We start from the raw sequence: 57,671 nt of genomic DNA, 5'->3' as shown, positions 1-57,671 counted from the left end.
ACAGGGACGCAACGTTACGCTCAGCTTGAATTACAACTCACTCAAAAAAATGGTGCGTCTATTTGGGTTGAATGTCGCTTTCAGCTCATTAAAAACACCACTTCTGATGTTACGATTACGGCAACGATAGATAACATTCACGAACGTAAACAGGCTGAATTGCAATTACGTCATTTAGCCCTGCATGACACATTAACCGGGCTGCACAACCGCTATTACTTCGACCAGCAGTTGCAAAGTCTCTGTAAAACTATGAGTGAAGACTCACTTTCTGAACATGCACTGCTATATATTGACCTCGATCATTTTAAAATTATTAATGATTCTAAAGGGCACCAACAAGGAGACATCATTCTTAAAGAAGTTGCTCAACTATTTGGCCACAACATAGGTGATGAACACCTGATCTTCCGAATTGGCGGTGATGAGTTCGCCGTGATCTTAAAAGAAGTCAGTTTACTTGATGCGCATATTATTGCCGAAAGTATCTGTATGGCCATCGATAAGCATGAGTTTCACTCTGAAGAAAATAGCTATTCCATTAGCTGCTCAATCGGCTTAACTCAGATAACAGCCTCTAACCATGATGCCAATGAGTCATTAAAACAGGCAGATATTGCTCTCTATATTGCTAAGAGCTTAGGTCGTAATTTAGTGCATTGTTATAACAAAGACGACGCCGAAAATAATACCCTGCAAGGCGGATTAGAATGGGGTCATGCTGTACGCCAAGCACTACAAAACGAACAAGTCGAACTGCACTATCAACCGATTTGGTCTTTTAAACATGCGCATATAGCGTACTTTGAAACCTTGCTGCGTTTAAAAATAAACGATGAACTAATTTACCCAAATCAGTTTATTCCTGCTTTAGAGTTACTTAACGATACCTTCCTAATGGATCAATGTGTGGTAAAACATGCCATTAAGGCGCTCTCTGAGCATGTTGAATTGAGTCAGGTTGCAATTAACCTATCTGCCCACTCATTTTTAGATGAAAGGTTATTACCCCATATTCAAGATTGCTTAGTGCAATATCAAGTCAATCCAAGTCGAGTGATATTTGAAATCACAGAATCGGCGAGTATCAATAACTTGTCAGCGACTCAGGCGATGATCAAGAAACTGAATCAACTGGGCTGCCATTTCTCGATTGATGACTTTGGCACAGGCTTCAGTACCTTTAGCTATTTAAAGCAGCTCCCTGCTCAACATGTAAAAATTGATGGATCGTTTGTTCGCGACATGCTCAATGATCCCATTGATCTTGCTTTGGTGAAGGCCGTGAATGATATTAGTCATTCATTAGACAAGCACTCTGTTGCTGAATATGTTGAAAGCAAAGACATATTTGATGCTTTAAAAGAGATTGGTATTGATTACGGGCAAGGGTATTTTATTGCTAAGCCAATGCCGATAAACCTACTCAAAAAAGAAATTACAACTATTTTCCCAGAGAAAACAGTTGCGTAACAATTTAATACAGAACTGAACTTTTACTTAACGATTTCTCATCTATAATAAAACCTATGTGAAAAACGATGTCAGCTAAATATTAAGATTTCAACTTTTTAGCACGACATCACAAGGATTGATAAATATCACAATAGGAAAGTTAAGGAGGTCGTTATGCTGCTATTAGTATCTTTTTTGCTGATCTTACACTGCATCATTGCATATCAATGTTACTTAAGTACACAAAAGAAAGGGTATCCTACTTTTGTGTTTACTCTACTTAGTTTGATCCCTTATTTTAATCTGGTTGTTTGGGTGTATTTACTGTTTTTGCCAAACCTCAACGAGCAAACACACATGCACCAATCAAGTAATTAACCTGAGCTATGGTTAATTAAAAGACCTTTGATAAACAAAGAAAAAGAGGGCTGACAGCCCTCTTTTCATGTAGCGATCTAGCGCCACTAGAATTGATATTGTGTTGCGCTCTTCGCCAATTTATCTGCGTTAATATCCCCTTTAACACATGACTCTATATCCGACTTTTTAAATACTAAAATATGCTTTTCTTGCTGGTATGAAGGCGTAAACTTGAAACTTACATGCTCACTGTCTTTAACACTGCGTAAGCCATTACCATAATCACATAAGCTATTTGCCAAACTCACCGTCACAGTGGTTTTAAGCAACGCTTGTTGCGCTTGCTGTTGAGCCTGACGCTGTGCTCTATCCTGCTTCAGTTTTTCTTTAAGCTGTACCTTGCTCTCAGTCAATTTAACTTTTTCGGCTTCTAATTTTGCGATTTCTTTAGCGATTTCTTTATGATGCTCAAGCAGCTCTTGGTTTTTCTCTTCTTGACGTCTTAACATGTAATCTAGTTCATGTTTTTCTCGCTCTAATTCATGTAACTCGCGCCGTGTTTCACGCTCTTGCTCTGCCACTTCTCGTATTTGCTCCGCGCCTTGGCGCACCGCTTCTAAAGCTACTTGATACGCCTCTTTCGAGACATCTGCAATGTTGTCACCGAGCACTGACATTTGCATTTCTAACGCTGAAAAATCTGGTGATTGGATCTCTGTAAGGCCATGTATATCTTGCATATCCCCAATATGCTTACGCCAATCAAACAGACTTTTATTTCGTAAACTCACATCAAAAATAAGCCCTTGATCAGCCAAGTAGTAGCCTTCGACATTCTGAACTTGCCCCTTGGTATCATGCTTTAATGCCGTGCTCACAACTCGCTGAAAAATAGTCACTTCTCGTTGTAATTTAGCGATATCTTGATCTGTTTTCGCTGCTGTTGAAAATGTTGCACTTAGCACTGCAACTGATAATAAAGAGAGTAAAGTTTTCATTATTGACCTCCATTATGCGCAATCGTTTGCAATGGCGCATGTTCCACTTGCTCTGCAAGTTCATTGAGTTGTAAACGTAGAATCGCTTGATCTTGGGCTCTTTGTGTTTGCAAAAATGCCAGTAAATCATCGAGTGCCACTTGGCGTTCTGCACGATTGGTGAGTAACACTTGATTGGTTAGGTCAGCTTGTAAATTCTGACTTGTTTGCATCTGAGCTAAAATTTTGTGCATGGTATCTTGCTGTTTTGCTATTTGAGTTTGTTGTGCCACAAGACCTTGCTCTAGTGTTTGGTTTTGTTGCCACAGTTGCACAGATAGAAGGCTCAAAAAGCCAACACAAGCCGCCATGCCCCACTGCATCCAATGCCCTTGAAAACGACTGACTTGTTTAAGCTGTGGCATCACTATGTGCGTATCAGACGGAACCTCTTGCTCTACATAATTGTTGGCCATGCTCTGCCAAGACTGGGCGTTTTCAAACAGCGGCTTAGTTTCTGGATCTGCTAGAACTTGAGCTTGCTGAGCTTCTGTAAGCTGCTCACCATCAAGCCACTTTTCGAGTAGTTCATGGGGGGTCATTTCATGATTCGACACGGATCACCTCCAATGGCGCTTTCATTTTTCCAAGCGCACTATATAAACGGGATTTAACGGTATTTGGCGAAATAGCCAGCTGCTCAGCGATTTCTTCAAAGGTGAAATGCTGGAAAAACTTCAGTTCAACAATTTGTCGCTGCTCGAACGGTAAAGCCTGTAGCGCAGCATGAATATGCTGATTATCACTTTGTAATTGAATTGGGCAACTGGGTGTATGGGCAGCTTCAGAGACTTCTTCAAGCGGACTAGACTGCCTTTGCTTACGAAAGAAGTCCATACAGCGCGCTTGGGTCACCGAAAATAGCCAAGTCTTAAATTGACTCTGGCCATGAAAGTTATGCAAAGAGCGATAGACACTCATAAAGGCTTCTTGCATTAAATCAAGTGCATCATGGCTATTGCCAGTCAGGCGAAGACAATGGTTATAAACCTGCTGCTCATGCTGCTTGATAAGCTTTAACCACGCAGCTTGGTCGCCTTGTTGGGCTTTTTTTATGAGTTTGTCTTGGCTTTGAAAAAACACCTTTAAACCCTAATTATTAATCTCTGTTTAGTTAGTCGAAAGGTGTTTTAAAAAAGTTTGCCAAAAATGAAATTTATTTTTCGCAATCACATTGTTCAGTGATGAATGGTAATAATCCCTCACTGAATAAGCGAAAGTCTCGAATACGACCCGTGGTTTTACGCCAGATCAAACCAATCTCACGATACGCATCAGTACCCGACTTCCTCACTGCTAAATCTTTACCAGACAATATGCCAGCATTGAGTGCCATTTGCGGTAAGAATGTCACACCATGCTGATATTCCACCATGCTCAATAATGTGTGCAAATTACTCGCTTCAAACGGATTGATGCACTCATGTTTGTTAAGGTGACAAGCACTCAGGGCATGGCCAGTCAGACAGTGTTCTCTTTCAAGTAAAAACACACTCTGATCTGGCAGCAAGTTGTAATCATCGATATCTTTTAACGGGTAGCTTTTGTGATAAACCAAAGAAAAAGCATCTTTAGTGAGTACTTTAGTGTGAAACTTCTCCGTTTGATAAGGCAGTGCTAGCATCGCCATATCTATCTGCCCTTGCTCAAGGCGCGCCAATAACTTATCACTGGTATCTTCAATCAATATCAGCTCTAAATTCGGGAAAGATTCACGACAGTGTTGATAAAGTGGTGCAGCAATAAAGCTAGCAATAGTAGGAATTAATCCCAAGACTAGCTTGCCTGACAGCGGGTTTTTAAAGCTCTCAGTGAACTCTTTAATGCTCATGGTATCGGCAACAATTTTCTTGGCACGCGCAACCACTTCTTCACCTAACTCGGTAAACATTAAGCTTCGGTTCTCACGCTCAATGAGTTGACTGCCTAAGGTTTCTTCAAGGGTTTGAATTGCGGTACTCAAAGTCGATTGACCGATAAAACACGCTTGGGCGGCACGGCCAAAATGTTGATGCTGATGCACTGCAATAAGATATTGAAGCTGTTTAATACTAGGTAGGTTTGTCACGGTTTTCTCTAAGCAAACTCAAATTTCATTCAGTATAACGATGAAGTACTCAGAGTAAAACGGATAAGATCAATTGCTTATACCAATCCTCTTAATTAAGTGACCTTTTTGAGGCAAGGAAAGCTTGTCGATAACGAGGCGAAAATTTTGCTATTTAGTTGTTCTAAATGAGAAATTTTTAACGTGGTTAGCGGCAGCTTTAGTCCCTCAAAATGATTAAGTATTATTGAGGGTTGGTATTAGATATTTAAAGTGTGGTGGATATAAAAAGACCCCAGCACCGTGATGCTGAGGTCTTTTCAAGCTAAAAGTCTGTAAGTCTAATTACACGCCGAAAGCGGTTCTTAGAATGTAGAATATAACAATAGCAAGTGCAGCACCGACTGGCAATGTAATTACCCAAGAAACCACAATATTTCTAATTACACCCATGTTCAGTGCAGCGATACCACGCGCCATACCTACACCTAATACAGCACCTACTAGCGTTTGTGTTGTAGAGATAGGTAGACCAGTACCTGATGCAATAACTACCGTTGATGCAGCTGCAAGTTCAGCAGCGAAACCACGGCTTGGTGTTAAGTGCGTGATGCCTTCTCCAATTGTTTTAATTACTTTCTTACCAAGGACCGCAAGACCCACTACGATACCGATACCACCTAGTGGTAAAATCCACCAAGCAAGTGCCGCTTTCTTAGCGATTTCACCGTTGTGCTCAACAATGTTCACAACTGCTGCAAGTGGACCAATTGCGTTTGCTACGTCGTTTGAACCGTGTGCGAATGCCATACAACATGCTGTCAGTACCATTAGGATAGCGAATACTTTTTCAACGTTGTTGAACTGCATTTGCTTGTCTGCTTTAGGGTCCATTTTCAAACGGTTAATTGCCATTTTACCAATGATACCCACAACCACAGCAATACCGATTGCAAGCGCATAACCTTCAACCGCACCTAGGTTAATACCAATGTGCTTAAGGCCTTTCTTGATGGTTACAAGCGACATAACAAAGCCAGCTAGACCCATATAAATAGGCACGTAACGCTTAGCATTTTGTAATGGTGAGTCTGTGTCGAAGATAAGCTTTTGCGCACTCATAAAGATTAAGTATGCAATGAAGCCTGAAATGGCTGGGGTGACAATCCAGCTACCTACGATACCGGCAACTTTACCCCATTGAATTGCTTCACTACCCACAGCAACCAAGGCGAAACCAATAATCGCACCGATGATAGAGTGAGTCGTTGAAACCGGCCAACCCAGTAAAGACGCAAGTAGTAGCCATGAACCTGCTGCAAATAGTGCAGAGATCATACCTAATACCATCAACTCAGGAATGTCAGCGAAAGGCGCTGCGTCGATGATACCCTTACGGATTGTTGATGTTACTTCACCACCTGCGAGGTATGCACCGGCGAATTCGAAGATCATCGCAATGATGATCGCTTGTTTGATGGTAAGTGCTTTCGAGCCTACTGAAGTACCCATGGCGTTTGCAACGTCATTTGCACCAATACCATATGCCATGAAGAAACCAACTGCCGCAGCAATTAGGATCAGCATGGAACCATAGTTAGCAATGATATCCATTGTTAAACCTTAAATTTTAAATACGAATAAAACGATTAACGAGCTAACATTAGCTCAAGTCGAGAACCAACACGCTCTGCAATATCTGCAAGCTCACCTACCCACTCAATGATCTTGTATAAGAACATTACATCAACAGGGTTAAGTTCACCTTCGATAGCACGAAGCTCTTGGCGGATCTTGATTTGCATTTCATCCGTGTCTTGCTCAATTGAGTCTAACTTTTCAAGCATGCTTTCAACCAGAGTCACTTCACGACCACGGAATCCAGTTTCCAGTAGTTCGTCAAACTCATTGATGGCTTTAGAGGCTTGTTTAGTTGCATCGACACAACGTTCAAGATAAGCAATGAAGTCATTTTGGATAGTTTGAGGGATCACCATCTCACGACCAACAACGCGGCCTGCGATGTCTTTCGCTTTATTCGCAATTTTATCTTGCTGAGTGATCAACTCTAATAAATCGGTGCGCTCTACAGGCATAAATAAGCCGCGAGGTAAGTGTAATCTTACTTCACGCTTTAAAACGTCTGCTTCACGTTCAAGGTTACGGATGTCAACACGAAGAGCTTCGGCTTCTTTCCATTCTGATTTGAATACATGATTAAAAAACGGTACTAAAGAACTGCTAGCTTTATGTACGATTTTAATGTGTTCTTCTATTGGCTTAATAGGAGACTTAGCAAATACTCCTAAAAACGCATTAGTAGGCATAACTGACCCTTAAATCATATTAATATGCTTTGCGGGGTGAATTTTACAGCATTAGCCGACGTTGTGAACGGATTTTTGTCCGAAATGCTAATTAAGCTGCGCTGAATCATAAAAATTCAGCGCAGAGAGGCATATATTTTTTACAGCGTTTTCGCGATATCTTCTTGAGATGTATGGCGAATATCTTTACCGTTCACAAAATAAATAACGTATTCAGCAATATTCTGACAACGATCACCAATGCGCTCTAATGAACGTACAGACCAGATTAAATCCATAATTTTAGGAATAGAACGCGGGTCTTCCATCATGTAAGTCATAATTTGACGCGTTAACGCTTCATACTCACGGTCAACTTTTGCGTCTTCTTTATGCACTTCAAAGGCACTTTGCGCATCCATACGGGCGAAAGCATCTAGTACATCATGCAACATCTTTGACACTTGGCGACCCATATTCTCTAAGTTCACCAATAAATCTTGCTGATCTTTGGTAAATGAATCTAGTGCAACACGTGCGATACGCTCTGCTTCATCACCAATACGTTCAAGGTCAGCGATGGTTTTAGCGATCGCAACTACTAGACGTAAGTCACTTGCTGCTGGCTGACGCTTAGCAATGATGCGTGTACATTCTTCGTCAATGTTCACTTCCATGGCATTAACTTTGTAGTCGTTCTCGCTGACCTTACGTGCTTTTTCAGCATCGTTGTCGTTGATTGCATCAAGTGCAAGGTTAAGCTGCTGCTCAACTAAGCCACCCATGCTTAATACGTGGTTACGAACATTTTCTAGCTCTTCGTTAAAGCGGCCAGAGATATGCTTGTTTAAATTGTTTTCCATGATTTATTCCTCTCGCTCGCTATTAACCGTAACGACCTGTGATGTAGTCTTCCGTCTTCTTCTTAGAAGGCGTTGTGAATAGCGTGTTTGTGTCAGCGTATTCGATCAACTCACCCATATACATGAATGCAGTTTGGTCAGAAACACGTGCGGCCTGTTGCATATTGTGCGTTACAATCACAACCGTATACTTTTCTTTCAGGTCGTTGATCAGCTCTTCGATTACCAAAGTTGAAATCGGGTCAAGTGCCGATGTTGGTTCGTCTAGCAGTAATACTTCAGGTTCGATTGCAATTGAGCGGGCAATAACTAGACGCTGCTGCTGACCACCTGATAAACCAAACGCACTGTCATGAAGACGGTCTTTAACTTCGTCCCATAACGCTGCACCGCGTAATGAGCGCTCAACCACTTCATCTAGCTTACGCTTGTCTTTAATACCTTGAAGACGTAGGCCGTATACCACATTCTCATAAATTGATTTAGGGAATGGATTTGGTCTTTGGAATACCATACCTACGTTACGGCGAAGTGCCGCAACGTCTACGCTCTTATCATAGATATTCTGACCATGAAGGTTAATCTCACCTTCGATGCGACAAATATCTACTAAGTCATTCATGCGGTTAATACAACGCAATAGTGTTGATTTACCACAACCCGATGGACCGATAAACGCCGTTACCTGACCCTTAGGGATTTTCATATTGATTTTGCTAAGCGCTTGCTTGTCACCATAGTAAAGATCTAGGTCTTTGATCTCTAGTGCGGTTTGCTCTTCGCTCAAATTAGCTAAATCTAATTTAACTTGATTTGTGTTATTCACTTCAGGAGCTACTGTAATCATTTCTAAAATACCTAGTTATACTATTAATGTTCAAGAGAACGGAACTTTTCACGTAAATGGTTACGAATACCAATCGCGGTAATATTCAGTGCGATGATAACGCTGACCAGTAAGAATGCTGTTGCGTAAACCAATGGACGCGCTGCTTCAACGTTCGGGCTTTGGAAACCTACATCATAGATGTGGAAACCTAAATGCATGAACTTACGATCTAAGTGAACAAACGGGAAGTTACCATCAATCGGTAACGTCGGTGCCATTTTCACAACACCTACTAGCATAAGTGGTGCAACCTCACCGGCGGCACGTGCTACCGCTAAGATTAAACCTGTCATAATTGCCGGACTTGCCATTGGTACAATAATGCGCCATAGCGTTTCAGCTTTTGTTGCCCCAAGTGCCAATGAACCATGGCGTACTGAACTTGGAATACGCGATAAACCTTCTTCAGTCGAAACGATAACCACAGGTAGCGTTAAAATTGCTAAGGTTAATGCAGACCAAATCACACCTGGCGTACCGAATACAGGGCTTGGTGCAGCTTCTGGATAGAACAATTGGTCAATTGAACCACCTAACATATAAACGAAGAAGCCAAGGCCAAATACACCATAAACAATCGAAGGTACACCTGCTAAGTTGATTACCGCGATACGGATCATCTTAGTCACAGCGTTTTTAGCCGCATACTCGTGTAAGTAGATTGCAGCAACTACACCAAATGGCGTCACAATCACAGCCATTAGCATAACCATGAAAACAGTACCGAAGATTGCAGGGAATACACCACCCTCAGTATTCGCTTCACGGGGATCATCTGAAACGAACTTACCTGACTGAACAAAGAAGTGGCCTAGCTTTGCAAAGAAGCCCATGTCATTAGGGAACCACAAGTCTAATACCTGATAAATTGGTAAAGTTACTAGCTCACCACGCATGTCACGTACAACCACTTGGTCACGCTTCGCTTTCTTACGAAGCTCAAATAAGCGCGCTTCTAATACTTTGTATTCAGCACGAAGTTCTGCACGCTGAGACTCTAAATCTGCCAACACTTCATCCGTTAAGGCATTATCAAGTGCGTATTTCTTTTCTTTTAAACGAAGACGCTCAAGCTCATAGTTAATGTGACCAATATCACCGTTTTGTAGATCAAGTGCTTCTTCATTTAAATCTACTGCACGCTCAACCAGTTCAACTAAACGTTCTTTAGGCGCATTCGTAACTTCTTTACCGTCTTCAATTACACGCTCTACATAGCCATAGAAGTTACCGTTTTTACTACGCTCAAATACCGCCATCGCTTCTGGCTTAGTTTGAGACTGGATGTCTGTTGTTAGTATCCAACGGAAATCTAGATCTACATATTCACGGTTACCGGTTTTTACCAAGATACGTTCAATATACTCATCTTGATATGCCGATAAATCATAGCCTGCTGCTTCTAAGCGAGATTTAGGCACCATTTCACGGTCATAAATCTCGCCAATCACTGTTTGCTTAGGCACTGAGCCTTCAAGCTTTAACTCAACCACTTCTGATGGCCAGAAGAAGCTTAGACCTTTCCACGCGATCATCGCTAATAAACCGATAACCGAGATTAAACTGATGCTAACTGCACCACCTGTCATCCAGATCCAAGGAGATCCTGACTTAAACCATTGCTTTACCATGTCATGAAACTCCGATAATTACATTGAGCTGTATTTTTCACGTAGACGCTGACGAACAAACTCAGCGAGCGTGTTAAATACAAAGGTAAAAATAAACAACACAAATGCAGCAAGGAATAGAATACGATAGTGCGAACTACCCACTTCTGATTCAGGCATTTCAACCGCGATGTTTGCCGCTAAAGTACGCATACCTTGGAAGATACTCCAGTCCATAATTGGCGTATTACCCGTTGCCATCAGTACAATCATGGTCTCACCTACTGCACGGCCTAAGCCCATCATGACCGCAGAGAAGATACCCGGACTAGCCGTTAGAAGCACAACATAAACAAGGGTTTGCCACTGCGTAGCACCGAGCGCTAATGAACCATTTGATAAGTGCTTAGGCACACTGAATACCGCATCTTCTGCGATTGAGAAAATAGTCGGGATAACCGCAAAGCCCATCGCAATACCCACAACCAATGAGTTACGTTGGTCAAACGTTAGACCTAGCTCATTCGTTAAATACTGACGTACATTGCCATCAAATACCCACAGTTCGATTTGACCGCTGATTGCGAATGACAACCAACCGATAAATAACACCACTGGAATAAGTAAAATTGAATGCCAACCGTCTGGAATTAGATGACGAATACTCGCCGGCAGTTTAGTCCAACCAAATGCGGTAGCGATCACCGCCACTGGCAGTAAAGTCACCAGCGCAATCACTGCTGGAAGATGCGTTTCGATTAAAGGCGCTAACCAAAGACCCGCTAAGAAACCAAGGATAACTGTTGGTAATGCTTCCATAATTTCAACGGTTGGCTTAACTACGCGACGCAATTCACTCGACATAAAGTAAGCTGTGTAAATTGCTGCTGAAATTGCAATTGGCACAGCAAATAGCATGGCATACATCGCCGCTTTAATCGTACCAAATGAAATTGGTACTAAAGAGAACTTAGATTCAAAGTCATCTGACGCTGACGTTGACTGCCAAGTGTATGCAGGCTCTGGGTAACCTTCATACCACACTTCATTCCAAAGTGCTGACCAAGTTACCTCTGGGTGCTCGTTGTGCACTTCAAATATAGAAAGCGTATTATTAGATAAAGATAAAACCGCGTTTGCTCGAGGTGATACTGCAAAGTTATCAATCGCTTGCTCGCTAATTTTACCGCGCCATAATTCAGCTTCACTGGTCGTATAGTACACGCCTAAGTCACCTGATGATGTCGTAGTGAAGAAGGTACGGCGGTAGTACTCAGTGTAAATGTCTAGCTTATTTGTTTTTTCAGTTTCAAATGCACGGATTTTGGCAAACTGACGGCCATTATCTTCGGTGTTTACTTCAAACCACTGAGACACTTCACCGTTATCGTTTGCCAGCATCAAAGAGTTTGCACCAGCAAGTAATGTCGCGCTCACTAGGTTTGCATTTTCTTCATTTGCTGCTAGCACTTGGAACTGCTCAACTTCAGCTGGGTCACGCGTGTCAAAGATATAAACTTTGTTCGCACTACGAACAAATACGCGAGACGTGTCTGGTGAAATCAGTAATTCGTTTACACGACCATCAATGTCTAGCTCAGTGCGCTCAATTAGCCATTCAACTTCACCAGTAAACATGTTTTCTTCTGGTGTGAATGCCGCAAATACCACTCGCTTGTCTTCAGTCAAAGCAACTGCTGCTGCTTTATCTTCATAATAACTAAAGGCAAACTTAGCAATCGCCTGCTCTTGTTCATCTACCAATAATTGCTCACCATCTAATGGATAACTAATACGTGGTGTGATCAAGCGCTCATTGCCAGGGAAAGTCACTAAGAAGCTAGGTTTAACCAGCTTAATTGCACCATTATCTAAACCGTATGCATATAAGCCCAAAAACGGCGCGCTTTTCGCAAATGTCGTGATATTTCCATCAAGTTCAACATCTAGGCTTTTCATTAATTGCCCTGAGTTGTCTCCTTTTATATGGTAAAAATCGACACTCCCAGAATCTTCTAATAGATAAGCAATCTCTGTTTGCTCTTCAACACCGATACCAACATAGTTTTTTTCTGAAGCTAAACTGACATCAGTACGTTTCTCTACTTTTGCTGACTCTAAGATTGGCTCTACGACATATAGTAGATAGAAGAAGATCAACAGCAATGCCACAAGTACCATTACCCCGCCTGCGGTAATACTGTATTGTGCAAAGCGATCTTTAAATAAACGGCGCTTGTCCGTTTTAAAAGATTTTTGCTGTGCTGAGGTAGACATTAAAACACCTTATTATCTTTGAATTGTGCGCATTATATTTCATCAAGATGACAGTATTGTTACATAAAAAGGACTTTAAGCGCTGAAAGTATGAACTTTTATTAACACATAAAAGTCAGAAAAATGTCTATAAATCGTAGCGTTAACATAGCAATCATGCCGATTTTCTGGACAAGCAAAAAAACTAAACTAATCTTAAACTGCGATGCATTAATTAATGTAAGGATATGTTGAACAATGCTCGCTCGTTTCCACTTCACCACACGGTGATTAAAATAATAAGAGACATTGATATGAAGCAGTTAGTTTTAACAATAATAGGTAAGGACCGGCCGGGTCTCGTTGATGAAATCTCAGCAACCATCCTAGAACACCATGGTAACTGGATGACCAGTAACCTTAGCCATTTAGCTGGCCAATTTGCAGGTATCATTCAAGTTGGCGTAGCAGAGGAGCATCTACAAGAAATACAATCAGCATTAAATGCATTACCAGGCTTAGAAGTACACATTGAGTCTGGTGATACTGACGTTGCAGATCAGATACCTGAAACACTTAATTTAGTGATTACAGGCAATGACAGACCGGGGATTGTCAAAGAGCTTTCAAGTGTTATCCGCCATAAGGGCGCAAACATTACCCACTTAAATTCTCGCCAACGCAGCGCACCAAATTGGGGGGTGCCAATTTTCAGTGCATTTGCCACGGTCACTTTACCTGCGGGCATGCACAAAGATAATGTGATTGAGGCACTTGAATCGATCACCAGCGATCTAGTCGTTGATATCGAAAGTGAATAAAAATTAAATTTTATGACAGGCTGAGGAATAAGCCTGTCATATAAGTGTCACAAAAACCCCATATATTTTGTTGTTGTACCTTTGATTACCCATGGATAGATCATGCATTCTGTACCACACACCTCTACGACTATTAGTTACTTTGCCAAAGAATTAAGCTGGCTTTCGTTCAATGAACGCGTACTTCAAGAAGCCAAAGATCAAAATAACCCACTTATCGAGCGACTGCGTTTTTTAGGCATTTTCTCAAATAATTTAGATGAGTTTTTCAGGGTAAGAGTTGCTGATTTAAAAAGAAAAATTTTATTAAACAGTTTGTCCGACGCCCACTTTGACGCCGACGAAGAATTATTAAATCAAGTGAATAAAAAGGTCTTGTCGCTCGGTAAAAAGTTTAATCAGATCCACCACCAACTGTTAGCGGATCTAGACAAGCAAAACATCCATATCCGACAGCCATCTGACTTATCTGACTTTCACAAAGATTGGTTAGAAGACTTTTTCAAAGACCAAGTTTTACAGCATATGTCGCCTATGCTACTCACTGAATCAAAGGATTACTCGAGCAATATCAATGATGCGATGACTTATCTTTTTATCCATATGCAAGGCGAAAAGTCACAATACGCATTATTAGAAATCCCTACTGACAGGCTAGACCGTTTTGTCATTTTGCCTTCTGAGAAAAGCCGTCGTCATAAAACCATTGTCATGCTTGATGATGTAGTCGAATTTTATTTGGCAGAGGTTTTTAAAAGCTTTGTGAAATTTGACAGTATTGAAGGCTATTCAATCAAAATGACCCGTGATGCTGAGTACAATTTAGATAATGAGATTGAAGAAGGCTTACTCGATAAAATGTCGAAAGGCCTGAAGCAGCGCCTTTATGCTGAGCCGGTACGTATGGTCTATGACCAAGCCATGCCTGACGAGATGCTAAAGGTACTAAAAAAGCGTCTTGGCGCAAGCCAACAAGATGCACTCATCCCAGGTGGCCGTTATCGTAATTTTAGAGATTTTATTTCTTTTCCTAATGTTGGCCGTAAGCACTTAGAAAATAAGTCGTTGAAACCGCTCACTAGTAGCGCTTTTGCCAAGCATGACAGTGTCTTTAAGGCCATCTCAGAGCAGGATATTTTACTTTATTATCCTTACCATACGTTCAATCATATGCTCGAGTATGTAAGACAGGCTGCCTATGACCCCAAGGTCACTCAAATTAAAATTAATATTTACCGTGTAGCCTCTCGCTCAAGACTAGTTTCGTCGTTAATTAATGCCGCCAAAAACGGTAAGAAAGTCACCGTCATGGTCGAACTAAAAGCGCGCTTTGATGAACAAAACAACATTGAATGGGCTAAGTTACTCAGCGAAGCGGGTATTAAGGTACTGGTTGGTTTGCCAGCACTAAAAGTGCACAGTAAGCTCTGTGTAATTCACCGAAAAGAAAAGGGTAAGATTGTTAAATATGCCCACATCGGTACGGGTAACTTCCACGAAAAAACCGCGCGAATTTACACTGACTTCAGCCTATTCACCAAGCACAACGAAATCTGTGATGAATGTGATGAAGTCTTCAGATTCATCGAAACAAGTTATCGCCCATTTACTTTTAAGCACCTGCAAATTTCACCATTAAATGCCCGAGAGCGTATTTGTGAGGGCATAGAGAATGAAATTTTAGCCGCTAAGAATGGTAAATTTGCACAAATCACCATAAAAGTGAATAATCTAGTCGACAAACAGCTCATTGATTTGCTCTACAGTGCTGCTCGACAGGGTGTAAAAATTCGTATTATTGTTCGTGGCATGTGTGCACTGGTCCCCGGATTACCGAAATTTAGCGATAACATCTCAGTTATCAGTATCGTTGATCGCTTTTTAGAACACCCTCGGGTAATGGTGTTCGAAAACCAAGGCGACCAGCAGGTTTATATTTCTTCAGCTGACTGGATGACGCGAAATTTAGATCACCGTGTTGAGGCCGGTGTGCCTATTTACGATCAGCACTTAAAGCAGCTAATAATCAATATTTTAGAGCTACAATTTAAAGATTGCTGTAAAGCAAGAGTCATAGATGTCGAACAACAAAATAAGTACGTTGCTCGAGGTAACCGTAAGAAAGTACGTTCACAAATTGCCATCTATGATCTCTTGAGTAAATGGGAACACAATTATGCACAACACACCTGAGCCTGCGAGTTTTGCAGCGCTCGATTTAGGCTCTAATAGCTTTCATTTAGTCATCGCCCGCAAAGTTGAGGGCAGACTACAAATTCTACATAAAGAAAAGCATCGCGTGCATTTAGCTGCTGGTCTCAATGAAGAATTTGAACTCTCAGAAGAGGCCATTGAACGTGCCATGTTGGCTTTTAAGCAACTGGCACAAACTCTACAGGGGTTTGACCCTGCCAATGTCGAAGTTGTCGCGACTTACACGCTTAGAAACATTAAAAATCTAAAGCACTTCTTGCAACAAGCGCAAGTGCACTTTCCTTTTAATATCAATGTGATATCTGGTCAAGAAGAAGCGCGTTTAATTTACCAAGGCGTTGCAAACTATGTGCATGGCAAAGATAACCGCTTAGTCATTGATATTGGTGGTGGTAGTACTGAACTCGTCATAGGTCAACACTTTGAAGCCTTGCAGCTAACAAGTCGTGACATTGGCTGTGCCAATATCACCAAGGCATTTTTTAGCTCAGGCAAGCTCAGTAAAGGCACGTTTAAAAAAGCAGAAATAGCTGCGCGACAAGCGCTAGAGCCTATTTCTCCCCGCTATCGAAAAACCGGCTGGAAACAAAGTTATGGTACATCAGGCACGATCAAGGCCTTAATCGGTATTGCACAAACTCAATTCGACTGTGAATACTTAACACTGCCTATTTTAGAAGACATCAAAGCGCTGTTTATTACCCAAGGCAGTATTGAGCAGCTTGATATTAAAGGGTTAAACCCTGAACGCCATACTAATATCGCTGGCGGCTTAAGCATTGTCATTGCCGCCTTTAAAGAGCTTAAATTAGAACGCTTAGAATACTGTGATTACGCACTACGTGAAGGCGTTTTACATGAAATGTTAAACTATGATGAGTTTGACTTAAGGGTGCGCACCATCATCGCACTTGGTCAGCACTACAACATAGACACAGCCCATGCTGATAACGTGTTTGATACCGTTAAACATTTATTCTCACAATGCAAAAAAGCCTGGGGGTTAAAGCAAAAAGACCTTCTACAGCTCCAGTGGGCCGCACAATTACACGAAGTAGGTTTGTCAATTAACTCATCGGGTATTCAAAAGCACAGTGCGTATATTGTGATGAATACCGCTCTACCAGGCTTCACACAGCAACAACAAAGTGTGCTAAGTGCCTTGATCCGTTTTCATCGTAAAAAGATCAAACTTCCAGAACTCGAACCCTTTGATATTTTGTGTTCTGACACCTTTGCGAAACTCTTAACGCTATTCAGACTGGCCGTGTTAGTTAATAGAACTCGTCAATTAACCGATTTGTCTCGCCCTACTTTGTCTGTAGAAGACAATAAATGTACGGTACTTTTTGATGCGCAACTGCCTGAAGAGCAGGCTTTGCTTTGCGCAGATCTAGAGCAGGAACAACTATATCTTGATTCAATTGGGATCGAGCTTGCTTTTGTCGTCGGTGAGTGATCGTAAGAATAAAGCTATAGCTTAACCATTAAAAAGGCTGCGAATGCAGCCTTTTTAAATAAGAATTTGTTTAAAACATGCTTATTGTACTGACACCACAGAGAAGATCTCATCAGCATATTCACGGCTTTGTGCAACTAAATCAAAAATATTGCTAATAGGTGTTGCCGGCCTTACTGCTGCTAATACAGCTTCAGCTTCTTGCCAGTTATTTTGCTCCACGGCAATCGCCACTTTTAATGCCCCACCAAGTAAACCTTTGTAATTCAATAGTGCACCACTTAAATTACTATCGAGTGAGAATTCAGAAATGATGGTGCTCAACTCCATATCTAGCACAGCGCCTAAAATCGACATAAGCCCGATCAGATACCCCTGCTCTGCCATTTCTTCACCGCCTGGCGCTAGAAACAATGCCATAAAGCGTGCACGCATTAAGCCATATTTGGTCAATTCAGCTGGCTTATCAACCCCCAGCTCACTCAGTGCTAAAACCCGAACAAATTGCCTTAGGGCATCTTCACCCAGGTAAACAACCGCTTGAGAAATCGTCTTCATCTCTAACTTTTCAAGGCCTGAGCGAGCATTCACTAACTTCAACACTCTAGCCGTTAGGCTCAAGTCTTTAGAGATTTTTTTCTCGATATCTTTAAAGCACAGATTCGGCTGTGCTGTTGACTTTAATAAATCAAACACCACCAGCTTAGAAGGCTCAACATTACCGTGCGTCAACATTTCTGGTTTGGCAAAAAAGTAGCCCTGAAAATAATCAACCCCAGCACTTTTCAAATATTCAAATTCTTCGTAGGTTTCAATTCGCTCAACCACAATTTTCATTTTTGGATATAAACGCTTTAACTTCTTAACCATCATAGTGGTTTTAAGAATAGGCTGTTCAAGCTCCAATTTAATGTAAGACATATGAGGTAACAGCGGCTCCCATCGAGAGTCGGCATCATAATCGTCCAGCGCAAAGCGATAATGCTGTTTACGTAGCAATTTAACGGTTTCAAGTAACTGCTGAATATTCTGCGAACGCTCAACAATTTCAAGCACTAAGTTATCAGGTTTTAATAGTCGCGGGATCTCTTGCAATAACGTAGTATCAGAAAGGTTGATAAACGCACAATGATTGGCAACCAGTTTTTCTTTGCCAACCAAAATAAGTGAATTAAAAAACATCCGCCCAGTGGCTTGCTCATCACTTACCCCGACAGGGAAAGCATTATTTTGCGAATCTCGATAAAGCAATTCATAAGCAAATATTTGCTTTGTCGAATCGAGAATTGCCTGTCTCGCAATGTACTGAGTCACGGGTTTTGTCATAGATAGTGTAAACCTGATAATGTAATTCTAGCTCTAAAACTCTGAGAATTAATTAGAAATTCTGTCGCATTTTTTAAGGTTACGCCAGCACAAGAAGATGAGCAAACAAAAATACCTTTATTAGGATCATAATAATTTATTCCCATCCCTTTTACCTAATAAATTTTAACCGTTTTTTAAAAGCTGCCTGATATCAAAATGGAAAAAAAAGCGAGCTGTGCCAAACTTTAAAGCACCCTATGTACGTAAACATATTTAAGACTAATCAGTTTACTTTCTATTTAGGCAAAAGGATAAGCTTTATGGAGCTCAATACGCTCGAGTCTTTTTTCCACACTATGTATATGCCTCACGGGCATTGTTATTTATGGCAAGCGCACTTGCTTTGGAGCAATGTACTGGCTGATGCGCTCATCGCTGCGGCTTACTTTTCTATTCCAGTTGCTATTATGATCGTGGCCAAAAAGCGCCCAGAGCTTGGTCAACATTGGCTTGCTTGGTTATTTTCTGCCTTCATATTGCTCTGTGGCCTCACCCATCTCATCGGTATTTTTGCTGTTTGGCATGGTATATACGGTATTCAAGCAATCAGTAAAATTGCCACTGCAATTGTCTCGATGGTCACTGCCATTTATCTTTTTCGGCTGCTTCCTGAGGCGCTCAGCCTCGCAACCCCACAAGAAGTAAAAGGTTTTAAGTCAAAACTGAGCGCTTTCACCAGAGAAACTGCCTCTTTAAAAACCAAGTTAAGTCAACATGAATTGACCAGTTTCACACTTGAAGCACTTCCTGCAAGTGCATTACTACTTGATGAAAAGTTAAACATCCTATCTGGAAATCCACACTTTTTGAAAGAGTTGAAGTACTCCGAAAACGAAGATGTGAGCAATCAACCTTTAAACGCGTTCTTTACATCCCATGATCCTTTTTATACCTATGAAGTAATACAGAATGAAATTGCCAACACGCCCGATTTTAGTCGCTCTTTAATCTGTACGATGCGAGCAAGTGATGGTCAATTGATCCCTATGGAAATAAATTTAAAACGCAGCCAGTTTAAAGATGAGACCTTGATACTTGCTGCTTTTAACAACCTTTCAGCACTTCGACTAACAGAATTAGAATTAAAAGAGTCTCACCAACAGATGCAGCGTGCCGTCAATGCCACGGAAGACGGCATTTGGGAGTGGAATGTGCAAAGTAACGAAGTCAATTACTCCCCAAAATTACTTGAGATGATAGGCCACGGAAATGAGCAAACAGCAAAATTTGAAATGTGGTTTGAGCATATTCACCCCAAATATATTGAACGCGTTAATAAGGCTTTAGAAACCCACTTCAAAACCAAAGAGCAATATAAAGTTGAGTATCTAGGTAAAGATAAAAATGATACCTACAGCTGGTTTCTTGCCATCGGAAATAGCGTCTTCGATGAGCAGGGCAACCCCACGGTTATGTCAGGCGCACTTCGTAATATTGAAACTGAAAAACAGTTAAGAATAGAAATTGCAGAGAAAGAAGACATATTACATGCCATCTACAATGGCACAGAACAAGCCATTTGGCTTGTGAAAGCGACACACGATGACTTCGTTTTCATGGAGTTCAACCAAACGGCATGTCAACGTGCTGGGGTTTCTTATCAACAGATCATTGGCAAACGGCTAACCCAACTTAAAGGGGGTATTTTTACGCCTGAAAATATTGAGCACATTAAACAAAAATACACCCAGTGCACACACGCTAAGGCACCCACCGAATATACAGAGAGCTTTAGTTCTGATGGGAAAACTTACTGGTATCAAACCACACTTTATCCGCTAATTGATAAACAAGAAGGAGAAGTTAAGATTGTTGGTACTGCAATCGATGTAACACATCGCAAACTCATAGAATCAGAGCTACAAAAGAGTCAGCACTTTTTAGAAAAAATGATCGATTCGACTGTCTGTGGTTTGTATCTTTACGACCTCAAGAAACAGCAAAATACCCGTATTAACCAACGCTATACCGATCTAATTGGTTACACTTTAGAAGAGTTACAACAACAAGACTTAAGCGCGCTATTTCATCCAGATGAAGTAGAGGAAGTGTTTGCGCACATTCAAACTGTCATTCAACAACCTGAAGGCCATTTAACCCCAATGACTTACCGGTTTAAACATAAAGCCGGACATTGGATATGGTGCTATTCGTTTGACACCGTATTGACCCATGATGAACAAGGTAATCCTGATTTAATGTTAGGCACCTTCATAGATATCACCGAACAAACAACACTTCTCAATGAACTAAAAACATCTAATGAGAGCTTGGAAAGATTCGCTTTTATTGCCTCTCATGATTTACAAGAGCCACTGAGAAAAATTGCCTCATTCTCATCAAGTTTAGCTACGCGTTTAAGCGCAACTTTGAAAGCCGATCCCGATGCAGAATTTGAATTTTCGCGTCTACTGAGCGCCACTGAGAGAATGCGGAATATGATCCAAGACTTACTTAAACTCTCTCGATTAACAACTCGAAAAGTCAGCAAAACGCCAAATAGTCTCATGTTATTGGTGTCTGAGATCAGTGAACAATTGTCTCTGCCCATTGAAGATGCAAATGCTGAAATAGTCATTGATGGCAACAACTGCCAACTCAATGTTGATTATTCCTTAATGCTACAGGTGTTCCAAAACCTAATTACTAATAGCCTCAAGTTTAAGCATCCTGAGCGTCCGCCCCAAATAACGATTGGCTGCTATACTGATCAAAATAACTTAGTTATTACGTATAAAGATAATGGCATTGGTATACAGCCCGAATATCGCGCGCAAATATTTGAGCCATTTCAAAGAGTATTTGCCAATCAATATGAAGGCAGTGGCATAGGTTTATCTTTAGTCAAAAAAATTGTTGAATTACACGATGGATATATCGAGTGTATTGATAGTACCGAAGAAGGGGCTACTTTCTTAATACACTTGCCGATGGAGGGTTAATGATGAATGAAATAGTGCTCGTTGAAGATGATCCCGATGATATTTACCTTTTCCGCCAAGCATGTGCGAAATCGGTAAACTCTCCAAAAGTAAAGGTATTAAACAGTGGTAAAGCACTTCTCGAAGAGGCCAGTGCGGCATCAAATAAAAATAGAGTTTACTTACTCGACCTCAATATGCCTGAAATGTCGGGGCTAGAGGCGCTTGATCATTTAAATAAAAGTGAACAGCTTAATGAAATGATAGTGGTCTGCTATAGCACTTCTGACAGCCCATCTGATATTCACCAAGCCTACCAACTCGGCGCCAAATCATTTTTAAGTAAACCTAGCTCAATCAGTGAATTAACCGAAATGATAAACACCATTACACGCTACTGGTTTAAGTACAACAAAATAGGGAGTGTTGAAGTATGAGCACTTGGTTAATTTATCTACTCGAAGATAATGAAGATGATGTTTATTTTGTGAAAAAGCTGCTCAGTGAGGTGCAAACCAGACAGAAATACAAAATATGTGCATTTGCGGATCTAAATTCATTAACTAGAGCCCTCACCCAAGCGCTGCCTGATACCCTTTTAATAGATTTAAATGTGCCTGATAGCATGGGGCTAGACACTCTGGTCAATGTAAAACGAATTGCCAAGGGCATTCCCATCATAGTGCTGACAGGTGTATCTGAAGAGCTTTATGGTGAGCAAGCCATTCAGCTCGGTGCACAAGATTACATACCTAAACACGAACTCTCTGGCACCTTGCTCAACCGCACTATTATGTTTTCTAAAGAGCGACATGATATGCAAAAGAACTTAGAAAACCTAGTGTCGTTAGATAGATTAACCATGCTACATAACCGTGGGGCGTTTGATCAGCACTTGCTAGAAACATTCAGTGAGGCTCAGCGACATAACCATACTTTTGCTATCTTATTTATTGATTTAGATAACTTTAAACCTGTTAACGACGAACTAGGCCACCAAGCAGGAGACAAACTACTTAAACTCATCGCATCTAAACTCAAGTTATTCAAGCGCACCGCAGACTTTGTGGCCCGCTATGGGGGGGATGAGTTTGTGATCGTGGCACATAACATGGATGGCCTCGATAACTTACTAAAGCTGGCAAACTACAAGTATCAATTACTCGCAGACTCCTATTGCTTAGAAGATCAAAATGGGGCGCTCAAAGAAGTTGATTTAGATGTTAGTATTGGGGCGGTCCTCTACCCAGCTCATGCTGATAGCACCCAAGAGTTGTTAAGCCGTGCTGACAAAGCTATGTATTACGCTAAAGAAAACAAGCTGCCCTTATATATTCCTGAGATAGATTAATGCCTCCCTTTCTAAATGCTGCGCGTTCACGCTTCGCGCAGTCATCACTTTTTTGCTGGTTTATTTGAGAACGATTTACCCTATTAAATTTCAGACTTAGCCCTTAATTAATCAATTTTTATTGTCGATAAGGTAAAAATTTTTCGTGGTTTTTGCTTTAATTTTTGATTGTCGAAAATAAAACTAACGCCTATTATCTGCGCCACCTTGATGATAGCCAATCCGAGTACATCACAGCTGTTTTTGTGGCAAGGCGATGAGTAACTATCCAAGTGTTATTTACTTTTTAACACTACACGTATCACACATTGAGCGTGCCTTTTTTAAGGGGATTTATAATGGCGCAAGCCCACACCGTTTTAGACTTTCATTCTTATTCTAGCGGCTTATTGTCTAGCGATGAAACACGCTTAATTAAGAGCTCAGTAGCACAATATGGTGCGCCATTATTGCTATTAGACTGCGATGTTGTTCGCCGCCAATACCATACTTTAAACGACGCATTGCCAAGTGTGACTTTACACTTTGCGTTAAAACCATTACCGCATGAAGCAGTAGTGAGAACCTTACTGGCTGAGGGGGCATGCTTTGATTTGGCCACCAGCGGTGAAGTTGAGCTAGTCAAACAAGTTGGCGTACCAGCTGAGCGTACTATTCATACTCATCCGATCAAACGCGATAGCGATATTCGTGACGCGCTTGAATATGGCTGTACCGTGTTCGTTGTCGATAACCTGAATGAGCTTGAGAAATTTAAGCCTTATAAAGATCAGGTTGAGTTATTAGTACGCTTAAGCTTTCGAAACAAAGAAGCCTTTGCTGATTTATCTAAAAAATTCGGCTGCTCAGCAGAAGATGCATTCGAGATCATCGAAACGGCAAATCGCTGGCAAATTCGCATTAAAGGTTTGTCGTTCCATGTTGGTTCGCAAACCCTTAACCCACAAAAATATGTGGATGCCATTGAAGCCTGTAAAGTGTTAATGAACAAAGTCGTCGACTGTGGTTTACCAGCACTCAGCATGCTAGACATTGGCGGCGGTTTCCCGGTGAGCTACAACCGTCAGGTGATGCCTATTAAACTATTCTGCGTTCCGATTAATGCCGCTTTAGCTGGGTTACCCGACACGGTACAAGTTATCGCTGAGCCTGGCCGCTTTATTGTCGCAGAAGCCATGGTGAGCGTTGCTTCTATCATGGGTCAAGCAAAACGCGAAGGGCAAATGTGGTACTACCTAGACGATGGTATTTACGGCTCGTTCAGCGGCTTAATGTTTGATGACGCCCAGTACCCGTTAACGGCAATACGCTTGAATGACAATTGGCGTACCAGCGCATTACAAAGTAGCGTGTTAACAGGCCCGACGTGCGACAGTATTGATGTAGTTGCCGATAACATTATGCTACCCGCGTTAAGCAATGGCGATTTAATCGTTGGTAAAATGATGGGCGCTTACACCAGTGCCACAGCAACCGATTTTAACTTTTTTAAACGTGCACATACCGTGGTGTTAAACGATGTGGCGTTAGATACTCCAAGATTAATTGTGTAGAGTGTGAACGCAAAGGGGCCTCATCTGAGGGCCCTTTTTTATTGAAACAGTTTCACTCAGCATGCTGCAATTTATTTAAGACAACCCGACATAAAGTCGGTGCTACCATGTTCACGCTGACGACCGATATATTTCTCGGTAGCAGCGATTTCATATCGCGTTAAACGTGCAGATATACGTCCAACAACCCGACATAAAGTCGGTGCTACCGCACTTCCGCTGACGACCGATATATTTCTCGGTAGCAGCGATTTCATATCGCGTTAAACGTGCAGATATACGTCCAACAACCCGACATAAAGTCGGTGCTACCATGTTCACGCTCACGACCGATGTATTTCTCGGTAGCAGTGATTTCATATCGCGTTAAGCGTTAGGAGAGACATCAAAACAACCCGACATAAAGTCGGTGCTACCATGTTCACGCTGACGACCGATATATTTCTCGGTAGCAGCGATTTCATATCGCGTTAAGTGTTAGGAGAGACATCAAGACAACCCGACATAAAGTCGGTGCTACCATGTTCACGCTGACGACCGATATATTTCTCGGTAGCAGCGATTTCATATCGCGTTAAACGTTAGGAGAGACATCAAAACAACCCGACATAAAGTCGGTGCTACCGCACTTCCGCTGACTACCAAAATAATGCTCGGTAGCAGCGATTTCATATCGCGTTAAAGTACAGATGAAACAAAAATCCAGAACCAACTAAAAATCCACAGTTAGGCATCAGCCATTTTAAACTTAAACCGTATATTCAACGCCAAGCCCGGTGACATACGTTCTACACTCACTTCACCTTGCTGGGCATTGATCAGTTCTTTAACCAAAGCCAAACCAATCCCCGTGCCTTGAGTAGCTCGCGTTAATTCATTACCGCCACGATAAAACAACTCGAATAGCTTTTCTTGCTGCTCTTCACTAATGCCAAAACCATAATCTCGTATTTGCAACTGAATAGATTCAGGTTGCTGCTTAGAATAATGAAAATTAAAATCGATTTTTTGTCTCTCAACATCATTGATCTTGGCTTGATCAAAAAACTTCACGGCATTGTCGGTAATATTAATCACCACTTGCGCAAAAGCATCCATATCAACCCACAATAAAGCACAGTCTGGTTGTTCAAAAGGTTGATTAATAGTGAGTTTGAAATCGTTTTTCACTAATAAAGATGAGACTTTAGATTGGATCACATCATTCAAAATGCTCAATTTTACCCAATTCGGTTCAACATTATGAGCTGGTTGGCTGAGTTTAGATAGCTGCAAAATATTATCAATAAGGCGAGACAACCGCTCACTCTCACTAAATATAAACTCATAGTAATCGCTGCGGTGTTGCTCCGATAGAATTTGCCCTGACTTCAGCATTTCTGAGTACATGCGAATGGATGTCAGTGGGGTTTTTAATTCATGGCTCACCGACGAGACAAAATTCAAACGTTGCTCGGCTAACTTTAACTGACGTTTTCCCAAGGCATAAAAACCATAGCAACCAAGTGCAATGGTCAGCAATAAGACCCCCATTAAACCTAAGCCATACAAAGCAAGGCTACTGGTCCCAAACGCTTTAGTCGAAAATGAAATACAATAAGACGGAAACGGCCAATGTAGAGCACTTTCTTTCAGGTGAACTTGCATCAACTTTGCCGGTAATGACGCTTGTAGCTGTACGTCCATATCCCCATTTTTTAGCATCTTGGAAACAATAAACGCATCCTCGGCATGACCTTTCTTATCACTAATAGTCAATCCGAGAAATGCATTGGGACGCTTATTGGTCATGACTTCCATGATAAGCCCGAGTAAATAGCGCTGCTTATCTAAAACATAGCCCTGCATTTTTACTTCATCACTGACTGTCACCACGCGATAAAAAATAAAGTAATCTGCGACATCTTCAATCACTTCATATTTTTCGGGTTGTACGATAAAGCCATTATTAATCAAAGTTTTTATCTGCCCTGAACGCATCACCACATCATATAAACCGCGCGCCATTTTGAGGCTGTCTTTTTGCGCTTCTTTTTCCGAGAAAACATCATCCGCTTCAATCACATCTGGCCACATCGGGCTATTAAAACGCCCTTGTGCGTCAATCTGAAAGAAACCTACCAGACCTTCATAACGTTGAAAACTTTCTGGATCTGCAAGCGGAGATACTTGTCGCGTAACCTTTTTGGTTTCAGGGTTGTAGGCATATTGGTAGTAATCAAACTCCGTGGGAGAAACCGAGTTAGTAATAATCGCCTGTTTAAATAGCCGTTTATTAATGATGTCGCTGAGCTTGGTCGCATGTTTTTGATATTTAGCTATTTGCTCTTGCTCGAATTGCTGAAACACAAACACACAAACCAAAGACACCGGAATAAACAACAGTAAAAAAAAGCTCAGCGTAAAAATTCTCAGCCTTTTCAAACGCTGTTGATAATTAAGTAAAGGTGAAGGTTTTAAGAATGCTTTCATCAAGAAGCCTGCCCGAATAATTGATACCCTTCGCCACGCAGGGTCACTAGGTATTTTGGCGATTTAGGATCAGGTTCAATTTTCTTGCGTAACTTGGCTATATGAATATCAACCGTTCGAGTATCTATGTGATCGGTTGACTTATACCCCCACACTTCTCTTAACAGTTCACAGCGAGAAACTGGCGCTTTTTGTTGGCTCAGATAGTTTAAGATCTCCACTTCACGACGGGTATAGCGTACCGTTTGGTTAAACGATTGGCCTGTTAAGCTTTGAGTACAGATCTCCACTTGATCACAAATGGTTAGCTTACTGTCTTCGGGGCTCCACCCTGAACGACGTACCAAGGCTTTAACCCTTAATACCAACTCTGACGTCGAAAATGGTTTAGCCAAATAATCATCAGCCCCCAAAGTCAGACCGTTGATGATATCTTCTTCACTGTTTTTAGCTGTCAGCATCAAAATCGCTTGGCTTTGCGAGTGCTGACGAAGTGCATTACAGATCTCAAAGCCATTCATACTCGGCAGCATCACATCTAAAATCACACAATGATAATGGCCTTGCAACGCGGTTTCTAACCCTTGTTTGCCATCCATTTCACTGTCGACCTCAAAACCGTGGAAAATAAATAAGTCGGTCAAGCCGCGTAAAATGCTGGCTTCGTCTTCCACGATTAACAATTTAGGTTTGATGCTCATAGTTTGATACTCCTTTTTACACACGCGTTACCCTACCCCAGCCCTTACATTTTCTTAAGTAAACTTTTGTAAAAAAATCCTACTCAGAGTTTTACTTTTTGTGCCTATTTTACCTTTGCTCGCTTTCCTAATATGAGCTCAAACGCCATTGAGGGAAATATCATGAAACGCCTTTTCACATCTCGTCTTCTAAAATTAAGTGTGGTTGCGACTGCATTGACTTTGCTTTTTAACAGCCAAGCAAGCTGTGCCAATGATGATGTAAGCAGCAACACAGCCGCTAACATCGATACCTACGACGAGCGTTTCTTCACGCCATTTTCACCACAAAGCCTGCGCGATATCTTAGAAAAAATTCCAGGAGCCAATAACCTGCTCTTGGCCATGAATAACAACAATGAAACCCGCGGTTTTGGCTCCTCAGGTGAACAAATATTAATTAATCGACAACGCGTATCGGGTAAAGGCAATAGCATAAAAAGTGAGATTGATAACATTCAAGCCAAAGATGTTGACTATATTGAGCTGATCAGAGGATCGGTATCTGGTCTTGATGTACAAAGTAACGGTCTAATTATCAATGTCATGCTCAAAGACGACATCAGCACCGCGGTACTATGGAATATTGGGGTTACAAAAACAGACTCTATGCAAGGTAAAGCACTAGGCTCTTTGGTATTAAGTGGGGGGGAAGGCGATTTAACGTATCGATTTGGTTTTGAGAGGCAGCTTTACCCCACGAAAGTCAAAATCAATGAGCTGTTTAGCTCTGCCGACAATGAGCCGACAAAACACTACAAGCGTGTGCGTAAAAATTGGTTCCGAGAAGACATATTCAGCAACAAGCTCAGTTACAAGCACGCCAACAGCACCTCTATGACGCTGAACAGCATGTATAAAAAAATCTATCTAGATAGCGACTTTGACTCGACCTACATTCAACTTGCAGACAACACCAGAACAGCGGATAACCTGACATTTGATTGGGGCCTACGAGAATGGGAAATTGGCGGAGACATCAGTCATAAAATTAACGATAAACACAGCTTAAAGCTGCTATTTATAGAAAACCGTAGCAAAGCCAATGATCAACTTTGGCAGACCATTATCAATGACGATGACAGCACCTCGGCGGGATACCAACTCCCTCGGTTATATAGAGAGTCAGAAAGCGTCGTGAGAGGCAGTTGGAAATACACACTTAACAAGCAACATAGCTTTGACTCAGGCGTTGAACTTGCCATTAATAAACTCGATGAAAACCTGCAATTTATTGACAACCAAGACGATGTTTATCATTCAACCGAGCTAAACGGCATAAAAGAAACTCGCTATGAAGGCTTTAGTCACTATAACTATTCAATATCTCAAGCAACGAACTTGCAGGCCTCTGTTGTTTACGAGTATTCAAAACTGGATGTCACCACAGATTTTAGTTTGCAAACCGATACTTTTGAGCAAGCAACCAGTGGTTCAACGCGGTCATTTAATTACTTAAAACCACGTATCAACTTGCGCCATGATGTAAGTGACGCCATTCAGTTACGAACTAATTTAGAGCGTACCGTCAGCCAACTCAACTTGAATGATTTTGTGCCTAGCTTTAACCGGGAAGAACAGCGATTAGAAGAAACCAACCCTAACTTACACCCAGAAATCAGAGACGAATTGTCTGTAAGTTTTGAAAGGCAGTGGCAAGCAACCTCAGGTAGTCTAACTCTGACGCCATACTATCATAAGATCACCGATCTCATTGTTGAGATCCCATTAGTAAGCTACTCAGGTGAAGGTAATATAGACAGTGCCAAAGAGTATGGTATTGAGCTTGAAACTGATTTTGGTTTAGACGTCATTGGCCTACCAAATACGATGATCAGCGCCAGTTATACTTGGCGCGATACTAATATGCGCGACCCATTTACTGGTCAAGACAATAAAATAGCGAGACTGAGCGATAACGAATGGCAAGTTAAAATCAATCAAACAGGGCCTATCGAAAACCTTGATTGGAGCATGACACTGCAAGATAGAGGTACTTCGCCCTTTACTCGCTTCGACTATACCAGCACGTTAGAATACAAGTTGTGGGCGAGCATGGAGCTAAACTATAAATTGCCATCAAACTTAAAATTAACGCTCAAAGGCGACCGCTTGCTAAGCCGTAAAACCAGAAACATCAGAACTCGACACACCGGCTTATTTACTGAAAATGGTATTTCACAATACGAAGATCGTCGCTTTGAACGCTCACCGCGTTTTACATTACTGCTAAGCGGTCAGTTCTAACTGACTCCTTTATCTCTCAAAAGGCACGTTTGTAGCTTCGTGCCTTTTGAAACCCGCTAGGTATCTTTTAAAAAAGAAGAGCGTAAAGTTATTCTAAAATCCACTTTGAGTGCTGTTTATCTGCACTGCCTGCCGAAGTTAATTGTGGACGCTGCTTATCTTGGTTATACCAAAAATACTGCTGCCAATAGGTATTTTTAATATTCCAAACTCCTCCTTGATAAACAAACTCGTACTCCGCTTGTTTTGGCGAGTTCCATAATTTGCCATAACCCGATGAAGATCCACTATAGCTAAAGAATAATGCTGGCGCTTGGCGACTTCGTAAATAGTAACGCCCCTCACTTGCTGGTACTTTTAACCACTCCACAGGATTATTCTGCGCTGTAGTTAAGCGCTCATTGTTGTCTAAAGCAGATACCGACAGCGCCTTACCATCTACAGCAGACTTGATCACCACAGCTTTGCCACTGTCAGCTTGCTGCTTAGTCGGTTGCCAATCGTTTGGTGGTGTTTGCCAAGTAAGTGACTTCCAGCGCCAGTTATAGGGCATTCCCATATAATCATCGTACAGATCTGCGTATCCGGGTTCTGCTTCAATGTTATATAAGCACTGACGACGCTCAGCATCTAATTGCGCAACGCGCTCAGCTTGATTGGTTGTGCCGACATTTAATTCTCCCATACAGGCTTCAAGTGTTTTGCCTGTACCAGTTTCACCCGGGGCGAGTACATAGGTATGATCTCTATGGTGCTGGTTGTCATACCACGTAAGCATCGCCTGTTCATCAAACGACAACCAATTGTCTACCAAGGTTTGTGCTTCTTGCCTTGCGTAAGCTTCGCGTGCACTTTTGTCTACGGCCATTGTACGAATGAATGCCGCCCATAGGTCTTTACTTGCTTCTAAGGCCACCAGCGCAACAGGCTTCATATTACTTGCAGAATATGAATCCCACCCTGAATCAAGGCGAGTATTTTCTTGCCAGATCACATCGCCACTGCTGAAGTCGAGCACATCTTTGGTGTCATGTGTGTGCTGCTCTGCACCTTCTGAACATAAATAAGCTTTTACTTGCCATACTTTTTCGTAGTTATCCGCTGGTAAACGTACTGTATGCTCTGGGCTAAATGAGTCTTGGAACAAGTGCACCGCTCGACCAAACAAGAAATAGTTATGATCCACTTCGGCTTTAGCTGAATAGCCTCCGCCATCCCACACTTTTATACGTTTTTGCTCTGCCATCGCAGCATTTACAAAGTGTTCAATAAAGCGCTTTTGACCGCGGAAAGCCGCATCCACACCACCTTGGCCACCTATGTCATCATAACGACGCATAAAGTGATCTTGTTGTAGATCGGCAGGTTCTTGCGAAATCGCACTAAAGCAGTTTGGTCCAGTCGGATCCGTACTGGCATTCGTCACATTAAACCCTGCTATGTCTACCCAACGCTCGCCCACAATGGCTGCATAGATATCGTCATACTTAGGTTGGTAACTCGAATTGTTATTACTTTTCGCTTGTATACGCTGTACTTCATCATACGCCGCAGTTAAGTCAGTGCGCTTCGCCAGCCCTTGCTGCCAGTGATATCGAGGATCGTTAGGAGCAGTTTGAATGATGTGCTCTTGGTCTAATAACTCCAGTGCCGCGGTACGTGTGAGCCATTCGTGACCCATTGGCATGATGCCACCGCCACCTAGTTGCGTGAATGCACTTGCTGACGTCGCACCTAGCAGCGCAAGACCAATACTCAGTTTTTTGATATTCATAATTTTCCTTATAGAACGGGCTTAATAAGCTTTTTACAGCTCATTTCCTTAAGCCAATAAAAATCACGCGCATAGTAGAGTTAAAACTTTAAAGTTACAACTATGTTAATGATGGATTAGAAGGAGTAAATGGGATTTCTTGGAACCAGCCCTAAGCGGTTGGGGGAACTCAGGGCTGGAGAGAGTAAATAAATTACTGGCAATTCGCGTTAGGGAAGTTACTGACGTGAGTCGCGATATGATCGGCGTAACTGTTATTTAAAATCGGCGTTGTGCCGTAATGACCCGCATCTTTACCTATGGTAAAGCTTTGAGATGCACTCAACCCAGATTTGATAAATGCTTCCGCATCCGTTTTAGCATTGCCATAAGCACGCACAATTTTAATGCCATTCGCTTCAAGCTGATTAATCTGCTCTGTCTTGTACTCAGCTGTACGGAATAAGCTGGTTTCATTGCTCAGCGAGGTGCGCAGATAACCTTGAGGCAAGCCCATCCAAGATAGCCATTTACGTGTACCTTTGGCATACCAATAAACACGCGCAGTCAGATAAATAGGCTGATAACCTAAATCTAAATAGCTACGCGCTAAGGTATAAGCCTCGTCCTTTGCGTCAGCATAATCGATGCCTGTGTAATCACCAATTTGCTCGGCATCAGACTCTGTTAATGTGCCATCAATGTCGAATAATACCGCTTCTGTATTTGGCTCTACGACCGTTAAGAAACCTTCTGTGCCTGTGCCATCAGCTGGAACGCCCGCATAAATACGGTATTGGCCTGCAGACATGCCCGGTAAAGACAAAGTCGCTTTACCATCGCTGTTTGTGGTCGCTGTCGATACATATTGCCACTGCGCATCATTTTGACCACGAATATAAAACTTCACTGTTTCAAATTCTAAGTCTTTATGCGCCACACTGCCGTAATCAAACTTAGCAGTTACTGAAACAGGCTTACCTACCGCGACAATTTCATCGTGGATCATATGAAAGCTTGGCAGCCAAGTAATAAAACGATTTGACCAGTTTGTATATTTACCGGTTTCAAAGCTAGGCGCTTCAAAACGCTGCTCCATCAAATGTGGTTGCGGGCACTGTGGTAGTGCAAAAGCCGAGGCTGCGCTCAGCAGTAGCGGGGCAAAAAGCCATTTATTATTGTTCATATTCTTTCCTTAAGTAAAAACATCAATTACTTAGAATAGAATAAAAACTCAAAGTTACAAAAATGTTAAATATAAAATAAAAACTTAATTCATATAAAAAAGGCCGCGTACTTTTCAAGTGCGCGACCTTTATGTATGCGTATGAAAATGAATTAGGCGTTGCGCGATTTAGCCACGATTTCGACTTCTTCAGGCACTAAGAACACCCCTGAAATCGCTTTAAGATTGGCCTGCTTCCCTTCAGGTAGACTAAATTCAAACTTATGCGCTAACTGAGCAAATAAGGTATGAATGATGTATTTACCAAAATGTTCACCCAAGCAGCGGCGCTGACCTAAACCAAATGGGAAAGCTTTACCCAGTTGTTTTTTGCTCAACTCGCCATCTTCATCTAAAAAGCGCTCAGGCATAAATTCATATGGGTTTTCCCACAGCGTTTCATCACGGGTAATACTGTAATTATTAATCACCAATGGCGTGCCTTCAGCAAGAAAGTAACCGTCTAATAGCGTGTCTTTGCTGGTTGCATAGTTGGCCGCTGGCATTGATGTAATTGAACAATGGCGCAATACCTCACTAATAAACGCCTGTGTATAAGGCAGATCCGCTTTGTGCTTATTCAGTGGCACCGCGTTTTTACCCACCACTTCGTCGAGTTCTTTTTGTACACGCTGCTGCTGTTTTGGAAAAGCAGCCAAGTATAACAACGCCCAGCGCATCGCAAATGCACCAACACCGCCACCAGCTCCCGCGACTTGAGTCAGTGAACCGATGACAATTTCTTTTTCATCAATGTTTAAAGCAGCTTTCGTTTGCTCATCGACACTGTCATTTGCAGCAAACAAATAATCACATAAATCACGATACTCGCCCGGTTTATAATCGGCTTTACGACGGTCAACATTGAATGACACGTATTGATCAAGGGCGTTGAGGTTACCGCTAAACTTTTCAATCGCATCACCATACTGAGCATAATATTTCTCTTGCAGTTCAGTAGGCATCAACTCGTAACGCGTGCTGTTAATAAAACCATTGGGTAACCAACTTAAGCTTTTCTCGTCAAACAGACCTTTTTCAAATTCACCAAAACGATCATCAAACATGACCTTATGTAAAAAGCTAGCAAGCTTAATTGATACTTCTCGATTCGGGTCAAATGGCTTGCCCTCTTCTGCTTGCCATAGTGCTGCGATATCCTCAATCTCAGTGGTCATCCATTGCTCAATGTTATCCCAGCGCGTGGCAAAATATTCACGCATGGCATGGGCAAATACTTTACGGTGCACCTGCCAAGGCTCGCCAGCTTCTAACTCTAAAAAGTGCTTTTGTGGTGCCACTTGCAGAATTTTATAATCGGCGCGTACATTAAACACATCATTCTGTGTGACCAATGCTTCTTTGATGTATTGATAGCCGTTTAAAACCACCAAATTACCCTTGGCTGTTTCAACCGAGTAGATATCTCCGTATTTTTTTGACAGAGATTCGATAATTAGGTGGTAATCCTCACCCCAAAAAAACAGCTGCCCGTCTTCGCTGTTAAATGGGATGTGAGGAATACTCGGAGTCAGTTTGTTAATGTCTAAATTGATATGTGGTTGCGCCACGACGCTGTCTGTATTTTTCATTGCTCAAATTCCGCTGACTAAAGTTGGCGTTGCAGTGGTCGCTGCACTCGCTGTGAATTGCTCTGATTGCAGATACCAAACGAAAGGAAACTTTTCGGTGATCCGGAAGATCTTTTTACCTTGAGAGAACACCAAATAGGTGCGATACAACACCAGATCATGGCTTGAAATCGCAAAGTGAGGTGCTAGCTCATTGGCATATTCAAATCCCCATGACAGCAAGGTTTTATAAGTTTCTACCTGAAACTTTTCCCAAGCTTTGCCGATGGGGATCTGAGAATGAGTCAGGGCACGAGAAAAATTCACGTTCATGTTACCGTGATAAACCAGGGAGTCGGCGTATAGGTAAGGCAAGCCTGAGGTCTCGCCTTGCAATAAAATAACCCGCCTTTGGCAATGTGTTTCAGCTTGCTGTTCACTCGAGGTTGTAGCGATCGTGTCGCTATCAACATCGGCTTCAAACAGTTTATTCACCACCAACTTTTCATCGACAATACTTTCGATTAATTGGGTTACTGTGCCATCTGTGCCTAAGATAATTTTTTGCAAATGGCTTAAACGACTTAAATTAAAGCGATGTGGCTGCAACGCATCATCTAGATTACACAAGCACTCATCGGTTAGTCGGATCATAACGTTTTCCCGTCCCTGAGCAGCTATTTACTAAGCTCACGTAAGCCATCAAGGCGCAGACGTGAGAGTAGTTTTTGGGTGGTCAAAGCCAATTCAAAATGAATGATGCGTGGCCAAGAACTGATATTTGGAAAGCCTAATAAAAACGAGCGCGCTGTATGCGTCATTTTATTTGGGCCATCTAAACGGTATTGCGCTGCAAACTGTGGGTTATGCAATAGCTTTACGCGCAACAGTGGATCTTTAAACAAGCTAGGGATCTCAGGCATGCAGCCAACCAGCTTTGCCATAGAATCCATGTAATGGCAGTAGTTCACCAAAGACGCCACATGTGGGGTGATCTTGTACTCGGTCTGCCAGTGCTCGGTATCGTATTTAATAATGTCGACCATTTCTGATAGCGGCGGTAATAATTTCTCGCCACTGGCCAGTTGTGATAAGTAACGACATTGCATTTCAGCAATAACTGGAATGCCCCCTTGTTGCGGGCGAACAAAACCGATAAACGACAGTGAGTCACCCATTTCAGGAATAAACATTTGTTTATACAAGTCACGCATATTACTGATGCTGACATCTAAAAATGGGAAGCTCAGTTGATAGCCGGTGCAAAATACCACGGCATCAATTTCTTCACGCGTGCCATCTTGAAACACCACGGCGTTTTTTTCAAAACGCACAATGCCACCAATGTTAGGCACTACTTTGCCATCGGCGATTGGCCTGAATAGTCGCTCATTTTTAGTGACGGCCTGATGGTGAGAAGGGCCAGATTTTTTCAGCCACTCACCTCTGATCCGCACATGGTCGTTCCGGCTATTCACATACTTATTGAAAATACCTTTGGTGATCCCACCATGATAACGATGTGGTAATTTGTTCACGATGCGTGATGTTAACCAGCTGGTATCTATGGTGAAGTAAGGATCTTCTTGGAACGCCATATAGCGTGGTGCCACCGCAGGGTAACGACGCAGCGATAAGATACATTTGCTCGCAACTTCTGAAATCTCCGAAGTAATGTCGGCACTACTTTCTCCCAAACCGACACATAACACACGTTTACCCGCATATTTGTGCTTATCGCGGTAATCATTCGAGTGCTCAATTTCACCCTCGAACATATCTAAACCAGCAAGCTCAGGCAGTTTTGGCTTTTGGAAATGACCCGAGCAAACGGCAACCATGTCAAAGGTGTCAGTTTGTTCAGCCATGCCATGTTTTGTGGTGACCTGCCATTTACCCGCTTGCTTTTCTACCTTTCGTACTTCGTGATCGTAATGAATGTATTGACCTAATTCGAAGCGGGCAAGATATTCGCCTAAGTAGTTAACGTATTCTTTTTTAGACCAGAACTTCAGCTTTTGCTGACTCGGCACATAATCTGAATACGCCATAAAATAATTAGAAATGGTTAGGTGCAAATCTTCATAGATTTTTTTATCGGCAAATACACCACCAAAGCTTTCTGCTTTTTCAAAACAGACAACCTCATGGCCTCCGTCTGTAAGCTGTTTGATGGCGGCAATGCCTGATAAACCAGCACCGATGACTGCGATTTTTTTTCTCATTTTTCATTCCTTGTTTAACTAGGAGGTGCCTGCAGATGCAAGCGTGTTACGCCTAGCTCATCGTGATCTGGGTGTTATTTTCAGATCACGATTGAGCAGACAACCCAGATAAGCATTGACGCGATAATTTTCCGTTGCGATTACGAGGCAGTGCATCGTGCACTATCACCTGCTCTGGCAACATGTATTTAGGTAAACGTTTGGCACAGTGAATTTTTAGGGTTAATAAAGACGGCGCATCGCCCTCTACGGCAATATGCGCATGGAGTGTTTTTTGGCTGCTGAGCTCAACTAAACACTCTTTCACTGCTGGGTGCTGGTAAATAGCGCGTTCAACTTCACCAAGATGAACTCGATAACCATTCACTTTGACCATATGATCTTGGCGACCGACATACATCAACTCTCCCAACTCATTGAAATAGCCAATATCACCTGTGTTATAAGCTTCTGATTGCAGATCTGCGCGCCCCCAATAACCGCTGAAAACAGTCGGACCAATTACAGTAACAAACCCTTGCTCGCCCACAGGCAGTGCTTTACCTTGTTCATCACAAATTGATAGCAAAGCATTGCTGGCCGGGTAGCCTATAGGTAGCTTGTCTGGTACTACCCGAGGGACTTTGTAGTAACTACAGACATTGGTTTCGGTCGGGCCATAAAAGTTGTAAAGCTCTGCATCGGGAAACGCTTCACGAAGTTGTTTAAGCGGTTTAATGGCAAAAGCTTCACCAGCAAAAATAATGGCTCTAAGCTGTTGGCAACGCATCGCAAAGTCAGCGTCAGCTTCTAGCATCATCACCAATGCGGTCGGCACTGAATACCAAATACTGATCTGCTTTTGGGCCACAAATGACACTAATTTTTGTGCCACATAGCTGTCGATTTCAGACACCAAATGAACACTTGCGCCTGATAACAAAGCCACATAAATATCCAGCACTGATAAATCAAAATGCCAGGGGGCATGATTGGCAAAACGATCTTGTACTGTTGCGTTGAGTTTATTCGCCGACCACTCAATAAAAGCAAGGGCATTTTCATGACTGATTTTGACGCCTTTTGGCACGCCGGTTGAGCCAGAGGTATACAGCATATACGCCAAATCTGTACTTTTACCCTGTTTCGGTAGGTTGAGCTGGCTTGGTTGCTGAGCTGAGATATGCTGCCACGTGTGTACATGCAATACTGAGCTTATCAATCCATCTTCGTCTAAGACCACAAAGTCACATAAGGCATTATCACCACGCTGATATTGACTAAACTTAGCCTTATTGGTGATCAATACCTTCATGTCGCAGTCTTGACGAATAATATCCACACGCACTTTCGGATTCATTGGATCAATTGGTACATAAACGGCATTGAGTTTACTCACCGCCAACATGCCAGCCAAAGCTCGACATGACTTATCACACCAAAGCCCCACTCTATCACCCGCTTTAACGCCGATTTTTTGCAGCAGCACTGCAATTTGAGTTGCCCTGAGTTGTAATTCACCATAACTATACGACTCTGTGCTATCGCTGACTGCCAGTGCTTGCTCACCAGCGCGCACTAAGCCTTGAGTTAAAACTTGATTGAGTAACTTCATAGTAGACCCAACCTGTTACAGATGAGCTCTCGTTGAATATCAGACGTACCTGAGAACAACACCGACCCTAGGGCATCACGAATGCTGCTATCTATGCCGCTTTCTTGTAAGTAACCGGCCGCGCCATGAATACGAATGGCGTCAATACCCGATTGCACAAACGCTTCGCTGATAGCTAACTTACTTGATGCCACTGCTTTGGTGTTATCAACGTCTTGAGACTTTTGCCAAGCCGCAAAATACAGCAATAAGCGCGCACTTTGTAAACGTACTTCCATATCGGCAATACGATGTGACACTGCCTGAAATTTGCTGATGGTTTTATCGCCCTGCTTACGGGTATTCGCAAACTCAATGCAGCGCTCTAAATCGTTCTGCATCACACCAACAAATAAAGCAAATAAACAACAGCGCTCCCAATCCATAGAAGCGGCAAAAATACGCGCGCCTTGCCCTTCACTGCCTAGTACATAGTCCTTATGCACTTTTACCTCATCAAAAAACACTTGGTTGAGCTGCGCCGAATCAAGCCCTAACTTTTTGTAGCTTTTTCCTACTTCAATGCCAGGTAAATCAGCAGGCACAACAAAGGCCGTTTGACCTAAGTAGCCAAACTTAGGGTTGGTGGTCGCATAAAGAACAAAGTAGTCGGCCACACTGCCGTTAGTCACATAAGACTTAGCACCATTGATGATGTAGTAATCACCCTCTTTGATTGCCTTGGTGGTTAATTTGCCAATGTCTGAGCCTGCTTCAGCTTCAGAAATGGCATTCGCTGCGATTTTCTCACCACTGGTCAGCGCCGGTAATAACTCATGTTTTAGTGTTTCACTGCCATGTTCATAAATCGGCATAACGCAAGCAAAGGTGTGTGCAGCACCGGCAAATAAAATGCCGGTATCTGCACAACCTTGACCAAGACCCTCTAAAATTTTAACTGTGGTTAAAATGTCAAAACCACTGCCACAAGGCGAGTAGCGGCTATCTACGGGTAAACCGTAATAGCCAAACTCACCCAGTGATCGCCAAGCTTCCATAGGAAACTCGCCTGCAGAGATCTTCGAAAAATCGAGATCTCGTGCAAAGCTCAAGGCGTGCTCATGTAATGCGAGCTGATCCTCATTCCACGCAAAGTTCATGATCTATCCTCAACCAGCCATTTGTTTGCGGTCGTATTCTTCAATAGCATTTCTAAAGATGGTCGGGGCTTTCCATCCTTCACAATCAAAGCAACAGCCACCTAATAGACGGATAACTTCATCGCGTAAATCAGGGTTTTGCATTTGATAGCCAAAGAAAATTGGGTAGATCCAGAAGTAACGAATAAGATCTGCAGCAATTTGCTGACCGCCATTACTCCAATCGCGGTATTCGTAGAAAGGCGTTTTCCAATCGTTACCATCGATGGCACGTTTAATGGCATCTGCGGCTTTAATACCCTCTTTCATGGCGAATGACACGCCATAAGAGAAAATTGGATCTAAGAATCGATGCGCGTCACCGATACATAACCAACCATCACCTACAAATGGTTCAATACGGTAAGAGAAGTCTGCCATTGATTGCGATTCACCCACGCGCTCTGCGTTTTTGAAACGGCGTCTGATCTCAGGGCTGATATGCTCCATACCCCATTCGATGGCATCATCTGGGTTTTTACATTCTTTGTAGTACAAGTCTTTCGGGATCACTATCCCTAGACTATCTGTGTCTGGCGAGATTGGAATGATCCACGACCAGTGATACTGCTTTGAATATAAAATGGTGGTATTTGTTGAGAAAGGCGGTAAGTCACGCTCAACATTTTTATAATGTGCAAAAGAAGCGATCTGCTGTGAAAAGAACTCGATTTCACGTTTTCCTGCAATGCCCTTACGCGATAAAAAGGTATTTTGACCACTGGCATCTACCAGTACCTTTGAACGAACTTGATGCTCAATGCCATCGGTTTTATAAATCGCGCCAACCACTTTTTCTTCATGTTTGATCACGTCTTTAACTAAGCCTTGCTGATATTCAACGCCATGCTCTAGGGCTTTGCGCTTTAACATGTTATCGAAGTCGCTACGGCGTACCTGCCAAGTCGGTGCTAAGATAGGAATAAAGAACTCATTTTTTGATAGTGAACCAATCACGTTCACACCGGGTTTGTCTGGGAAGCCTGCTGCATTCATTTCATCCGCCAAACCGAGATCACGTATGATCTGCCCCGCGTTACCAGTTAGTGATTCGCCAATGTGAAAGCGCGGAAACTCATCTTTTTCAATACATAAAACCGATAAGCCTTTTTTGCGACACTCTATGCCACATAAGCTGCCTGCTGGGCCACTGCCAATAATAACAACGTCGTAACTTTTAAACTGATCCATTACATTGCTTTCCTATTTAAGAAATCTTCCACTACCCAAACAAATTCTTCTGGGCGTTCAGAAGCCGAGAAGTGACCACAGCGAGAAAGGCGAGTAACACTGGCGTTATCAAGAAGCTCCGCGGCTTTTTCACTCCACTCTGGTGGAATAATTTGGTCGTGGTTACCTGCAACAAATAAAGTGGGTACCATCACCCCATCAAAGGTTTTCGCGATAGACTGGCGCGCATAGTCATCTAAGAAGCTGTGATAGGCAGGGCGAGACAGCACATCATCAAGTAATGACTCTAAGGCTGGCGTCATCTTTGGTGGGTGGTAATAAGCGGCTGCCAAGAATTGTTCTGGGTTTGACGACATTTTCTTTAAATCGCCCCACCAGTTTTCGACATCTTCAACTAAACCAAAGCCACTACAAACCAGGGCTTTTACTTTCTCAGGGAAGCGACGTGCAATCTCTGTTGCGATCATGCTGCCTGCTGAGTTCGCCACCAGCACCCACTCTTGCTCTTCAAGCGTTGCAAGGTATTGCAATGTAAATTCAACATGATCAACATAAGAGGGCGCTTCATTGGCACTTTGGCTCAACCCAAAACCCGCTAAATCAAGCGCCACGGCATTGTGACGACCTTGTACTGAACGCAGTGTTGAAGACCAAGATGTTGAAGGATTGCCAAGCGCAGGCAGTAAAATCCATAAAGGGCCATCGCCTTTAACTCGCAATACATGCTGCTTAAAGCCTTCACCTGCATCCACCAGCTCACTCTGAATGCCATAGCTTTCTTGTAATTTCACAAGGCGCTCTAGCTCAGATACCGATTGCTCAGCCTGCATCTCATCTTTTGCGCTTAGGGTGTTAATAAGCGCTGCAAGTGTTTCTATATTCTCAAAATGTACAGGGGTAATATCGTGCTCAGGGATCTTCGCACCGTAGCGCTGATCTACATGCGCAAGTAATCTCACCATCGATAGTGAATTTAAAATACCTAGCTCTAAAAGCGGTGTGTGCTGATCTAAATCAGGTGCCGCACCTTCAAGTAATTCATTGTTTATAAAGTCGATTAGTTCTTCAATCATGCTAGTTTCCTGTCTAGTCTTTGCAAATCCTTCAACCACGACTTATTTGCTTTGAATAGTAAGCGATGCCGCGAATGTTCGGGTTCAGTTTGAATCTATTAAAAACCTTACAGGGAATGTTGATATAGCCATATAGCCCCTGTGGACTATGGCCTTGGTCCGTTGGGACTATAGGAATGTTCTACGCTTAGCTATACCTTGATGGCTCGCTATCACAGTTAGGAAGACTGCAATGCAGCAAACTAAAAATCACTTAGTCAGCCCGGTTAGTCGTGCTGATATTCCTGAGTTAGAGCCCATTTTGCAGGGCATTGAGAACAATCTAGGATTTATACCAAACGGCATTTTGACCATGGCTAAAAACCCTATGCTAGCAAAAGCATTTGGGCAGTTGTTTGGTTGCTTAAGCCAATTTGAACACATCAACACAGAACTAAAATGGGCGATTGCCACCATTAGTTCTAATGCTGCAGGGTGCCAATATTGTCAGGGGCATTTCTCGCATATCGCCAGTCGCGTGAATGTGAATCGTGCCAAGGTGTTGGCCGCATTTGAATTTGAAACCAGCATTTTATATGACGATGCCGAACGCGCGGCACTTCGCTTTGCATTTGCCGCAAGCACCTCGCCTGCTCACCTAGAAAAACACCATTATGACGACTTAGGTAAGCACTTTAGTGAAGCAGCGGTCATTGAGATCTCAGCGGTCATCGCCATTTGTGGTTTTTTAAACCGCTGGAATACCACCATGGACAGTCAACTAGAGGCCGATCCAGCGGCTATCTTGGCTGAAATTAATCAACTAAGCCGTTTTTCGATGTAGGAGCTGTTATGCCTGATATTACTTTTATTGATTTTAGCGGCAATGAAACCACCATAGATGTGCCTGCTGGGACTTCTTTAATGCAAGCCGCGATGGAAAACATGATCGATGGCATTGAAGCTGAGTGTGGAGGTTCAGGCAGTTGCGCAACTTGTCATTGTTATTTAACAGACGACTGGCAAGGCAAGGTAAACGAACCAAATAGTAGTGAAGCAGATATGCTAGAAATGGTCTCAGAGCCGACTGAGTTAAGTCGTCTAAGTTGCCAGGTATTAGTGTCTGATGAGCACCATGGCTTGCAAGTGAGATTACCAGAATCTCAATACTAGATTTGGATAATCTGAGCTTTAGCCATAAATTTAAGGAATAACATCATGGCAAGATGCATCATCATTGGCGGCGGACATGCCGGCGCGCAAGCGTGTATTAGTTTAAGGAAAGAAGGCTGGACTGACGAAATCGTTTTGATCAGTGATGAACACAGCTTGCCCTATCATCGCCCTCCGCTTTCTAAAAATTATTTGCTGGGTCAGATAGATGAAAAAGGCCTATTAATAAGACCTGAGCAAGCCTACCAAAAAGATAACATCACCCTAAAATTACGCACTCGAGTTGCAAGAATAGAGCCCGCTTTACAAAGTGTGGTATTACAAAATGGTGAGCGTCTAAGCTATGAACACTTGCTACTCTGTACGGGCAGTCGAGCGCGTAAAATCACTTGTTCAGGCAATGAATTAAACAATATTTTTTATATTAAAACCCTAAAAGACATTGAACAGTTAGCCACACGGCTTAGCACAGATAAACAGCGTATTGTGATGGTTGGAGGCGGCTACATTGGTTTAGAAACCGCTGCTGTACTCAATAAAATGGGCCATCAAATCACACTACTAGAGCAAGCGCCGAGATTGCTTGCTCGCGTTACCGCGCCCTTTATATCTGAATTTTATCAGCAGCTTCATCAAAAACATGGTGTAGACGTACATACCAACACACAAGTTTTAGCATTCACTGGTGAGCAAAACGTGACTGGAGTGCGCTGTAAAACATTAACCCAATCAGACACCACAGAGCAGTATTTTAATGCCGACTTAGTCATTGTTGGTATTGGCGCCGAAATTAACACTGAGCTTGCTGAACAAGCAGGATTACTGGTGGAGCAAAATGGCATTGTGGTCAATGAATTATGCCAAACCACAGATAAAAATATTTATGCTGCAGGCGATTGCACCATAGGTATTGAGCATCACAGTGGTATCGCAACGCGTATTGAATCTGTGCCAAATGCGTTAGCACAAGCAAAAACCGCTGCTGCGACTATATGTGGTAAACACCAAGCAGTAACGTCAGTGCCTTGGTTCTGGTCTGATCAATACGACTGCAAAATTCAGATCGCAGGCTTAAATCATGGCTATGACAACACTGTATTACGTCAACATTCATCAAACAGTTTTTCATTGTGGTATTTAAAGCAAGGCCGGATCATCGCAGCAGATTGCATTAACACGGCTAAAGATTTTATGGCCGCAAAAAAGATCATAGATAAAAAAATCTCTCTGCCTATCGACATGATAGGCAATACCGATATTGATTTGATAAAACAGCTATCAGGTCGCTCCCAAGCTATTTAATTTTTCACAGCTTTTAAAGCAACATTTTACCCAGCTAATTAAGCCTAGTGTTTGAGCCCGTCAGGGCTCTTTTTTTCAGCCTCAAAATAGACCGCTTAATTAAGAGGACTGGTATAAAAACAAAAAAGCCACAGCGGCTTGCCCCGCTGTGGCCTTTAAATTTTGTGACTCGGTTTAAATTGATTTTACCACTGCTGTAACTTTTACATTACCACCTAACTCGCGCTCGTTAACCGCATCGCCTGAGTCTATACCATGATCACTGTGATAAGGTTTTGCCACTCCAAAGTCTTCTAAAATGCTGTACAAGCAAGGTAACACCAGCAGTACCAAACAGGTTGAGGCCAAAATACCAAACACAATACTGGTCGCCAGCGGAATTAAGATCTGCGCCTGTAAACTGGTTTCGAATAACAGCGGCGTCATACCTGCTATTGTGGTCACTGATGTTAACACCACCGCACGAAAACGGTCATGACTTGCTTGAGCGGCAGCATCATGTACTGACAAACCTTCTTTGACACGACGCTTCACAAATTGCACTAACAAAATAGAATCATTAACAACAATACCTGCCAACGAAATAAAACCCATGAGCGAGGGCATCGAGAAGTTAATACCCATAATAAAGTGACCTAAAATAACGCCTATCATGGCAAATGGAATAGACACCATGACAATTAAAGGCTCAATATAACTTTGGAATTGCAAAGCCAACAGCAAGAAAATACCTATCATGCCGAGTAACATAGCGCGGCGCATAGACGACTGAGTGATCCCCGCATTTTTGACTTCACCTTCAATACTGTAAGCCATCTCGGGATAGCGTGAATTAAGATCAGACAACCAGCGTTTTTCGACATCTTTCACCACCGCAGAAGCGGTATTAAGTTCGCTGTCAATATCGGCGAATACAGAAACCGTCGGCATATTATTCACGCGGTTGATCACCGCAAGCCCTCGGGTTTGCTCGATATTAACTAACGCAGCTAATGGAATGGCAACTTGGCTTTTTGGATGAATAATCAAAAAGTTATCAAAATCACTGTATTCGTCCATGCTTTGCGCTGCCAGTTTTACCGTCACTTCATAATTTTCGAGCCCAACATGAATGTCAGATAATTTGCTGCCTTGAAATGCTGGCCTAAGTTGCTGCGCTATGTCCGCAGAAGTAATACCCGTAACTATTGCATCCGGTTTGAGCGTCAAGGTAAACTCAGGTTTGCCCGGTCTCAAATCATCAGTAATGTTCTGCACTCCAGGATAACCCTTTAACCAGTTTTTTAGCTCGTAGGCTGCCTGACTCAGCTGTTCTATGTTGTCAGACTGCAAACGAATATCGACGGCTCTGCCCTGCGGTCCCAATTTGGGCTCTTTGAACGATAAACTCAGCGCCTCTGGCACATCACCTAATTCTTTGCGCCACAGATCCGAAAAAGCCTGCAAATGGGTATTGCGCTGCTCTGCACTGAGTAAATCCACTGAAATATAGGCCAAGTTGGCCCCTTGATCTTGGTAGTCTGGGTTTTGCCCATACACCACCGTGCTGGCAATCACCAACTCGCCATCTTCTTGTTCACTGAGCTTTGCATTGGTGCGCGCCAAAGCTTGCTCTATCTTTTGCATAGTTTGCTGGGTTTTAACCAACGGCGTGCCATTTGGCATTAACAAACGCGCTTGTAATACATCACCATCAATATCAGGGAACGCGGTAAATTTCAGCACGCCAGAAATCAACATACTCAGAGACAATAAAAAGATGGCGATCACCGCTCCAAACACCAAGTAGCGATAGCGGATCAACACATGGTTCAAATGCAATATCTGCTGATTCCAATGGGTAAACTTAGTTTCAAACCGAGCGCGAATTGCACCAACACCTTGTGCCCATTTTCCGTCTTTGCTTTTACTTTGTAAGGCGTGACTTAAGTGATTCGGCAAAATAAAGAAGGCTTCAATCAAAGAAACGGTGATAACAGAAATAAGCACAATGGGGATCACTTTTAAGATCTGCCCTAAATTGCCCTCAATAAAGATCAAACCAACAAAAATACATAACGTAGTGACAAACGAAGAACACACCCCGGGCAAGACGACTTTCGTGCCCTGAAGCACAGCATCTTGTACTTTTAAGCCTTTTTCAATATGCGAACCAATAGACTCGGCGATCACAATGGCATCATCCATTAAGATCCCAAGCGCCAATAACAGCGCCACCATAGAGAGCATATTGATTGAGATCCCCAAGTGCATCATTAAAAAGAAACTCGCTAAAAATGACACAGGTAAGCCCATCACCACCCAAAACGCATATTTAAAAGAGAAAAACAGCCACATCACAAAAAACACCAACAGCAAACCTTGCCATGCATTAGTGATCAACAGGTTGATCCTGTCTTTTACTAAGCTGGTATTGTCGTTGGTCAAAGTTAAATGCACCCCACTTGGCAAACTGGCTTGTAGCTTTGCCAAAACCGCTTCGGTGGCATGTAACACCCTTAGGCTATCTTCGTTGGTGTTCTTTTTAATGGTGATAATGGCTGCAGGCGCACCGTTGAAAAATATCTGCTTTTCATCGCGTTCAAACGTATCGCTCACCTGCCCTAAATCGGCGATGCGCACGTGATTACCTTGTGTACCGGTGCTCACCACGACATCTGCCAACTGCTCAGCAGAGCGACGTTCGTCTTTAATACGAATTTGCGTGTCGGCTTCTGAAGTTTCGAGCACACCGAGCGGCAGTTCGATATTCTGCGCAGTTAATCGCTGACTCAAGGTTTGCAAGCTCATGCCGTATTGTTGCAGCGCGTCTTGTGATGCTGTCACGCGAAGTTGATGTTTAGAAAAGTCGTTGATTTCAACAATCGGAATGTCTGGATGGCGCAGTAAAGTCACTTTAACTTGCTCAGCTAAGGCTTTTAACTCAACGCGCGATAAACCCTTATCTGCGCCATTTTGTGCCGCATGAGTGGTCACAGCGACACTCACCACATCTTGTGTACGTCCTCGTTCATTGATGGTCCATTGCTCAACCTGAACAGGAAAATCATCTATGGTATCGATGGCATTTCTAACGTCAGTACTGAACTGTTCAAAGTCACCTTGCTCAAACATTTTGACCGTCATCTGGCCAACATTTTGTCTTGCCACACAATGTTTTTCTTCTAAAAAGCTGATCCCATCTAACGCACTTTCTAGACTTAAACAGATCTTTTGTTCGACGTTTTCAGCACTGGCTCCAGGGTAAGGCACCACGATATCGAGCTGGTACTGGTTGATTTTAGGTAAAGTTTCGCGGTGAATTTGCGGTAAGCTGACTAAGCCAATCACGATAAACAGCAACATCAAGATATTGGCTGCTGTGGGGTGCGCTGCAAAAAAGCGGATCATTATTAAAGCTCCTTCACTGATGTCACCGCCAATACGGCATTTTCTGGCACTAACTGTAATTTACTGCCTGCGATCACAGGAAACAGATCTGTGGTGATCAGTTTCGCACCGACTAACTTTTCATCTTGAAATAAGAAATAATTTTGCTGCTTCAGCGCACCACGCGTATCAAGCTTTTGTAATGTGTTTTGTGCATCGGCTAGAAGCGCATAGCGACCTTTTACCACCGCCCTCGGCACTGCAATGAAGTTTTGTTCTGTGGCTACTAATGTTACTTTTGCGCGCATACCTGCCAGTAAAGGCGGCTTATTAGCAAGCTCAATATTTTTATAACTATCGTCAATGGTAACAACCACCCCAACAGTTTGGCTTTGTGGGTCTATTTCATCACTCATACGAGCAATTTTAGCCTGCCAGCGCATACCTTCATGACCCAATAACTCTACCTGAGCTTGCAAACCTTGTTCGTCAAAATAGGCGGCCATCCCTTGGGAGGATACCGTTGTAATATTGGGTGGACGTTGAAAGAATCCTGTGAATTGATGAAAGCTGTTAAAGGTGAATTGGGCATTTATTTGTACTTGCGCTACATCGCTGGCACTGAATAATGGCATGCCCATGGTAACCCATTGCGATTGCTCAATATTCACTTTATGAATACGCCCCGTAAATGGCAAACGAACTTGTGTACGCTCAATCGCAAGCTGTGCTTGTTTCACATCGGCTCGGGCTTTATTAACTCCCGCCTGTAGAGCCTTGATCTCTAATGGCAACAAGCTCTTGGTATTTTCGTTACGTTGCAAGTCTTGCTGTTGCAATAACACTTGTTGTTGGGCTCTATCTAGCTCATTTTGAGATATGCTTTTTTGTTTAAGTAAACGCGCTAAGCGCTCGTATTCGCTTTGCGCTATTTTGAGCTTGTTGTGGCTAAGTTTAATGTCGAGCGCATTATTTAATTGTGCGGTCTTCTTGGCTGCAAGTTCGACCTCTGCAGCAGCTAAGTTGGCATTGGCTTTCGCCAGTTGGAGTTGGTAATCACTGTCATCTATCGATAGTAATAAAGAGCCTTGTTCAAATAACTCGCCTTTTTTTAGTGCTGGATGTACATAGGTAATTTTACCCGACACTTCAGCAATACTATTAAATTGAATATTTGGCTCTACGCGTCCAAAGCCCACTATTTCTGGCTTTATTGCTCGCTGATTGAGCAACTGATAATGCGCTAATTGACCGTCATCAGTCACTTGCTGATGCTGCATTGACGCATTTAATTTAACTATGATGACAACTAATAGAACGCCAATCGCCACTGCGATAGGCAAGTTCCTTCTTGCACTAAAATTCCACCTCATGAGTTTGTTGCTCCTTTAAGCCAAAAATAAACTGTAGATATAATTCCTTTACACGCTGTTCGCTTTGTATGTCGGCGTCTTCGATTTGCCAAGCTTGCTGACGTAGTGTTTTAAAAATGTAAGGTGACACCAATTGTGTCATCAGTGAAAAAGCCGCCAACTTGGCTTTTTTATGATCGTCAATGCCAACTTCTTGTTTGATTAACTCAGGTAAAAATTGCGACACACGCTCTGGAAACGCACTCATAAAAGCCTGCGCTAATGGCGTGGTTTTATTAAGAATTTCTTCCGCTAATAAATGCACAAACCCAGGATTCGTTTGCAAGATTTGATTGAACTGACGCATAAAGTGATAAACAGGGCGAGCTTGTGAATGCAAATCACTGAATTGAGAAAAGTGTTCATCGGCTAAGGCTTGGATAAGTTCTACGAATAGACCTTCTTTGCTATCGAAGTAATATTTGATCATCGCAGAGTTTACTTTTGCCTCGGCAGCTATCTCTCGAATAGTGATCTGGCTATACGATTTTACGTTGAGTAAATGCTGTGCAGCGATAATCAGCTTAGCCTTTTGCTCCGCTTTTTTGGTTTCGCAAACAGGCCTTCCTCGAGTAACTTTTGTTGTCATTTTATTCTCTTTATATTTAATTAACCAACTGGTTAATTAAATATAAAGTTCATTATTTAGTCAACTAAAGTTTATTTTTTTATTTATAGAATAGATACTTATGCTAACTCTCTTGATTGCGAGTGCCAGTTAAAGATTGTTTTTACTGCTGCCATAGTTCATAACCTGTAAAGAAGACTTCTAGGCTGATTAACAACAGTAAAAAACTGACTAATTGGCCAACTTTCACTTTTGAACACACATAAGCACCGAGCGGTGCGCCGACGACAACAATGGGAATTGCAGCTAATAAATACTGTTCAATTTCTGGCGTAATCGTATTGAGATGCCAGGCATTAATGGCACTGCCCACCAGTGAAGTAAATGCCATCACCACCACAGAGGTTGCAGTGGCTTTTTTAATGTCGGCTTGGTAGGCAATGATAAGCAAAGCAAATAATGCGATATCAGAACCAGACCCCACTAAACCGCTAGCAATGCCGCCAACAAATCCAACTAATAAAAATCGTCCTAGGCTAGGCTTTATATGCTCAGCACTCGGTTGATGATGTGCTTTTCGCCACCAGCGCAGCACCATGGTAATGGCGAAACACAAGAGTAGAAAACTGAAAATCGATTTAACCAATAATCTCGGCGCGAAAGGAGCCACGTACAACAAACTGATCGCCACGCCTAAAGCCGACATAGGCAATGCCATAAACACGATGTTGGTATAAATAGGAATGCGACGGCAAAAAATGGTGATTGCTGCCGCAGTCATACCAAAGCTCTGTATAGCCAGAGAAAACACTTTAGCAGTAGCGGGATCTATAGCTAAAACCTTGGTCATCACAGGAAAAGCAACCGCTCCTCCACCTAAAGCTGTGCCACCAGCCACAAAAGAGCCTAATGCCATCGTTAATGCGATCTCAAATTCATGAACTATTTGCAACAGTGAGTTGGAGAGGCCTTGTAACCAAATCAATGCAGCATAAATTAGCACAGTAAAATAAAATGGCCATGACGATGGTCGCCGTAATCTTTCAATCATATTACACCTTGATCCCTTTCAATCGCCTGTTAAGTCTAACCATATGCGTTGACACTTCGTATAGTCTGATAGGACCATCTATCACTCATGTCGCAAAAACAGAGAGCTTGAATTATCTGTTATCACCTCACTCAACTTCATTATTAGATTACATAAAAATTACTTATATCCGTCTATGCGGCCCAATTTTGCTTGTTTCACACCCAGTTTTATGACAATTACTCGAGATCAGCGATTTATTTTTTTTCATTCACAATTTCTTCACTTTTAATTGCTATCAATTCCGCATCCATGCTTTAATTAATCACGCGATTAATTAAATATGAATTTAGTTACTGCACTGTCTGCAGAATTAATATGAATAAATTCATTACCTTGACATCGTATTTTAAGGAGAATGCACATGTTTTTGGGTTGTACTGAAGAGCTATCAAGTATTTTAAAGGCCATAGAGCTGTTAAAAACATCTATAAAGGACCGTTCTTTTGATCTCACTATTTTTGAAGAAGTTATGTTTTTTGCTGAAAAAGAAGCGCTATACATCGCATTAATTGATAAGTCGAATCTATCTGTTAAAACTGATTATTCAATCGGATACTCACCTAACCAACAACAACAACTACTAAAAACCATCAATTGCACTAAATTAAACAATGTGAATTTATTAAAAAGCTATGCAAAAGCGAGAAACCCGTTATCTGATATCGCGACATATGATTTAGATAACCAAGACTCTGGATTTGTAACTTTAGTGGCTTTTAATAACAAACGCTCAAACACATCGGCCCCAGCGTCTTATCTGATCGAGCTCATTTTACCCTATCTACATAAAGCACAGCTGTTTAGATATGAGTCAATGCGGGCATTTAATTCACCTATTCATTTACTTACAGGGCGTGAAAAAGAAGTGTTAGATTGGATATCATCAGGCAAAACAAATGGAGAGATTGGTATGATCTTAGGGATCAGCCAATATACGGTGAAGAACCATGTCGCGAAGATTTTAGAGAAGTTAAATGCCCCTAATCGCTCGGCAGCCATGGCATTGAATAATGAGTTGAATATATAGGGCTAACCTTACCTTTGAGTGTTGTATTACATCAATAAAGTTGTCGCGCTAAAGCACAACCTACAGGTAATTTTTTAGTTATCTGTAGGTCGCCATTTATGGCGACATTATCGTGCAAAATATACGTTGCGAAGCAAGGTTGCTTTTGCGCAAGGTGAAATGAGCAATCTTAACAGCTGCAATGGAGTACTTAATCTGTAGTTTTTAGGTCGTCTTATGGCGACAAAGTATTTTTCATTTCGGTAGCACCGACTTTATGTCGGGTAATTTAAATCAGCAAGATTTAAACATTTTGTTGCGCTAAAGCACAACCTACAGGAGCTTGGTTTTGTATTCTGTAGGCCGTAATTTATGCCGAAGAGCTAACAAGCTTGCCCGCATGCCCAACCACAGCTCCACGCATACTGGAAGTTGTAGCCTCCGAGCCAACCAGTCACATCGGTTACTTCACCGATAAAGTACAAGCCTTTTTGCTTTTTCGATTCAAATGTCTTTGAGCTTAACTCATCGGTGTCTACACCACCTAAGGTCACTTCGGCTGTTCTGTAGCCTTCTGTGCCGTTAGGTTTGATCTGCCACTGGTGAATGTATTTTGCAATTTCATCAATTTCAGTGTGTGTTAATTGATTCAATGCTTTGTCTGGAATAGCTTGTTCGTTGATTAACACTTCAACAAAGCGCTTTGGCAAAATGTTAGACAAAGTATTCTTCAAAGACTTACTGCCTTGTTCTTTGCGCCATTGATGAATAGCTTCATCTAATTGAAGGTCAGGCAATAAGTTAATGGTTACCGCTTGCCCTGCTCGCCAAAACGAAGAGATTTGCAAAATAGCGGGCCCTGATAAACCACGGTGCGTAAATAAAATATTTTCTCTAAATTCAGTGCCGCATTCACTCGAGACCAAACATGGAATGCTCACCCCTGATAAACCATCAAACCGTGTTTTATCATGATCATGTAAGGTGAAAGGCACAAGTGCCGCCATTGTCGGCAACACCTTTAAATTAAATTGCTCTGCGATTTTATAACCAATCGGCGTAGCGCCTAGTTTCGGCATAGTTAAGCCACCAGCAGCTACAACCAGCGACTCACAGGTAAAGACACTCTCAGAGGTAGTTACCTGATAACCGCCTTCAGCTAATTCAGAGACGCTTAATACTTCATTTCTGAGGTGTAATTCAACGCCCGCCCATTCACATTCTGTCATGAGAATATCAACGATATCTTGTGCGCTATTGTCGCAAAACAACTGACCTAAGGTTTTATGATGGTAGGCAAGCCCATGACGGTCAACAAGTTCTATAAAGTCATGTTGTGTATAACGGCTTAAACAAGACTTCACGAAATGCGGGTTGCCACACAAATAATTAGCAGGACTTGCACCCTCGTTGGTAAAGTTGCAACGTCCACCGCCACTGATCAAGATTTTACGACCTGGCTTTTTGCCCATATCAACAACTGCAACGCGTCTGCCTCGATAGCCAGCCTGAGCTGCACACATTAAACCTGCAGCACCTGCACCAATAATCACCACGTCGTATTGCAACATATTTTTCTCTGTTTAGCCGAAATCGGAGAGGATTATACCTTGATGGAGGGTCTTTTGTGCAAACAAGCATAAAATTAACACAAAACCACCAATCATTTACATATGTTTACATTACTAGTTAAAACTCTAAATTTTCATTTAAACTTAAAAAAACCTTAATAATCAACACCATTTAAACTTTAAAAGACGTTTATCCATCTGCATATAACCATTGCGCATACACTAATAACCAAACTTCCCCTTTCAAAAAATTAACTTTTATTTTACTTTTCTTTCTCGCCGCAGTTTGGCGAAGAAAAACAACAAGTGACTATTGGGAAACTATTATGACAATAAAAACACCATTTAAATTAGGCGCACTTAGCCTAGCAATGGCCTCTGCGATGGTAGCAGGTTCAGTTTCAGCTTTACCTTTTCAAGACCAAGTAAACACACCTTCTGTTAACCAAACAGCGGCAAAACTAAAAAGCCAGTCAACGCTTGGCACTCAGTTCATCATCAAATATAAAGACAACATGCAACAGCAAATGATGATGTCAGCTGAATTCGGAGATCTTTCTCCAGCAATGATGAACCAACGTGCAAAATCTTTTGTTAAGAACTTTAAAAGTAAAAAAGCAAAAGTAACACCTCAGTATGTTCGTGCAATGGCGTTAAGCAACCACCACGTAATGCGTGTTAACAAAAAACTATCAGCGCTTGAAGCAAACGAATTAATGCAAGAAATTGCAGCATCTGGCAATGTTGAATACATCGAAATTGACCAAATGCTAAAACCAACTGCGACTCCAAATGATCCACAGTACTCTGATCAGTGGCACTATTTTGAAAATACAGCAGGCATTAACGCTCCAGCTGCATGGGATAGCGCAACCGGTGCTGGCGTTGTAGTTGCCGTACTTGATACAGGTTACCGCCCTCACGCAGATCTGAACGCTAACCTACTACCTGGTTATGACATGATCTCAAACACGCTCGTTGCTAATGACGGTGGTGGTCGTGATTCAGACGCGAGCGATCCAGGTGATGCGATTTCTGCAAACGAATGTGGATACACACACGGTGCACAAGGTTCAAGCTGGCACGGTACACACGTTGCGGGTACGGTTGCGGCTGTAGCAAACAATGGCGAAGGGGTTGTTGGTGTTGCTTATGACTCAAAAGTTGTGCCTGTACGTGTACTTGGTAAATGTGGTGGTTTAACGTCTGATATCGCTGACGGTATTATCTGGGCTGCAGGTGGCTCAGTGTCTGGCGTGCCTGCAAACCCTAACCCAGCTGACGTAATCAACATGAGTTTAGGTGGCAGCGGTGCGTGTAGTTCAACAACGCAAAATGCTATCAACCAAGCGCGTGCAAATGGTGCTGTGGTTGTTATTGCAGCAGGTAACGACAACGACAATTCAGCAAACTACAACCCAGGTAACTGTTCTGGCGTAGTGAACGTTGCTGCAGTAGGTCGTAACGGTGGTCGTGCTTACTACTCAAACTATGGTTCAAACATTGACGTTGCAGCACCAGGTGGCGCTCAAAGCTTTGCAAATGACCCTGAAGGTGTTTTATCTACTTACAACTCAGGTTCAACAACACCAAGCTCTGACAGCTATGCATATTCTCAAGGTACATCAATGGCAGCGCCTCATGTTGCAGGTGTAGCGGCACTAATCAAACAAGCTAAGCCTTCAGCGACGCCTGATGAGATTGAAACAATTCTTAAAAATACGACTAAGAGCTTCGGTGCGACTTGTAACAACTGTGGTACGGGTATTATCGATGCAGCTGCAGCAGTTGCTGAAGCATCAGGCGGTGTAGTTGAGCCACCAGTAGGCGACAAAGTACTTGCAGATGGCGAAGCTAAAACAGGCCTTAGCGGTTCACAAGGCGGCCAAGACTTCTACACAATGGAAGTACCAGCAAACACAAGCAAAGTAACATTTACTATGAGCGGTGGCACTGGTGATGCTGACCTTTATGTTAAAGCTGGTAGCAAGCCGACTACATCGTCATACGACTGTCGCCCTTATAAAGGCGGTAACAACGAAGTATGTACCATTGATAACCCAGCAGCTGGCACGTATCACGTCATGCTTCAAGGTTACTCTGCATACACAGGCGTAAGCTTACAAGGTGATTTAACTGCTGGTTCTGTAGGTCCTCAACCAGGTGGTATCACTGAAACGAACCTTTCTGCAAGCCGTGGCAATTGGGTTTACAAAACAGTTGAAATCCCTGCAGGTATGACAAGCTTCACAGTGACTATGTCTGGTGGTTCTGGTGATGCTGACCTATATGTTAGACAAGGTAGCCAACCAACCACTTCAACTTACGATTGTCGTCCGTACAAAAACGGTAATGCTGAAACTTGTACGTTCACAAACCCACAAGCAGGTACTTGGCACATTGGTTTACGTGCTTACAGCACTTTCTCTGGTGTGACACTAGACGCACAATATAAGTAATTTCTACCCTACTTATTAGGTCTCTTATAACAAAGCCGAGCTCAGCTCGGCTTTTTTGTGTTTGCATTTTTGTCGCCATAAATGGCGACCTACATAAGATTAAAACACTTCGGTAGCAGCGATTTTATATCACGGTCTGTTGATTGAGTGCTTCATTGCAGTTGTTAAATTTGCTCATTTCAACTTGCGCAAAAGTAACCTTGCTTCGCAACGTGTATTTTGCACGATAAATCGGCTTTACCGAATCAAAGGCTCTTCACAAACTTTGTGAACTCAGGACCTAACGCTTCGTCACGCATTGCATATTCAACAATGGCTTTTAGGTAACCCATTTTATCACCGCAATCGTGTACTCGACCGCTCATATGGAACGCTTCTACTGTCTCTTGCTCCATTAGCATATCGATGGCATCAGTTAGTTGAATTTCACCACCTGCGCCAATAGGTGTTTTCTTAAGGAGTGGCCAAATGTTTTTAGACAACACATAACGACCAACAACAGCTAGGTTTGAAGGTGCATCTTCAACTGCAGGCTTTTCGACCATGGTTTTGATAGGCGCACTTTCACCAGCACTTAGCTCAGCACCGTTGATATCAGCAATACCGTACTTGCTCACATCTTCTTGTGCTACAGGCTCAAGCATGATTTGGCTAGCACTTGACTCTTTGAAACGAGCAATCATAGCTGCTAAATTTTCAGAGCTTTGATCTGCCGTGTACTCATCTAGAATTACATCCGGTAGTACCACAACAAAATCATCTTCACCTACAATTGGGCGCGCGCACATAATTGCATGACCTAGGCCCTTAGCTTCACCTTGACGCACATGCATAATGGTCACATCAGCAGGGCAAATGCTGCGAACTTCATCTAAAAGCTTACGTTTTACACGCTTTTCTAATGTAGCTTCAAGTTCAAAACTTGTATCGAAGTGGTTCTCAATGGCATTTTTAGAAGAGTGTGTGACTAACACTATCTCTTTAATACCAGCAGCAACGCACTCTTTCACAATGTATTGAATAAGAGGCTTATCAACTAAAGGGAGCATTTCTTTAGGAATGGCTTTCGTCATAGGGAGCATGCGAGTACCTAGGCCCGCTACTGGGATAACTGCTTTCATAATTCGTCCAATTTATTATTTATCGCCATATTCTTTGGCATTTTTGTTATTTTAACGGGCTTTCGAGTCGAATAACAACCCGTAAAGTACTATTAAAAGCCTTACTCAGAAATATGTATTTCTGTTTTTGGTAATAAAGGCGCTAACTTATTCTTAAGTACTTGTTTTGCAGATTTATCACCATGTACAAGCTTGATCACGCTTGGCTGACTTTTCATCTTAGTGGCAAACCGAATTAGACCTGCTTGGTCGGCATGGGCAGAGTAACCGCTGATAGTGTGAATCGCAGCCTTAATATTTACACGCTGGTTATTAATAAACACATAACCCCCTCTAGTACCATATTTCTGGATGTCTCTCCCTAAAGTGCCTTTAGCTTGATAACCCACAAATAATACGTCTGCTGTAGAATTAGGTAAAAATGCTTCTAAGTAATTCACGATACGACCGCCATTACACATACCACCAGCAGCGATCACAATCGCAGGCTTATTTCGCGTTCTTAGATAATTCACCACTGCAACATGCTCTTTATGATCGCCTATTGTGACAACACTAGAAAAGTCCAAAGGGTGACGACCTTGTTTTACACGGCGCTTGGCTTCGGCATCCCACAGTTCTTTAAACTCCAAATAAAATTCAGTGAAATTGGCAGCCATGGGTGAGTCGATAATGACTTCGATACTCTGCCACACTGACTTTTTAGATGCGTTATGAATAATTTGTTCTAACTCATAGAGTAGCTCTTGAGTTCGACCAATGCTGAAAGCAGGTATAAGTACAACACCGTTATCGCTAACAGCTTTCTCAATCACTTGTTTTAGCTTTTCAGTACGCTG

At 42.4% G+C, this 57,671-nt stretch carries 45 protein-coding genes (2 of these 45 cut by a window edge); 15 read left to right on the top strand and 30 right to left on the bottom strand.

Going from position 1 to position 57,671, the window contains the following annotated elements:
* Together AAEU28_RS07525 and AAEU28_RS07520 are read left to right on the top strand one after the other, a co-directional pair.
* A protein-coding gene (locus tag AAEU28_RS07525; protein WP_421963575.1) for an EAL domain-containing protein crosses the window boundary here: on the top strand, positions 1-1,473 show its 3' portion. The gene continues 1,038 nt to the left of window position 1, outside the view; the window shows 1,473 of its 2,511 coding nt (coding positions 1,039-2,511); the start codon falls outside the window, past its left edge; it ends in the stop codon at positions 1,471-1,473.
* A 156-nt stretch (positions 1,474-1,629) separates the two neighbouring features.
* Positions 1,630-1,833, top strand: a complete 204-nt coding sequence (locus tag AAEU28_RS07520) for a hypothetical protein (RefSeq protein ID WP_138479724.1) — start codon at positions 1,630-1,632, stop codon at positions 1,831-1,833.
* An 86-nt stretch (positions 1,834-1,919) separates the two neighbouring features.
* Here the strand turns inward: AAEU28_RS07520 and AAEU28_RS07515 are convergent, their stop codons facing one another.
* From AAEU28_RS07515 to AAEU28_RS07470, 10 genes are all read right to left on the bottom strand, one after another.
* The gene (locus AAEU28_RS07515) at positions 1,920-2,813 is read right to left on the bottom strand and encodes a hypothetical protein (protein ID WP_421963574.1); all 894 of its coding nucleotides are present in this window, start codon (positions 2,811-2,813) and stop codon (positions 1,920-1,922) included.
* Positions 2,813-3,409: a hypothetical protein gene (locus AAEU28_RS07510; RefSeq protein ID WP_421963573.1), complete on the bottom strand. Its 597-nt coding sequence runs from the start codon at positions 3,407-3,409 to the stop codon at positions 2,813-2,815. Before AAEU28_RS07510 ends, AAEU28_RS07515 begins: the two co-directional genes overlap by 1 nt.
* A complete protein-coding gene (locus tag AAEU28_RS07505) occupies positions 3,396-3,935 on the bottom strand; it encodes an RNA polymerase sigma factor (protein WP_421963572.1) in 540 nt (179 codons plus the stop codon). Before AAEU28_RS07505 ends, AAEU28_RS07510 begins: the two co-directional genes overlap by 14 nt.
* Before the next feature lie 73 nt (positions 3,936-4,008).
* Positions 4,009-4,920 carry a hydrogen peroxide-inducible genes activator gene (locus AAEU28_RS07500; protein WP_421963571.1) on the bottom strand — a complete coding sequence of 304 codons (912 nt, stop codon included), beginning with the start codon at positions 4,918-4,920 and terminating at the stop codon, positions 4,009-4,011.
* A 324-nt stretch (positions 4,921-5,244) separates the two neighbouring features.
* On the bottom strand, positions 5,245-6,513 hold the full coding sequence (locus AAEU28_RS07495) for an inorganic phosphate transporter (RefSeq protein ID WP_058028774.1): 1,269 nt from the start codon (positions 6,511-6,513) through the stop codon (positions 5,245-5,247).
* A gap of 35 nt (positions 6,514-6,548) precedes the next feature.
* A complete protein-coding gene (locus tag AAEU28_RS07490) occupies positions 6,549-7,226 on the bottom strand; it encodes a TIGR00153 family protein (RefSeq protein ID WP_138560716.1) in 678 nt (225 codons plus the stop codon).
* A gap of 140 nt (positions 7,227-7,366) precedes the next feature.
* Positions 7,367-8,068, bottom strand: coding sequence for a phosphate signaling complex protein PhoU (gene phoU / locus AAEU28_RS07485; RefSeq protein WP_138479710.1), 702 nt, complete (start codon positions 8,066-8,068; stop codon positions 7,367-7,369).
* 22 nt (positions 8,069-8,090) lie between these two features.
* The gene (gene pstB, locus AAEU28_RS07480; protein ID WP_058028771.1) at positions 8,091-8,915 is read right to left on the bottom strand and encodes a phosphate ABC transporter ATP-binding protein PstB; all 825 of its coding nucleotides are present in this window, start codon (positions 8,913-8,915) and stop codon (positions 8,091-8,093) included.
* Between the two features lie 23 nt (positions 8,916-8,938).
* Positions 8,939-10,588 carry a phosphate ABC transporter permease PstA gene (pstA, locus tag AAEU28_RS07475; protein ID WP_421963570.1) on the bottom strand — a complete coding sequence of 550 codons (1,650 nt, stop codon included), beginning with the start codon at positions 10,586-10,588 and terminating at the stop codon, positions 8,939-8,941.
* A gap of 18 nt (positions 10,589-10,606) precedes the next feature.
* Positions 10,607-12,844: an ABC transporter permease subunit gene (locus tag AAEU28_RS07470; protein ID WP_421963569.1), complete on the bottom strand. Its 2,238-nt coding sequence runs from the start codon at positions 12,842-12,844 to the stop codon at positions 10,607-10,609.
* A 293-nt stretch (positions 12,845-13,137) separates the two neighbouring features.
* Between AAEU28_RS07470 and AAEU28_RS07465 the strand changes: the two genes are divergently transcribed.
* The 3 genes from AAEU28_RS07465 (at position 13,138) to AAEU28_RS07455 (ending at position 17,317) form a co-directional block, all read left to right on the top strand.
* Entirely contained in the window at positions 13,138-13,644 is a 507-nt protein-coding gene (locus tag AAEU28_RS07465; RefSeq protein ID WP_421963568.1) for a glycine cleavage system protein R, read from the top strand.
* A gap of 102 nt (positions 13,645-13,746) precedes the next feature.
* The gene (gene ppk1, locus AAEU28_RS07460) at positions 13,747-15,837 is read left to right on the top strand and encodes a polyphosphate kinase 1 (protein ID WP_421963567.1); all 2,091 of its coding nucleotides are present in this window, start codon (positions 13,747-13,749) and stop codon (positions 15,835-15,837) included.
* Entirely contained in the window at positions 15,821-17,317 is a 1,497-nt protein-coding gene (locus AAEU28_RS07455) for an exopolyphosphatase (RefSeq protein ID WP_421963566.1), read from the top strand. Before ppk1 ends, AAEU28_RS07455 begins: the two co-directional genes overlap by 17 nt.
* Positions 17,318-17,398: 81 nt before the next feature.
* On the opposite strand, the gene AAEU28_RS07450 is transcribed toward AAEU28_RS07455, so the two are convergent.
* Complete coding sequence (locus AAEU28_RS07450; protein ID WP_421963565.1) at positions 17,399-18,643, bottom strand: EAL and HDOD domain-containing protein; 1,245 nt, start codon at positions 18,641-18,643, stop codon at positions 17,399-17,401.
* A gap of 302 nt (positions 18,644-18,945) precedes the next feature.
* On the opposite strand from AAEU28_RS07450, the gene AAEU28_RS07445 reads away from it, so the two are divergent.
* The 4 genes from AAEU28_RS07445 to AAEU28_RS07430 all read left to right on the top strand — a co-directional run bounded on the left by AAEU28_RS07445 (position 18,946) and on the right by AAEU28_RS07430 (position 24,510).
* Complete coding sequence (locus AAEU28_RS07445) at positions 18,946-21,627, top strand: PAS domain S-box protein (protein WP_421963564.1); 2,682 nt, start codon at positions 18,946-18,948, stop codon at positions 21,625-21,627.
* Positions 21,627-22,043 (top strand): response regulator, encoded by a 417-nt coding sequence (locus tag AAEU28_RS07440; RefSeq protein WP_421963563.1) that lies wholly within the window; start codon positions 21,627-21,629, stop codon positions 22,041-22,043. The genes AAEU28_RS07445 and AAEU28_RS07440 overlap by 1 nt, the downstream gene beginning before the upstream one ends.
* Positions 22,040-22,957, top strand: coding sequence for a GGDEF domain-containing protein (locus AAEU28_RS07435; RefSeq protein WP_421963562.1), 918 nt, complete (start codon positions 22,040-22,042; stop codon positions 22,955-22,957). The genes AAEU28_RS07440 and AAEU28_RS07435 overlap by 4 nt, the downstream gene beginning before the upstream one ends.
* A gap of 338 nt (positions 22,958-23,295) precedes the next feature.
* Positions 23,296-24,510, top strand: a complete 1,215-nt coding sequence (locus AAEU28_RS07430) for a type III PLP-dependent enzyme (RefSeq protein ID WP_421963561.1) — start codon at positions 23,296-23,298, stop codon at positions 24,508-24,510.
* 71 nt (positions 24,511-24,581) lie between these two features.
* Here the strand turns inward: AAEU28_RS07430 and AAEU28_RS07425 are convergent, their stop codons facing one another.
* The 3 genes from AAEU28_RS07425 to AAEU28_RS07415 all read right to left on the bottom strand — a co-directional run bounded on the left by AAEU28_RS07425 (position 24,582) and on the right by AAEU28_RS07415 (position 27,683).
* Complete coding sequence (locus AAEU28_RS07425; RefSeq protein ID WP_421963560.1) at positions 24,582-24,767, bottom strand: hypothetical protein; 186 nt, start codon at positions 24,765-24,767, stop codon at positions 24,582-24,584.
* Positions 24,768-25,236: 469 nt separating this feature from the next.
* Entirely contained in the window at positions 25,237-26,982 is a 1,746-nt protein-coding gene (locus AAEU28_RS07420; protein ID WP_421963559.1) for a sensor histidine kinase, read from the bottom strand.
* Complete coding sequence (locus tag AAEU28_RS07415; RefSeq protein WP_421963558.1) at positions 26,982-27,683, bottom strand: response regulator transcription factor; 702 nt, start codon at positions 27,681-27,683, stop codon at positions 26,982-26,984. Before AAEU28_RS07415 ends, AAEU28_RS07420 begins: the two co-directional genes overlap by 1 nt.
* Before the next feature lie 162 nt (positions 27,684-27,845).
* On the opposite strand from AAEU28_RS07415, the gene AAEU28_RS07410 reads away from it, so the two are divergent.
* Positions 27,846-29,969 carry a TonB-dependent receptor plug domain-containing protein gene (locus AAEU28_RS07410; protein WP_421963557.1) on the top strand — a complete coding sequence of 708 codons (2,124 nt, stop codon included), beginning with the start codon at positions 27,846-27,848 and terminating at the stop codon, positions 29,967-29,969.
* Between the two features lie 88 nt (positions 29,970-30,057).
* Here the strand turns inward: AAEU28_RS07410 and AAEU28_RS07405 are convergent, their stop codons facing one another.
* From AAEU28_RS07405 to AAEU28_RS07365, 9 genes are all read right to left on the bottom strand, one after another.
* A complete protein-coding gene (locus AAEU28_RS07405; protein WP_421963556.1) occupies positions 30,058-31,743 on the bottom strand; it encodes a hemolysin D in 1,686 nt (561 codons plus the stop codon).
* Positions 31,744-31,936: 193 nt separating this feature from the next.
* Entirely contained in the window at positions 31,937-32,908 is a 972-nt protein-coding gene (locus AAEU28_RS07400) for an LNS2 domain-containing protein (RefSeq protein ID WP_421963555.1), read from the bottom strand.
* A gap of 152 nt (positions 32,909-33,060) precedes the next feature.
* Positions 33,061-34,539, bottom strand: a complete 1,479-nt coding sequence (locus AAEU28_RS07395; protein ID WP_421963554.1) for a cytochrome P450 — start codon at positions 34,537-34,539, stop codon at positions 33,061-33,063.
* 3 nt (positions 34,540-34,542) lie between these two features.
* Positions 34,543-35,172 carry a chorismate--pyruvate lyase family protein gene (locus tag AAEU28_RS07390; RefSeq protein ID WP_421963553.1) on the bottom strand — a complete coding sequence of 210 codons (630 nt, stop codon included), beginning with the start codon at positions 35,170-35,172 and terminating at the stop codon, positions 34,543-34,545.
* A gap of 23 nt (positions 35,173-35,195) precedes the next feature.
* Positions 35,196-36,743 carry an NAD(P)-binding domain-containing protein gene (locus AAEU28_RS07385; protein WP_421963552.1) on the bottom strand — a complete coding sequence of 516 codons (1,548 nt, stop codon included), beginning with the start codon at positions 36,741-36,743 and terminating at the stop codon, positions 35,196-35,198.
* Positions 36,744-36,828: 85 nt separating this feature from the next.
* On the bottom strand, positions 36,829-38,337 hold the full coding sequence (locus tag AAEU28_RS07380; protein WP_421963551.1) for an amino acid adenylation domain-containing protein: 1,509 nt from the start codon (positions 38,335-38,337) through the stop codon (positions 36,829-36,831).
* The gene (locus AAEU28_RS07375) at positions 38,334-39,476 is read right to left on the bottom strand and encodes an acyl-CoA dehydrogenase family protein (protein ID WP_421963550.1); all 1,143 of its coding nucleotides are present in this window, start codon (positions 39,474-39,476) and stop codon (positions 38,334-38,336) included. Before AAEU28_RS07375 ends, AAEU28_RS07380 begins: the two co-directional genes overlap by 4 nt.
* A gap of 9 nt (positions 39,477-39,485) precedes the next feature.
* Positions 39,486-40,706 carry an NAD(P)/FAD-dependent oxidoreductase gene (locus AAEU28_RS07370; protein ID WP_421963549.1) on the bottom strand — a complete coding sequence of 407 codons (1,221 nt, stop codon included), beginning with the start codon at positions 40,704-40,706 and terminating at the stop codon, positions 39,486-39,488.
* On the bottom strand, positions 40,706-41,779 hold the full coding sequence (locus AAEU28_RS07365) for an alpha/beta fold hydrolase (protein ID WP_421963548.1): 1,074 nt from the start codon (positions 41,777-41,779) through the stop codon (positions 40,706-40,708). Before AAEU28_RS07365 ends, AAEU28_RS07370 begins: the two co-directional genes overlap by 1 nt.
* 232 nt (positions 41,780-42,011) lie before the next feature.
* Between AAEU28_RS07365 and AAEU28_RS07360 the strand changes: the two genes are divergently transcribed.
* Genes AAEU28_RS07360 through AAEU28_RS07350 form a run of 3 tightly spaced genes read left to right on the top strand, consistent with a single transcriptional unit; the run spans position 42,012 to position 44,233 of the window.
* Positions 42,012-42,602: a carboxymuconolactone decarboxylase family protein gene (locus tag AAEU28_RS07360; protein ID WP_421963547.1), complete on the top strand. Its 591-nt coding sequence runs from the start codon at positions 42,012-42,014 to the stop codon at positions 42,600-42,602.
* 8 nt (positions 42,603-42,610) lie between these two features.
* Entirely contained in the window at positions 42,611-42,931 is a 321-nt protein-coding gene (locus tag AAEU28_RS07355) for a 2Fe-2S iron-sulfur cluster-binding protein (RefSeq protein ID WP_130254559.1), read from the top strand.
* Between the two features lie 45 nt (positions 42,932-42,976).
* Positions 42,977-44,233 (top strand): NAD(P)/FAD-dependent oxidoreductase, encoded by a 1,257-nt coding sequence (locus AAEU28_RS07350; protein ID WP_421963546.1) that lies wholly within the window; start codon positions 42,977-42,979, stop codon positions 44,231-44,233.
* Between the two features lie 174 nt (positions 44,234-44,407).
* Here the strand turns inward: AAEU28_RS07350 and AAEU28_RS07345 are convergent, their stop codons facing one another.
* The 4 genes from AAEU28_RS07345 to AAEU28_RS07330 all read right to left on the bottom strand — a co-directional run bounded on the left by AAEU28_RS07345 (position 44,408) and on the right by AAEU28_RS07330 (position 50,633).
* On the bottom strand, positions 44,408-47,623 hold the full coding sequence (locus tag AAEU28_RS07345; RefSeq protein ID WP_421963545.1) for an efflux RND transporter permease subunit: 3,216 nt from the start codon (positions 47,621-47,623) through the stop codon (positions 44,408-44,410).
* Between the two features lie 2 nt (positions 47,624-47,625).
* Complete coding sequence (locus AAEU28_RS07340; RefSeq protein WP_421963544.1) at positions 47,626-48,975, bottom strand: efflux RND transporter periplasmic adaptor subunit; 1,350 nt, start codon at positions 48,973-48,975, stop codon at positions 47,626-47,628.
* Positions 48,959-49,603, bottom strand: coding sequence for a TetR/AcrR family transcriptional regulator (locus AAEU28_RS07335; protein ID WP_421963543.1), 645 nt, complete (start codon positions 49,601-49,603; stop codon positions 48,959-48,961). Before AAEU28_RS07335 ends, AAEU28_RS07340 begins: the two co-directional genes overlap by 17 nt.
* A gap of 142 nt (positions 49,604-49,745) precedes the next feature.
* Positions 49,746-50,633 carry a sulfite exporter TauE/SafE family protein gene (locus tag AAEU28_RS07330; RefSeq protein ID WP_421963542.1) on the bottom strand — a complete coding sequence of 296 codons (888 nt, stop codon included), beginning with the start codon at positions 50,631-50,633 and terminating at the stop codon, positions 49,746-49,748.
* Between the two features lie 403 nt (positions 50,634-51,036).
* Between AAEU28_RS07330 and AAEU28_RS07325 the strand changes: the two genes are divergently transcribed.
* Positions 51,037-51,702, top strand: coding sequence for a helix-turn-helix domain-containing protein (locus AAEU28_RS07325; RefSeq protein WP_421963541.1), 666 nt, complete (start codon positions 51,037-51,039; stop codon positions 51,700-51,702).
* A 362-nt stretch (positions 51,703-52,064) separates the two neighbouring features.
* Here the strand turns inward: AAEU28_RS07325 and AAEU28_RS07320 are convergent, their stop codons facing one another.
* On the bottom strand, positions 52,065-53,252 hold the full coding sequence (locus tag AAEU28_RS07320; protein ID WP_421963540.1) for an NAD(P)/FAD-dependent oxidoreductase: 1,188 nt from the start codon (positions 53,250-53,252) through the stop codon (positions 52,065-52,067).
* Positions 53,253-53,578: 326 nt separating this feature from the next.
* Between AAEU28_RS07320 and AAEU28_RS07315 the strand changes: the two genes are divergently transcribed.
* Positions 53,579-55,711, top strand: coding sequence for a S8 family peptidase (locus AAEU28_RS07315; RefSeq protein WP_421963539.1), 2,133 nt, complete (start codon positions 53,579-53,581; stop codon positions 55,709-55,711).
* 245 nt (positions 55,712-55,956) lie between these two features.
* Here the strand turns inward: AAEU28_RS07315 and galU are convergent, their stop codons facing one another.
* The gene (galU, locus tag AAEU28_RS07310; RefSeq protein WP_421963538.1) at positions 55,957-56,832 is read right to left on the bottom strand and encodes a UTP--glucose-1-phosphate uridylyltransferase GalU; all 876 of its coding nucleotides are present in this window, start codon (positions 56,830-56,832) and stop codon (positions 55,957-55,959) included.
* Between the two features lie 101 nt (positions 56,833-56,933).
* On the bottom strand, positions 56,934-57,671 hold the 3' portion of the coding sequence (locus tag AAEU28_RS07305; protein ID WP_421963860.1) for an MBL fold metallo-hydrolase RNA specificity domain-containing protein. 639 nt of this gene lie beyond the right edge of the window; 738 of the gene's 1,377 nt are visible here — the last part of the coding sequence; its start codon lies beyond the right edge, outside the window — the gene reads right to left on this strand; it ends in the stop codon at positions 56,934-56,936.

It is taken from the genome of Pseudoalteromonas sp. SS15 (assembly GCF_049257195.1).
Lineage (GTDB): Bacteria > Pseudomonadota > Gammaproteobacteria > Enterobacterales > Alteromonadaceae > Pseudoalteromonas.
Note: the sequence above shows the minus strand (reverse complement) of the source record. Positions and strands in the feature narration are given on the sequence as shown.

Excerpts from the sequence above, each read along its gene's own strand:
- AAEU28_RS07520 (WP_138479724.1), top strand. The coding sequence starts at position 1,630 with ATGCTGCTATTAGTATCTTTTTTGCTGATCTTACACTGCATCATTGCA.
- AAEU28_RS07515 (WP_421963574.1), bottom strand. The coding sequence starts at position 2,813 with ATGAAAACTTTACTCTCTTTATTATCAGTTGCAGTGCTAAGTGCAACA.
- AAEU28_RS07495 (WP_058028774.1), bottom strand. The coding sequence starts at position 6,513 with ATGGATATCATTGCTAACTATGGTTCCATGCTGATCCTAATTGCTGCG.
- AAEU28_RS07490 (WP_138560716.1), bottom strand. The coding sequence starts at position 7,226 with ATGCCTACTAATGCGTTTTTAGGAGTATTTGCTAAGTCTCCTATTAAG.
- phoU (WP_138479710.1), bottom strand. The coding sequence starts at position 8,068 with ATGGAAAACAATTTAAACAAGCATATCTCTGGCCGCTTTAACGAAGAG.
- pstB (WP_058028771.1), bottom strand. The coding sequence starts at position 8,915 with ATGATTACAGTAGCTCCTGAAGTGAATAACACAAATCAAGTTAAATTA.
- pstA (WP_421963570.1), bottom strand. The coding sequence starts at position 10,588 with ATGGTAAAGCAATGGTTTAAGTCAGGATCTCCTTGGATCTGGATGACA.
- AAEU28_RS07470 (WP_421963569.1), bottom strand. The coding sequence starts at position 12,844 with ATGTCTACCTCAGCACAGCAAAAATCTTTTAAAACGGACAAGCGCCGT.
- AAEU28_RS07465 (WP_421963568.1), top strand. The coding sequence starts at position 13,138 with ATGAAGCAGTTAGTTTTAACAATAATAGGTAAGGACCGGCCGGGTCTC.
- ppk1 (WP_421963567.1), top strand. The coding sequence starts at position 13,747 with ATGCATTCTGTACCACACACCTCTACGACTATTAGTTACTTTGCCAAA.
- AAEU28_RS07455 (WP_421963566.1), top strand. The coding sequence starts at position 15,821 with ATGCACAACACACCTGAGCCTGCGAGTTTTGCAGCGCTCGATTTAGGC.
- AAEU28_RS07450 (WP_421963565.1), bottom strand. The coding sequence starts at position 18,643 with ATGACAAAACCCGTGACTCAGTACATTGCGAGACAGGCAATTCTCGAT.
- AAEU28_RS07445 (WP_421963564.1), top strand. The coding sequence starts at position 18,946 with ATGGAGCTCAATACGCTCGAGTCTTTTTTCCACACTATGTATATGCCT.
- AAEU28_RS07440 (WP_421963563.1), top strand. The coding sequence starts at position 21,627 with ATGATGAATGAAATAGTGCTCGTTGAAGATGATCCCGATGATATTTAC.
- AAEU28_RS07435 (WP_421963562.1), top strand. The coding sequence starts at position 22,040 with ATGAGCACTTGGTTAATTTATCTACTCGAAGATAATGAAGATGATGTT.
- AAEU28_RS07430 (WP_421963561.1), top strand. The coding sequence starts at position 23,296 with ATGGCGCAAGCCCACACCGTTTTAGACTTTCATTCTTATTCTAGCGGC.
- AAEU28_RS07425 (WP_421963560.1), bottom strand. The coding sequence starts at position 24,767 with ATGAAATCGCTGCTACCGAGAAATATATCGGTCGTCAGCGGAAGTGCG.
- AAEU28_RS07420 (WP_421963559.1), bottom strand. The coding sequence starts at position 26,982 with ATGAAAGCATTCTTAAAACCTTCACCTTTACTTAATTATCAACAGCGT.
- AAEU28_RS07415 (WP_421963558.1), bottom strand. The coding sequence starts at position 27,683 with ATGAGCATCAAACCTAAATTGTTAATCGTGGAAGACGAAGCCAGCATT.
- AAEU28_RS07410 (WP_421963557.1), top strand. The coding sequence starts at position 27,846 with ATGAAACGCCTTTTCACATCTCGTCTTCTAAAATTAAGTGTGGTTGCG.
- AAEU28_RS07405 (WP_421963556.1), bottom strand. The coding sequence starts at position 31,743 with ATGAATATCAAAAAACTGAGTATTGGTCTTGCGCTGCTAGGTGCGACG.
- AAEU28_RS07400 (WP_421963555.1), bottom strand. The coding sequence starts at position 32,908 with ATGAACAATAATAAATGGCTTTTTGCCCCGCTACTGCTGAGCGCAGCC.
- AAEU28_RS07395 (WP_421963554.1), bottom strand. The coding sequence starts at position 34,539 with ATGAAAAATACAGACAGCGTCGTGGCGCAACCACATATCAATTTAGAC.
- AAEU28_RS07390 (WP_421963553.1), bottom strand. The coding sequence starts at position 35,172 with ATGATCCGACTAACCGATGAGTGCTTGTGTAATCTAGATGATGCGTTG.
- AAEU28_RS07385 (WP_421963552.1), bottom strand. The coding sequence starts at position 36,743 with ATGAGAAAAAAAATCGCAGTCATCGGTGCTGGTTTATCAGGCATTGCC.
- AAEU28_RS07380 (WP_421963551.1), bottom strand. The coding sequence starts at position 38,337 with ATGAAGTTACTCAATCAAGTTTTAACTCAAGGCTTAGTGCGCGCTGGT.
- AAEU28_RS07375 (WP_421963550.1), bottom strand. The coding sequence starts at position 39,476 with ATGAACTTTGCGTGGAATGAGGATCAGCTCGCATTACATGAGCACGCC.
- AAEU28_RS07370 (WP_421963549.1), bottom strand. The coding sequence starts at position 40,706 with ATGGATCAGTTTAAAAGTTACGACGTTGTTATTATTGGCAGTGGCCCA.
- AAEU28_RS07365 (WP_421963548.1), bottom strand. The coding sequence starts at position 41,779 with ATGATTGAAGAACTAATCGACTTTATAAACAATGAATTACTTGAAGGT.
- AAEU28_RS07360 (WP_421963547.1), top strand. The coding sequence starts at position 42,012 with ATGCAGCAAACTAAAAATCACTTAGTCAGCCCGGTTAGTCGTGCTGAT.
- AAEU28_RS07355 (WP_130254559.1), top strand. The coding sequence starts at position 42,611 with ATGCCTGATATTACTTTTATTGATTTTAGCGGCAATGAAACCACCATA.
- AAEU28_RS07350 (WP_421963546.1), top strand. The coding sequence starts at position 42,977 with ATGGCAAGATGCATCATCATTGGCGGCGGACATGCCGGCGCGCAAGCG.
- AAEU28_RS07345 (WP_421963545.1), bottom strand. The coding sequence starts at position 47,623 with ATGATCCGCTTTTTTGCAGCGCACCCCACAGCAGCCAATATCTTGATG.
- AAEU28_RS07340 (WP_421963544.1), bottom strand. The coding sequence starts at position 48,975 with ATGAGGTGGAATTTTAGTGCAAGAAGGAACTTGCCTATCGCAGTGGCG.
- AAEU28_RS07335 (WP_421963543.1), bottom strand. The coding sequence starts at position 49,603 with ATGACAACAAAAGTTACTCGAGGAAGGCCTGTTTGCGAAACCAAAAAA.
- AAEU28_RS07330 (WP_421963542.1), bottom strand. The coding sequence starts at position 50,633 with ATGATTGAAAGATTACGGCGACCATCGTCATGGCCATTTTATTTTACT.
- AAEU28_RS07325 (WP_421963541.1), top strand. The coding sequence starts at position 51,037 with ATGTTTTTGGGTTGTACTGAAGAGCTATCAAGTATTTTAAAGGCCATA.
- AAEU28_RS07320 (WP_421963540.1), bottom strand. The coding sequence starts at position 53,252 with ATGTTGCAATACGACGTGGTGATTATTGGTGCAGGTGCTGCAGGTTTA.
- AAEU28_RS07315 (WP_421963539.1), top strand. The coding sequence starts at position 53,579 with ATGACAATAAAAACACCATTTAAATTAGGCGCACTTAGCCTAGCAATG.
- galU (WP_421963538.1), bottom strand. The coding sequence starts at position 56,832 with ATGAAAGCAGTTATCCCAGTAGCGGGCCTAGGTACTCGCATGCTCCCT.